Below are 57,671 nucleotides of genomic sequence, written 5' to 3'. Positions count from 1 at the left end.
GCCGTTAAGTCAGCGGCGGGGGCTTATACTCTGAAAGCGACTCTGGGTGATAACACGGTCCAACAGACTGTGGAAGCAAGTCAGGCGAAAAGCATACGAATTGAAATGGCGACTCCAACCGGTTTCTCTGATTCAATGCTAAACCTGACAAGTATTTCCCCAGCTGGACCAATTATCAACAATTCTTCTCATCCGGATAAGTTCCCGTCAGCTACATCTTCTACCAAAGTGCAAAGTAGCGTTGCTCAACTTGTGAGCTTTGCACCTACAGTAATCGATGCTTACTATGGTCGGGAGCTAGGAGCTAATAAACTCGATATATTTAAGAGTTGTGGTGGCGAAGAGATCGACGAAGTACCCTACAAAAATGCGTTATTCAACGCGCCACAGTTGCAGATGGAAGACTGGGAATGCCAGTGGTTCTAACAGGCTTTGCCTGTTGACTGGCAGAACGCCAAAGTACGCACCTAATCAATAGAAGTTGTTGGTGAGACTTCCAGTTTAGGTTTCCAGCCGATCAATGCTATTCTTCGGATATTGTTAGTGATCCACTTGCGTTCGGAGCGTGTCGCACACGAGTAAACTAGTGCCAACCAGGTGAGATAAAGTAGCAGTCGAGCGAGTTCAGGGTACTTCCAGGTCTCTAGTTCATGGCTTAGCCACCAGCAACCCGCGGACGATACCAATAGTAGTCCAACCCGGAGATGCTCGTATTTAACGTAGAACAGTTTCTGGCTAATAATCCAAGTAAGCCCAACGTGGGCAGCAAATCCGATGAGAGTTGCCCAGGCGGCCCCCGTTGCTCCGTGATTGGGAATCAATAGACTGTAGCCCAAGAAGATCACAATTCCAGTCCATGCAAAGATCAGCGGTTTGTATTTGGTTGTCCGAGTAATATAGAGCCCGGAATCCATCAGGTTAGATGCTGACATGAGCACGATCGCCATTACAAGCAGAGGTAGTACTTCAACTGCATCAACATAATCATTTCCGCCTAATGCGTTTATTAGGTTCTCGGCAAATAGCGTAACTGCGAGTCCAAGCGATATAAGGCTGGTGATAAAGTAGGTGAAAACCTTTCCGAAGTGTTCAGGTGCATCTGGTTTTGTCGCTGCGTCGTACATTTGTGCACTCCACACTTTGTAGAGTGGTATAAAGGCAAACGTACCTACGGCCATTGCCATTTTGTAAGAGAGGCTATAAACACCTACTTCGTATTCGCCAGCGTATCGAATGAGATAGAATCGGTCGCCGCTATTGATGAAGAATGCTAGCAGGCCGCCTGGGAGAAATGGCAATGCAAATGCGGTGATCTGTCGAGTGATATCCCAGCTGAACTGCAGCTTTGACAATCGAAGTTCGCGCCAGTTCAGGTATCCACCAAATAGAACAGCGACTAACGACCGCCCAATCAAAATTCCCCAAAGCCCAAGCCCCATTACACTCACCAGAACGATTGTTAGACCGACGCGAAACAAAAACATTGCAAGTGAGACCGACACAAATCGTACGGACTCGATTCTTGCTTGCATAAGGGCCATTGGTACGATGATGATTGCTTCGAGTAGTACTGTAATAACTCCTAAGACGAGAATGCTACTTTGTTGGAGTCCTAGCCATTGTGCTAGTGGTGGTGCACTCGCGAATGAGAGAAGGCAGCCAATTAGGATCAAACTGGTAACACAGACGATGGTCGTACTGGATACCGCTTGTTCTTCCCGAGCGTTGCGTGCTTGCTGATAAAAAGTTAAGGTGGCCATTCGCAGGCCGTTTGCCATTAGTCCGATAACCACAAACGTTCCTACTTGGTTGAGTATCTCCAGGACTCCGTACTCTTCTGGAGTGAGGTAATTGAGGTACAGTGGCAGCAGCACCAAGGATGCTGCTTGCAGTAGAATCGTACCAATACCGTACATCGCAGCATTAGAAAGAAACGAGCGTACTTTGGGGGCAGGCATAAAGAGCTAGGCTGCTGATGTTAATAGTCAAGTAATGTTTGGAGGCCGAAAAGCTATTTCCAAGTGGTAGGTGTATCGATGGTGTGAATGACGCCAGGTTCAAGATGCTGGTAAGTCCCATCGTGTGTATGTAAAGCACCGGCTCGTGAATCAACACGGATGGTCACAACTTCATTGTGTGAAAGTTGCATTTCAACCATACGTGGTCTGGGGCTATGGTCATGAAATTGCAAAACGAGGTTTCCAGCCATTAAGGTTGTCGCTGGACCTGAATCGAGTGAGAGTTTTAGCTGCGTATTGCTAAACTGCAGCAACTGCCAGGGACTTTGGCAATGAATCAAGCGGTTTGCTGGTTGGGCAATCTCGAAGTTAACGTAGTCAGCAGGATCTCCTTGCTTGCCAGCTTCAGCCGCTTTGGCGATGTTGTAGGCTTCTCTAGCATTAACAAAATGTAAGCGGCGATTGTCGGTATGCCACTCCTCTTTCATCCACTCAAACATCTGCCGCACTTGTGGCTTGCACCAGAGTTCCTTGCTTTGCATTCCATGGCAGTGCAGTTTGATAAATAGCCACTCAGGGCGGCCTTGAACATGTACGTGGGGGGATGCCCACGCGTTGAGTCGCTCTCGCGATATCGGAGAGTATGACTCTACCGCTGCATCTTCAAACCAAACAGTACGATGATTAAAGCCGCAGGGTCCTTGGAAAATCATGAGATCGCCGGAAGGATCTTTTCCAACTTCAACAGCCGTGCCCAGGTCATACGATTTCGGCGATGGTGTGTCTGTCGCATAATAGATAGAGTTGCTCATTCGTGGCTGGGCCTTACTTCCAATAGCTGGAAAAGTAAAATCGCAGTAACAACCAGCATCACGAAGAGCCGATATTTCAGTGTTGCAGCCACTCTTTGATGGATCCCCCGATCCATTATCTAATGACCAATTGCCCGCAATGTAGGCGAATCGTTGCTGCGGAGTGTCTTCCGCAGTCAACATTGCGCCATAGCTATTAAAGAACTCCAGGCCATCTGCTAGCTTCTTGCTGAACGAGTCATGGTTGTCGTGACCATGGTGCAGATGGAACTCGAGTTCACCATACCCATCGTAGCAATAGCGGCTGAGTTCCTTGATGCAACCCAAGTTCGGGTACTCAGCCCGATAAAACCAGGTGTGCTGTGGCAGCCTACCATGTGAGTCGTAAATGCCATTCACCTGTTGAGCGTAATCGGTACACCAGTCTCGTACGGATGCTGCTGCTGCTTCTTCCCCATTGCGACGTGTAGGCTCAAAATGATCGACGATACAGACTATTACATCGGTGACCAAATGCAGGTTGCGCCATTTACGAAACAGTGATCGTGGAAACCAATTGCCACGAAAGGGACGATATCTCATTGAGCGATATGGAAAGATCGCACAGGAGCGAGCTGCTGATAAGAGAGAGTGTGAGTTCATTCGGATGATTAGGAAAAGCCGCTCTTAGTAGCTATACCTGGGTGACGAAGTCCACCGTTGTCTCGGGGCTGAGACCGTAGCTAGCTAGTGTGTAAAATAAGAACAAATGATAGGGTTTCACCGGCTGCGTGTGTAAGTTGGGTGCATCACTCACGAACGGCATGCTTTACATGCTTACTTAAGCGATCAAAGCACAGCACGTTATAGAGGAACCAATTGGGCGCGTCCCTTGCCTCGTTATAGGTCCGTTTATCAATGAATGAATAATCTTCGACTTCTTCAAGTGCTGTATTTAATTGACCAGTCCGTCCCAACCACTCGAATATAGGCTGTCCGAAACTCAATTTCTTTCGATAGGCAAGTGCTTTGTGAGTGCGTACTGCTAAAGCCTGTTTTAGTAGTTGTTTCGGTTTGCGGTATTGGAACTTGATTTCATCCGCTATGGACATAGCAAGGCGAATCATTCGGGAATCCAAGAATGGACTGTAAAGGGAAATGCCTCTTGTTTCAGTGAGCGTATTCCAGTAGGTGGCAGAGTTGATACTGCTCGTCAAGAGATTTGCACCATGCAATCGTTCTACATGGCTATGGTTTAGGCCGTTTCTCTCAACAATTGAGAGTCGGTAGGACATGGCATTGATAACGCATTGTTCGCCGAAGCAACGTATGACCGAATCTAGATGGGCGAACATTGCTTGTAGGTTCGTTGGATGATGCAAGTAAGTGAAATCGTCGAGCCTGTCTGCCAGTTCTAATATTGATCTCCACTTTGTGCGAATGAGACCAACGTGTGCTAGTTTCTCTGCAAGCCAGCGGCCCTGAGTAGGTAAGAGTGAACGAATCATCGCTGCGCGATGAAGTTGATCCTGAGTAGCGACGCCAAACAAGCCATCCGCAGCCTCTCCAGTAATTCCCGTCATCAAACCGTCTTCACTCATTGCCTGTGCAACAGCGGGGAAATAGGCGGCCTGCACATGATTGGGAGTTTCTCCAGTGCTGCTGATTGCATAGTCAAGATATTCAAGGTAAGGCCGTTCTATCTGGACTGGCCGTAATGTTACCCCGAGTAAATCGGCTGCACTGTGAGCATAGGCCAACTCGCCGATGGTTCGAGGATGATCGAGTGTCGCGCAGTAGCTAATCGATGGCCGTTGCTCATCTAATTGCAAGTTGAAATGACTTTGTAGTAACGTGCTATCGACACCACCGGAGAGAAGTACTGCAGAACTAGGAGCTGCACGATAGCAGCTGCTAACGGCTGCCCCGATGGTGTCGTTGATTTGTTCCAATAGGTTGCCATGGAGGGGGACTTGTCCACGATAGTCATCGAAACTAGTCGCCTGTCGGGTGGTGATCCGCCCGTCAGTGAATTCGAGCAACTCACCCGGCATCAATCGAGTAACTTCTTTGAACAGAGTCTCTCTGCCAGGAATACATCGGTAGAGAAAGAAGACAGGAAGCAAGCTCTCATTTAAGTCGCCTACTCGTGGAAAGAGTTTCAGGAGTCGAGCCAGATTGGTTGAATATAAGAGTCCATTGTTTGTCGATGCAAAGAATAGATTGATGGCACCCGCCAAGTTTCGATAGATGAGAATTCTGTGTTGCCGTGCATCGTGTACAGCAACTACGAAGGATCCTTCCAGATCTCGAATCGGAATGGCGCTATCTTGTTCATATTTACAGAGGATATAATCTGCTACATTTGTTTCTCGAGCATCATTGGGGAAAGTAGCATACCCGTCAACCCACACGGATTGGTTATGGCCTGCTGCTGAGACTGTGTTTGGCCCATGGTGAGTAAAATGTATCTGGGGAGCAGACTCACTGTGCCAAGCGGCAGAATGTAACTCCAGTTTTACCTTCTGTGTGCTCGGGGGCAGCGCACCCCCTATGATGCAGCTTGGCGAGCGCTTCGTTGTGGTTAGATCGGACTGTGTAAGTATGCTCATTGGGTGTCGCGACCGCGTTGGATAAGTCCGTGGTGAAATAACCTCATTTCCATGCGACGCCAGAGCGACTTACCATTCCAGCGTTGGAAAGTTCTTTCATAGCCCCGGGCCGTTTCCTCTTGTGAGTGAGGGCCGTAGTTTTCTGACTCCATTAGATTGCACAAGGTATCCCACTCCTTCTTCCAACTTGAAGGCCAGCCAGGATAAATATTCAAAGAGTGGCCCAGTCGTGCTGGATGGAAGTGCCATGTTACGGAGTGGGAGTTCTCAAAGTCGATTTCTAACCATCCCGTACGACGCGAGAGCGGGTGTAATCGAAGCTTAGAACAAAACGGTTCTCCATCAGCATTCGTGCCACGCCAGTACATGGGAGAAAAAAGAAAGTTGCCAAGGCTGTAGGCTATAGGGCGCCCACCATAGTGTTCGATTGGTTGCAGAACATGAGGATGACTTCCAAGTATCGCATCCGCACCTGCTTCAATTACCTTGCGGCCAGTGATACGCTGTTCTTCGGTCGGTAAGCGGGACATTTCAACGCCCCAGTGCATGAATACTACAAGCCAATCGACATGGGTTTTTGCTAAGCGAATCGCATCGAGCGAATGCTCGCCAAGCCATGGAGCTACTCCAGTAGTAGTTTCACCAGCGTATAGTGGGCTTTTCTGATCTACGTCACAAAAGGCTAGAAACGCAACGCGTTGTCCTGCTTGTTCCATGATTAGTGGCTGGTTAGCCGCATATAGCGACTCCCCTCCCCCGACGTGCTTCACGTCGAAGGTGTCGAGATACTTTAGCGTGTCAGTTAGCCCGGCTGGACCGAAGTCCATCATGTGGTTGTTTGCAACCGAAAAGACCTGCATGTTATGTTTAGCAAACAGTTGATATGCTTCCGTGCTACCTCGAAGCGTGCACTTGCTCGGCGCGACTCTTGGTGTAGCTGTGATGGGGGACTCTAAATTGCCGACGATTAAATCAGTAGAATTCCATGATGTTATCTCCTTCAACGGATCAAATGAGTTTCTAGCCAGCCGGTTGTGGTAGTACCCATTAAGAGAGAGATCACCGATGGCAACTAGCCGCATGTGCCCCACCCTGCAGGACTCTGCAATGAACTGTCGACTAGATGTGATTCAGTGGGTAGTTCGCTACGAGCCCATTCGTATTCTGAAATAAGTACGGTTGATAGTCCAAATAGGAGAATCCATTCTTGATTGAAAAGCGTGTGAGAAATGAACCCGTATAGCCAATAAATGGTGAAGGATGTCAAAAGCAGTCCTGCTAATGTTCTTTCCAACGGTATGGAGCTTTTCACTACTCTAAGAAGAGACGCAATTAGATTCCAATTCAGCATAATGAAGAATAGAGTGCCGAGTAGTCCAACTTCGGCAATGATTTGTCCGTAGAGCGAATGCAACTGTAACTCTTCTTCTCTGAACGGTGCGTTCGGTAGAGAGTCACGGGCAGCTCCAGATGTTCCTGGACCCCAGCCGAGAAGTGGCCGCTGCAGGAATAAAGCGTAGCCATCCTTAAGGCCTTCGATTCTTCCCTCCGCAGAAGAGGAAGCAATCTCGTCGGCCTTCGTGTCAGTAGCACGGCTTTCGCTGTGCGGTAAGAATTGATCGGTGTATCGGATGCGTAAGTCTTCAGGCATAAATCCATAAGCAACACCCAGCACTGTTGCGGCCAGTGCCAATAATTGGATTCGTCGACGGGAGAATATCAGAACTCCGCTAGCGACCACAGTAATGCCAACGAGAATGGCACCGCGTGTACCACTGAAGACGATGGATGCAATGGAAAGGCCGACTCCTAGCATTTTGACGAACCGTCTTTTCCAACTGTTGTCGTAGTAAGTCCATAGGTGAAAGAAAGGCAATGCAAACAGAGTTGTAATCGCATAACCATTAGCGGCACCAATTCCACCGCCTGACCAGATTCCAACCATTCGCTTGATGCCTTGCTGAAATACATAGCTCCCACCGGCCATAAAGTCCCGCCAGGATAATAGTTGGTAGCCTAGTGAAATGGCTGATATGCCAAGTAACACAAGGTATACGTGTTCTTTAGTTTGGACACTGTAGACAATGAAGTAGAATAGTAACGCAACTTTCCAATACTCGGCCAACCAATGCTCTGCTCTTTCAATTCCTCCTAGGGGAGACGTGAAAGACGAGACTAGGCAGATTAGGAAGAAGGTTCCAAAGAGAATCAGGGGTTTGCTATTGCGATAGCACACGCCCATTTGCGAGCCGGAATAGCAGATCAAGATGCCGGCTAGAAGTCGCTCGAATCGAATCGTAGCCAGGAAGCTCAACTTCGGAGAAAGATAGGGCGTCGTGAGGATCCAGAAAGCATACAGCCAAATTAGCCATACTCCTAAAGAAGGAGTGGCTCGAGCTGAAGTTACCTCTGCCGACCGATTCATCTGGGTGAACCAGCCAGTAGAGGAGATGTAGCCGAGCGGGAGATTGTCGACTTGCAGAATAACAGCTTGCCAGATGGTTCGGGCTCTATCTCATCGACAAGCGTAACCTCAATATCAATTGGTCCGACATGTCGTGCCATGGACTGCTGCAGATAGGAGATGTCCGATGTTGCATCAAATGCATCGCTGGGACACACGAGTAACTCTACATGCCCCGCCCGAGACTGGACAATCTGCACTCGCCCAAGAGATGGCCTTTGGGCTACTACATACGTTGCCAAGAATACGCCGGACACAAGTTGGTTGTCGCTCCCAACAATAAAGTCGGTCACTCGGCCGTCGACTGATTTAAGGCGAGGGAGGCCTCGCCCACATTTACACGGTCCATGCATCCAAGATCCGAGGTCACCGATTCGATAGCGAATCAGCGGCATCGCATAGTTCAGCAGATCTGTCACCAGGATATCGCCTGACTCACCTTGCTTCACAGGTTGGTCATGCTGATCGACTATCTCTATGTGTAAACCTTCAGCGGAGATATGTAGCCCTTCGTGCTCCTCGCACTCGCTAGCAATCACCGAGACCTCTCGGCATCCGTAGCGATTGAAAATTGGGCAGCCAAACACTTTTTCTATGACTTGTCTGGACTCATCGGTCAGAATCTCCGCCGAAGTTATGATGGATTTAGGATGGCAAGTAGTGAGTCCCTTCTCAAGTAAGTAATTCGCAAAGAGAGAAAGGGAGTTGGCGTAGGCTACGATTACCGTAGGGCGGAAGCGTATTAGTTGCTCATTGAAGATGGTAAATTGCTGTGGATAGATGTTGCCTGTATCTAGCCACAGAGTCGATCCTTCCAACCACCGACGTACACGGGATTGTAGTTTCTGAGAGGGAGCATCTCTTGGAGCCCCCCAGAAATAGGCAACTCGACCTCCAATAAAGCGGCCTGCCCATCCGTCATGCCTCATAGTGATCGCCACGCGAGATTCATGACGAGACTTATTGTAATACAGGCGTAGAGGTTGTCCGGTCGAGCCTCCCGTGAAGTTCTGTATGGTGTCTGACTCGGGCCAATTAGAAGCAACCAATGATGTGGTGTTCTGCTGAATAATGGACTTCGTTAGTTGGGGGAGAGCGCGAAGATCGTCAACAGAGTCAATTGAAGTGACATCGAAGTCCGCCTTATTGATCGTGTCGCGATAGTACTCGCAATTCTGATAAGCATGTTGAAGCAGTGCTCTAAGACGCGTGAGTTGCAAAGCTGACAGTTGCTCAGGATTCCACCATTGCGAACGTTCGCACTGCTGCTGAAAGGTGATCCGCTCACCTTCTCCCGTCGCCCGAAGAAGTGTGTTGAGAAGAGTTGGTTTCAGGCTGTGCATAATTGCAGACGCTTTGTTAATAGAAATTGCAATGTGTGCAACTCAGGAGCAAAACCTATGATGTCTCATTGGAGAAGTGGCAGCAGGCTGAGCGTGGCCATCACAGGTCAAAAGGCAAGCTCAGCTTACTTGCTGCACTATGGTGTCTGTCGTCCTAATGTCAGATCGCAGTTATTGCTGGCGTGCTATCAATGGTGGGGGCAGATTGTGCATCTGCCGTTAATGTTCGTTTGCTCCTAGCTGGATTGCCTACAGCTAATGAGTTGCTTGAGACTGCATGGACGACAACACTACCAGCTCCTATGATCGAGTTGTCCCCAATGTCAGCCATGATCACTGTGCGATTGCCAATCCAGACATTTGAACCAATTAAAAGTTGTTGGAAAGTACTTTCTTGGCGATTGCGTTCACCTGCTTGGATGTCGACTCCGTGTTGATGACGTCCACTTAGTATATCGACATTACTGCCAATCAAGGTGTCTTGTCCGATGGAACAAGAGCCTATGAGGCAATGTGCTCCGATGGAAACACGCTCGCTGATGTGTGTGTCTCTCTTTGAGAACCAGGATCCGAATGCAATACCGACGTCGTTTGAGCATGACTTGAGAGTCATCAAATAATAAGCACGTCTTGCAAAGGTTCCGATGTGTCCCGGGATGAGTGATAGAAACTGACCACATGTTGTAAAGTATGGTGTGTTGCGGTCCTTCCCGCCGGCAATTCGTACGGGTCCCCAACACGGAGTCAGTAACACAACGAACAAGTAGGTGACGGAATCTCGAATGCGTGAGCGCATCACAGGCTAATGTCTCAACGAATACAGATCAGCCAAGGGCACGCAGGACTGGGACGCTAGAACCAAATCTGCTGATCCTTCAGCTATTTCGCGAGCAACGTCGGATCTGCATAGATAGTCTAAGATGCGTGTGGCTATTCCATTTACATTCTCGGACGTAATGCAAGTCTGGGGTGCCAAGTGGCCCAGTGCAATCGAATTCCCCCCCACATCCGTTGCCACAATCGGTCTTCCAGCAGCCATGTACTCTAATAAGGCGTTCGAACAACCCTCCGCTCGTGATGGCAGTACCGCTACGTCGAGTGTTGCCAGGAATGATGGTATGTCGTCAACTGAGCCGAGCAGTTTCACCTGATCGCTGATTCCAAGACTGTCTATTATGCGTTGGTAAGGGGCCTGGTCACCTCCACCAGCGATTTCAAACGTTGTGTCGGGAATCTCATGTAAGACGAGGGCGGCTGCATGGATGAAAAGATCGGGGCCTTTCACCGGGCGGAGGTTACCGACCATGCCAACCTTGCGTGGCACGCCAGCAGGTTTGGGAGTCCAAGGTGCAATGTCTTTGAAACGCTCCAGATCGATAGCATTGTGAACAACTACCACTTGGTCGGGCTTTGCATTTTCTTGCTCGATCACTGCCTGGCGGGCTGCTTCGCAGTTGGCGACAATCTTGTCGATAAACCACTGGTTATAGAACCGTGCGATGCGCTTGTCTCGGGCTGTCATCCAGTGGCCGATGTTTCGGCGGGACCCCACGACTTGCCTTACACCAGCGGCCTTTGCTAATGGAGCGGCAAAACGCGTGCTGTCGGGAAAGAATGTCTGTACAACACCAATTCTGTGCTGTCGCAGTAAGTTCCAAAACTTCCAGCCTTGTTGTATTGCTCGAGGAGACACTAGCCGGCGTATGCCCAAGCACCATGTTGGGCAGTTGTCTGGCAATAGGGCCTGTGATTCGTCGTCATTGCCATCGAGTAAACAAAGATAGGGCTCAAACTTACTTCGGTCTAATTGCTTAATGGTTAGCAATAGTTGACTTTCGGTTCCCGCTCGCGAAAGCCGATCGATCACGAAACAAACTCGTGTTGGACCACTCTTGTCCGTCTCCCCAGCATTTGGCGCAATCATTGGGGACATGCCTTGTGGTGATTACATGTCAGCTGACGAAACAAGTCTCGGTAGGCAGTAGCCTGGGATGCAAAAGTGAAATGTTCCCTTACATATTGTGGCGCCGCAAGTCGCATCGTGTTTCGTAGCTCGTCGTCTTCCAGTAGCTGCAAGAGTTCGTTTGCCAAAGCAGTCGCGTCACCGGCGTGCACTAGGACGCCGGTCCGGTGGTTGTCGACAACTTCCGAGGTCCCCCCGACATCTGTGGCAATCACTGGCACTCCGGCCGCCGCTGCTTCCAATAGCACGTTCGGCAGTCCTTCGGTATGAGAAGATTGCACAAATAGATCAAAATGTGGCATGTACATGTCGAGTTCAGAAGTAAAGCCTGCCAGAACGAACTGGTCAGCAAGCCCCAATTTGTCTAATTGCTTTTGCAACTCATCATGCAAGGCACCCTCCCCGAACAGTACAACTCCAAAATCAGTGCGGTGGAGTTTATCGCGGAGAATCGCGACAGCGTCTATCAGGCAGTCAAAGCCCTTCTCGGGGCTCAGTCGGCCTGCAGCCCCAATAATGTATCGTAGTGATGAGGGAAATAAAGTCTCGAGATGCTGGCGATGCTCTATCTGAAGTTCCTTGTTGAATCGTTCGGTTCGTATCGCATTGTGGATTATCTTTAGTCGATCTCCCGGGGCTCCCGTACTCTTTACCTTTTGTGCTTGGCCATTAGAAACACACACTACAGCATCTGCCTTACGAAGTGCCCAGCGATCTAGCTTCTCATAGACCCGAACCTTCCAGGTCTCTGCAGTCCAACCTCGCGAGACAGCGACCACAGGCAACCTCAACTGTCGAGATGACCACAAGCCAAGTAGACCTGCCTTGTATCCATGGGTTATCACAACGTCGGCTCTAAGGGCTTTCAGCTGGTTTGTTAGCTCTTTCGCAGCTTTGATCAAGTGAGGTGTATCACTGTGAAGTCTTATCGCCCGAAAGCCCGATCCTCTTACTTCTTGAAGAAAGGTGTCGCACAAGCCTCCTTCGGCAAATGAGATGAATGACGTTGTTGTATCGTCGGACAGCTCTCGTGCGAGTTCTAGCATCTGTCGTTCGGGACCACCGTAGAACCGCGAAGAAGTGATGTGGACGACGTGTCTGCCTTTTGAAGATTCCGCTGTTCCTGAGTGTAGGGCGTATTCGCTCGATGCCGGCAATGAGTCTGTCGACGGGAAGTCCGCTAGGCTCATACTGCTAGCATTCCTTCTGTGGCTAGCTGCATTTCCCAGATTTCGCCGAGTTGCTCTGCTAAACTACTCCATTCGTACCGAGCTCGAACTACGTTGCGGCCTGAGTGTGCTGTTTGGAGCAACGCCCGATAGTTTGCAAGTGCTTTGACTGTCGTGTCCGCAAATGATTCGACAGTGTTTGCGATTACAATATCGGTTGTTGGTTGAAGATGTAGTCCTTCAGCACCAACAGCGGTGGATATTACTGGGCAGGCAGCTCCAAGAGCTTCCAATATCTTGATTCTCGATCCTCCACCTATTCGGAGCGGCACGACCATCGCACCAGCTCGCTCGAGAAAGGGCTCTACCTGCGGAGCGTTCCCATACAACTCCACGTTTGGCAGCTGTGCTACGCGTGACACTAACCACGAAGGTGGTTCAAAACCGACGATGGTTAATCGCGTCTTGGGAAGCTGAACGCGAATTGCGGGAAAGATTGAGTCGAGTAGTAGCTTAACCGCGTCCAAATTCGGACGCCAAGCCAAGCTACCAAGAAACAAGAGTTCATTGTGGTCGCGGTTGATGCTATCAGTCGTAAATCTCGACGTATCGACACCGTTACTAACCACCTGTACGTTTTCTGCGTTCATAGTGGTTCGAGCAATAGTCGCGTCGTCGTCGGTGCAGGTAACTACACAACTTGCTTCTTGAAATGCTCGTTGTTCGTAGGCTTCGAACCTCTGGTACTGCATATTAAAGTACCACGCTTTCATGCGATTGCGCTGCACATCACGGTAGCGTTGCCAAATGAGTGATTCAACATTGTGGGCATTAATGATCCATGGCTTGCTTACGAACCCTCTGAGATTCTCGACATAAGGGGTCCACTCCGCGTGCCAAAGATCGACATCACCTTCTCGATCAAGTTGTTCGACCTGAACTTGCATTTGTCGATTTATATGGCGGTCAACTGAGTAGGGATACGGCGAGAAAAAGTTTTTGGCCAATCGAGGAGCAAACATTAATCCCGAGTTTGGCGGTACCTGTTGTTCAATCCATACCACTTTGAACCCAGCATCCGTCATTGCCTGCTGTGCCAGGTCATCCTGCTCACGATACCCGCTTCTCGGCGCCAAATACGTAATACGATGCGTGCGCGCTAAAGGAGCCAACAAGTGGAAGCTGCGGAGTTTTTTTCCGCAATCCACCGGATAGGGCAACCATTCGTCAACAACTGCAACGTGCATATGTTAGGTGCAGACCTATATTGCTATTCAGTCAGCTAGCATTGTAAGTGCTCATGATAGCTAGGCGGGGTAGCCGTCTTCATTCTTCGTGATCCCCCGAGCAACTCCACCAGCACACCCCAGCCAGCCCCAATATGAACAGTGGCCAATACAACTGGAACGCGATATAGCATTGCCAGACTGTGTTGCTGGAGTGCTATGATTAGGCCACTAGTTGCAACCGCTGCTAGGTAGATCGAAAGTCCAACGACGTACGGAATCCAGGCGTGATTGAGCAAAAGAGAAGCAACGGCGCCAATGATCAGGTAAAGCACCAAACACGCCGGTATCAATGAACCCAAGCCCCACATGCCGGCATGTTTGCGCGCCAAGCGTACGCGGCCACGACCATAGCGGACCATTTGCTTAAATAGTCCTGTAAGACTAGTGCGCGGGAGGTATTTAACCTTTAGTCTCGGATCCAGGTAGCAACTCAGGCCCGCCCGGTCACACCGCAGATTGAATTCGCCATCTTCATGGGCGTCGAAGTTCTCGTCAAATTGGCCTACTCTGTCGAACACCTCACGGCGATAAGCAACCGCGACGCTCTTAGCTGGGACGAATTGCGGCTCGTCCGAATAAATGAACGACTCAGGGTGATGTCCCAGGCGGGAAGATCTCGCTGCAGCAATTGCTTTCTGAAGAGGTGTTGCGTTCGATACATCCAAAGGCTGAGGACGCCCCAGGCAATCGGCGCCGCTCTCTTCGAATGCGGCCACAAGGTCGAGGAAGTACTCTCGCGTGGGAATCTCGCAATGGCCGTCAATCACCACTAACACATCCCCTCGCATATGTTCGATAGCGATGTTCCTGGCACCGCTGGACAATCGGTTCGGGTTATCCAGCAACTGAACCATTGGATGATGTGTAGCAAAGTCAAGCACAATGTCTCGGGTGTTGTCAGTCGATTCTCCGTCAACGACGAATACTTCCAAGTGAATTCCGTGAAGATCTTGGCGTACGATTTGTTCGAGCGTGTTGCGAATGTGCAGAGATTCGTTCCGGACTGGAATCACGACCGAGACAGACGTAATTCCAGTCGGGTGTACGACTACTTCATTTGGCGAGGCACTAACAGGTTGTGAAGGTGTATGGACCGTCATGAAATGGCCAGCGAAGCCTGAGGCTCGCATTGTTGAGTCGCTACAACGTCAAGGCGTCCGAAGTCGAATGCCGAGAGCAGGTCTGTGAATTTCTGTTCGGTTCTTGAGAGATTCACATAGTGGCGAAATCTCTGCTGAGCAGTTCCCAATCGGAGTCTGGGTTGGTCGGGGTCGAACTCCCATGGGTGGATGTAAAAGGTGAAGGGAACCCTGAATCGCTCCGTCCAACGAGTCAGCAAGTAGACCGATAGTTTCAATGGAAACAGGCGAAAGTAGCCACCGCCACAGATTGGCATCGATACGTTTCCCAACTGCTGTACTGCAATAGGGAACTCATCAAGCAATCCGGATATTAGCTCCATTGTGCACGGCCCATAAACATCCCCTTGCTGGGTCAATTTGTTAAGAGACGCAGCAGTCAAGCTGGAGTCGGAATCAATGCCCTCTTCCACAAGCACATCCAGGGCCCAGGGCATGTCATGTGTGATCGAGAAGGATGGTGCGCGAAAGGCAGTCACCTTCATTCCGATTGTATCTTCCAACACCTGTCGAGAGCGACGGAGGTCATCACGGAACTCTTGTCGCGTAAGGGATGAAACACGTCGGTGCCAGTAACTGTGCGAGGCGACCTGGTGTCCCTGATCGCTGATTCGCCTAACTAAAGCGGGGCATCGCTCTGCAATATATCCCACAATATAGAATGTCGCAGTGATTGACTTGCTGGCGAGAATTTCGAGCACTCGTTCAGTGCTCTTCTCCACACGCAGTGGATAATTGTCCCAATCGGTCTTCGGAATATACGGTTCGAAGTTGGAGACCTGAAAGTAGTCTTCGACGTCAATTGTTAATGCATGTTGCATGCGCACTTAAAGTCGTCGAATTGGGAGAATGGAAGGGGGTGCATCGCTGTCGAGGCAGTCGGTGCAACACTGCTACTGCTTTATCTGGAGTGTCTAACGAGGTTTGTGGGGCAACGTGTGATCTTCATCAATCGAATGGCATTCGCATTCCCCTACCAATTGTGTAGTCATTACTGCATCGGAGTGTACCAAGCAGGCTGTCTTCTTGCGTGCAGTGGAGTGTTTACTTTCCGCACAACAATCTTGGGGTTCTTTGCGTGCCATTGCCCTGGTTAGGTGAGCTGGCTGGTTATCCCACACTTCGTCAACGCTGTTCCAGTCGATGTGGCGGTCGAGTCGCAAGAGCTTCACGGCAATACCATGCCGCACCCCGAGCATGCGACAAGCAGTACAAAGTAGGATGCGTAGATCAAGCCCTAAGCTTGCCGTCCTAATGTATTCGAGGTCCAATGCCACTTTGGGGATGACACATTTTGCGGACTGGTCTGCTGGCAAATTGATTTGAGCAAGTCCAGTGACACCAGGCAGCACCGAAGTTCGGTTGTCGAAACCAGGTACAATCTCTCGAAGGTAATTCTTCTCGATGATTTCGGGACGCTCCGGTCTTGGGCCAATGAGGCACATCTCACCATGGAGAACATTGAATAATTGAGGTAGTTCATCAAGGTGGAGGAAACGAAGCCAACCTCCTACTGGAGTGACTCGTGCATCCCTTTTTGCACAAAGTTGAGGGCCAGATAGTTTTTCCGCATCAACGTACATCGTGCGAATCTTATGGACCTTGAATAGCTTGCCGTGTTTGCCTACACGGACCTGGCTGTACATCGCTGGTCCACGTGATGTCAGTAGCACCAGCCCCATACACAGGAGCATTAAGGGACCAAACAGAATCAACAACACTCCGCTCAATACTTGGCATGCGATGGCTTTGCTATCAAAGTATCCGGAGAATTCGCTAATCGAATCATTGACGACGGCTTGAATGATCGTACTCATAACGCTCTGGCACCTCCCAATGCGATAAACGCGACTACTCTCCCCCCATACCAACTAGGAGTAGCTGTCGTGTGAGTGTTATCTGTGAGATCAGTTATCAAGAAACTGATTAGTGTGCAGATGATTGCTGATAAAGGTCCCAGTTCGAGCGGACCAGTTGTCGCAAAAAGTCGGTTGCAGGACCTTCATCGACCTGGGTCGATGTAGGAGAAACTGATGAGGCAATCTGAAGCTTGTAAAGCATCGAGGAAGCTGCAAAGTCGAAACGAGGAGATTCAGAAGCTTTCCAGGCCTCCCCATCACTCCACGCATACATTACCCGAAGCCCGCTCGCCATCAAATTGCGGGTGGTGAAATCGACTTGCCAGAAGCGATCTTGAATTACGCCACCGCTGTCGATTGTTACAACCTTTCGAGGAGCCTGAATCTCGTAGGCGCGACTTGAAAAACAGATTTCGGGTGTGTGAACTGCGATAGGACCAGGAGGTCCCACTGTAATCGCTACTGCTATTTCGCTTCCGTCTGTTTTGTTGACATATTTGCGATTGATGTGCCCTGCGCATTGAAGCATATCCGTCGCGTAAGTTGGTAGAGGTGTCTCTTCTACCAATATCCAATCACCCACGGTTTCTGGCATCGTGGCCAACTGATTCGCAGCGGCTTCTAAGTCAGGTCCCGGGCCCCATCGATGCGAATAGCCTCCGTAGATGACTCCTCCACTCAATAGTAGTAACACTGCCAAGGCTAGGGCTCCCCAACGCAGCATCATGTTTTGCCCCGGTTGAGTATTAGGCATGATTTACTGCTCCCCCGTAACTTCAGACGTTTCTTCCAATGCAGTTAGCATCTTCTTGTCGTCTTCGGTAAGCACAAATTGTTCGATTCCATAGTCTCGAGCTTCTTGGAGCACTTGCTTGGCGTCGTCGATTCTCTTCCCCAACTGATAAGCTGCAGCAAGGTGTAGGTAGTATCGAGCATCTGTTGCCCCGCCCGAAGTGGCTTCTTCAAGACAAGCTATGGACGACTGGGCATCCCCCAGCTTGTAATGAATGGTGCCTTTGGTATCTAGCAGCACGGGGTCTCGGCCAGCGATTTGAATCGCTTGATCAATTCGTCGTAATGCTTCAGCCCGTTCGTTCGGGCGCTCGGCCAGCAGCGTTGCAAGGTTGTTGAGTGTGAGTGCATCGTTCGGATTGATTTCAAGGATTTGGCGGAAGTTCTGGAGTGCAGCCTCGTAGTCACCACGACTGGCCCGCATAACAGCATCTGCCTGCAGAAGTTCGACATCGTCTTGATGTTCGGCAAGTGCTGCATTCACGGCTTCTTCGGCTTTGGGGTCGCGAAAGCTGGTGGTGTCGGTGGACGTAAGCAAGCTGGCGAGGATCTTTGCTACGGTTGCATTAGGCTTTCCATCGGCGACTTGCAGGCCAAGTTGAGCGGCTTCGTCGCGTTTGCCTTGTTCGATGAGGGACTGAATAACTAAGACGTAAGCGTCTGGTGCGGAATCCATCAAGCGACGATACCACACTTCAGCTTCGTCTGGCATTTCCAAAGCACTATACAATCTCCCGAATAAGAGGAACTGTTGTGCTTGTTGTTCGGCAGGGAGTGTATCGATGGATTTGTTAGAGATATAGTTTCTAACGTGGTCTCTTGCTTTGTCGGTCTCGCCTTTCACAACAAGCAAGCGTGCTCGCAAGGCCGTAACAAGTGTCTCGGTTCGCTCATCAGAGCCCACCTGGAGTTGACTAAGTTCCTGGATGCGAGTGTCCGCCTCGTCGATGTAGTCTGGACGCCGCTGGACTAAAGTGTCGGGTTCGGCGTTATCTCCGGTATTGTCGGTGCTGCTATTTCGAAGCAGAAACTCGATATAGGTAATATACCGACTTACGGATGGGGGCTTCTCCTCGACTGTTTGACGAAGTTGTTCTCCAGCAGCAATCAGCGATTGTTCGTCGCCGCTCAGTGAAGCGTGTCGCTCAAGAATGCGGGCAAGAATCGAACGGTTTACAAGATTCTGACGTCGAGATCCACGTTGGATGAGTAGCTCAATCATCTCTTGAGCGAGTTGGCAGTTCGCTATCTTCTCGTCACGCGTGCGACCACGCTGGGAAAGCAATAATGCCCGCAAGCGATCATTGATCTCTGCTCCGCCAACCATGGCGGTGCCGGAAGTAGAGAGTAATGTGCTCGCTCGTTCCCAATCTTCGTCGACACCGGTGGAGGCGAGTAATATTGCGAGCTGTCGCTTGGCATCGGAATTCGATGAATCTGTCTCAAGTACCTTTTCGTACTGCTGTTTGGCCGCTGCGGGGTTGATTGGAGAAAGAAGAGCGGCATATTGGAGCCGTATGTCAGTGTTGGACGGAGCTAACGTTATCGCTTCGCGAAACTGAGCTTCTGCCTGAGCGAGATCTCCAATGATTCGGTAACCTTGTGCCGCTACGTAGTGACGCTGCTCTTTAGGCAATACCTGCCCCGATACCAAAGAGTCGAGCGCCTCGCGAGCCACATCCACCTTCCCTGAACGGAAGTAGGCATTAAATAAGGCAACCCAGACGCGATTGTCGCCAGGGAAGTCAATTGTGGCTTGTTGTAATACGGTAACCGCTTCGTCGGACTGACCAAATCGATTGAGTGTGCCTGCTAGAAACACTCTTTTCACCGGATCCTGTGGAGAGAGGGCCACGCTCTCTCTGGCCATTTCCACCGCAGCAGCTCCTCGTCCCAAGCGAAAGGCAAGTTCTGCCGACATTGAATCATTCATCCCAGTGAGAGTGCTTCCCGCTAGCAGGAGCGTAAGGTATTGTTCTGCGTCGTCTAGCCGCCCCGATTCATAGAGTAGCGAAATCACTTGCTGCAACGTTCCAATACGACGGTCGCCTAAATCAACCGCGCGTTGAAAATCAAGCAAAGCTCTGCGTCGATCGTCTTTGGCGAGGTGGAGTTGGCCACTGAGGCTGACTCCGGGGTACCAGCGGGGACGTTCGAATCCAATCGCATTTACGATACTATCTAGCTCTTTGTGTTGTTGATCTGATAGTTGCTCGTAGGCTTGAAGCAAGCGTTTGGCTTTTTGGTACCTGGCTGTGAGACTATTGTGTGTGAGCTGGAGAAGTGTGGTTTCCCACGATACTGCAGTGGCTAGATCGTTTTGGGCGAGAGCAAGATCGATTCCGATTGTTAGTAGTTCGGTATCTTGATTGTTTTGGGTTAGTTGATCTTTGACTAGTTGGAAAGCGGTGTCGATATGTCCGGCCTGTGATAAAAGATCGGCTCTCATTCGCAGCAGCTCTGTTTGTTCTTTGGATGAAGCGTTCGCCATGGCTGCTGCGAGTGTCTTGTTAGCTGCGTCAAAGTCACCGCTGCGTGCTTGCAGAATCGCCTGAAGCTTAGCTCGTTCCTTTGGTTCCGTTTCGAGGTTACAAAACTGCTTGCAGGCACGATCTGCATCGGTTTCCTCCTGCAGATCTAGGTACAGGAGTGTTGCAGCACGCCAGAATACAGAAGAGTCCGTGTGCTCCTGCTCAGCAAAACGAAGGGTAGCTACCGCCGCAGCCTTATCATCGGTGGTCGACAAATACTGGGTCTCGATGAGAGATAGTTCGGGCGTCGAATCTTTAAGTGCCTTAGACTCTTCCAGAACCTTTTCGAACTCGGCCCAGTTGCGCGTTTGTGGATCCCTGCCTGATTGAATCTGCAGGTGTGCTTTTAGCAAGAGCAGATACAGATTGATGTCTTTATCAGATGGGGAATTAAGCTGTCCGATGAGCGTGACAGCTTTTTCTGGGCTGCCGGTTTGAAGATAGACTGCTGCTGTCGACTTCACCAATTCCACGTTTTGCGGATACCTCTCGGCGAGTTGTTCCCAGTATTCGCTGGCTATATCAAGTTGACCTGTGCTGGAGTAAATGCGAGCCAGTAGCTCGGTGGCCTCTGCCCATAAAGCTCCTTCTGCACCGGCTTGCTTCAGCTTGGGGTTTAATGCAAGTTTCTGAAGCTCAGCTACCGCTGTTTCGGTTTCCCCCTTGCCAATAGCCAGTCGAGCGGACAGTAGACTCAAGTGCGATTCAATACGTTCTCGCATCTGCGAGTTCATTTGTGCGAGTTGCACTGGGCTCTCATCATTGATTCGAGCGAGTATCGCTTCAGCTGCTGCGAAGTTCTCCTGTTGAAGGTAGAAATGCAATAGCTGTGGTCCAATCTGCAGCGACGCACCGGTAATGTCCCAGGCTTGGGTCAGTAGTTCGATAGCTTCCGTGTGCCTATTCATAGAACCGAGTACATCAGCTAATGCGATGTACCCACGTGGATCTTGGGGAGAGAGTTCGAGCATTGTTTCAAGCAACTGTTTTCGCTGCTCTTGCGTTAAACTCGACTCCGGAGCAATTGCCCTGTAGTAGAGGACATTTGGATTGTCAGGTTCTATTTCAAAAGCTTTATCTAGATCCTCTCCATTCGACACAGCAAAAAATCGACGTTGGTAGTTGTACCGAGCCAGTCTCACCTCCGCTGAATCAGGAGTGAGCTCTACAAGATGGTCCACCAATGTATCAGCGAGAGTGGCATTGCTTGAAACGTCAGGTAGAGAAATGTTTGTGTGGTCGCGAATGGTGATTGCTGTGGTAAGAATGAGGTCTTGATCGGCTGGCAGTTGGTCGCACACTTCTAGAAGTGCTATCAAAGCATCGCGAGGTGAGATATTTGGATCCAGGTCTGACCTTGCTGCTCGCGACAGTGCTACTACTTTTGTTGCCTGTAAGTCGTCTGGCGAGCTCTCCAAGACTGTCTGCGATTCCCGCTCGGCTTCGGCATAAGATCCTAGTTTGTAGAGATTCTCGGCGAGTTGAATTCGAAGTGCCACTTGCTCAGGATCTCTGCCTAGGGCCCGATAAATCATCTGATTCAACTGTTGCAATCGAGCAGGACTTTGCGGGCCCTCGGAATAGGCTTTTATCAACCCGAGAAGTGCTTCGGTATTACCAGGATTAGCGAGTAGGTATCTTTGGTAATACGATGCAGCTTCGTTAGGTTTGCCTTCTTCTTGAAGTGTCTCTGCCCGCTCACGAAATGCTTCGGCGACTTGTTGAATGCGGATCTTGTACCAAACGAAGCAACCTGCACACAGGCAGACAAGCACGGCCAGGGTGATTAACAGCAAGCGAACGTTCAGTTGATAATGATGACGACGTTTGCTGGTACGGCCTGCCGTGTGAGTGTATATGCGAGTTGACTTTGAGATAGCACTCATTGCATCTATTTGTTGTTAATAGTCAAGCTGGAAAAGTCGGCACGTATTTCAGGTACGCTACGCTTGTCCTTGAAGAGACGCGTACCTGCCATAGGCATACACGTAGCTCTTCGTGGACACGCCACTGAGCACAGTTCCGGCAATACGGGCACCAGTCGCTTCGAGTTTCTCGGTCGCTAATCGTACTTGACGTGCACGACTGACGTCGCTCAAGGAGCAATAGACGACCAAGTCGGATGCCTTGGCGTAAACCAATGCCTCACTGGCCGACAGCACAGGTGGCGTGTCGATAATCACTGTGGAGAATCGTTTGCCGAGCTTTCTTAATAAATCGGGAATAGCTGAACCTTCCACAACTTGGTGCGGATTGATTCGCTCAGATCCCGCAGGCAGAACAAAGGTGAGCGAATCCCCTACGCGATAAATGGCTTCATTGAGCGGAACCGATCCAGATATTACTTCAGACAATCCTGGACCGGAGGGAACGTCCAGGTATTCGGATACATCTGGTGATCGCAAGTCGGCATCTATGATCAGTGTTGGCATTTTGCTTGCATGCGCAATGCTCATTGCCAGCGCTGTTGAAATGTTGGTCTTTCCTTCCCCGCTTACTCCACTGCAAACTGCTACCGTCTTGTGGCAATCGCGGACACCTACCCCCTCAGTAAGTGCTAAAGTAGTGCGGAGGCTATCGATCGATTCGGTATACACGAGTAAATCGTGTTGATTCGGTGCCATGAGTTGGTGTCGAGTGCCGACTTTGCGCACGGGTAGACAAGCAACTTCACCTAGCAAAGGAAGTTGCGTTTCGTTGGCCAACTCATCCGCATTGCATACTCGCTTGACAACGACTTCCCGAACCGTTGCAAGGCCCAGCGGAGCGATCAAAGCGGACAGGCACGCAATGGCTAGAAGTTTGAAGGGGATCGGCTCGATCGAAAGACGCGGAGGCGATGCAGTATGCATCAGCGATGCCCTGGTGGGGGCACCACGTTCGGTTTCCAGTGCCAACTTGCGGGCTGAAATCAATTCGAATACGTTCTGCTCCCGTTCCAATTCGGACTTCACAATGTCTAACTCGGCACTTCGAGCCCCACCCTTTTCCAGTTCTGCAACGTGTTCTTGTCGGCGGATTTCAAGCAATTCTAGTTTCTTTGCCAGCGTCGTGATTTCCTGCTGCTTGGAAAGAATGGCTTGCTCTGACTCTTGTTTATTTCTCTCCAGTTGTTGCTGGGCGAGTTCGGTGCGTGCATGCTCTCGCAATGCGGTCAGTGAGCGACGTGTTTCAATCAACAAGGCATTCACTCGCAAATAATCTGGATCTTTCTCCCATGTGTCGCTAATGCGTGGCCTTGGTTTCGATTTGATTTCGGTTATCTGCTGCTCAATATCTCGAATCTGGTCTTCAAGGCGGCGCACATCTGCACGGTTCGAAATCTCAAGCTCAAAGTGACCGGTTGCGATCGCATTGTCGGCCGAAATAATGTCCGACGTTTTTAGGGCTTGTAGTTCAGCCTTGGCTACTTCGAGTGAAACTTCCGTTTCAGTGAGCTCTTGGTAGACACTAGTGGATGGAGAAAAAGCGGTGACACCGACAATTGCGCCCTGTCCGAACGGATCTCGACCGGTGACATCTTTGGCAAGATCAACTACTCGAGTTCGTAGCTGTTCGATGTGACCTTCGCGATCTTTCAGCTCCTCTCGCAAAGTGTTGATTACCATATTAGTTCTTTTATCGGTCTCGTCGTTTTCAACCGTCATGTACTCAGCGACAACGTAATTGGCTACTGTAGCCGCGTCGTCTGCGGAACTGCTGGTATAAGCAACCTCGTAGAGTTCCGACTTCCCCACTTGTCGAACACTTAAATGCTCGCGAATGTAGGCCTGCGGATCGAACTCGGAATTGATTTCCTCGATCTCTGACACACTGGGTCGACTGAGTAGCGGGCCTAACACAATCGGGCTTTTCATCGTTTCGATCTGCGTCTGGACGTAACGATCAGAATCCCTGGAATTGCTGTTATTGCTGTCGAAAGCTATGTAGGGAATATTCGATTCGATCTTAATCAGTGCTCTTGCTTCATACTGCGGCACATGCAACCAAAGTACAAGTGCTGCGGCCGCAACAGCGAGAAGTAGACTGCAAGGAACAAGGAATTTCCACCAGTTGCGAAAGACTCGCCAGACAAACAGGGGGGTAATTCCACTTTGCGTGGGTTGTTTGCTTCCTGAACCCTGCCTGGCGTGAGTGATGTTGCGCCGTCGAGAAATGGCAAGTTCTTCGTGAGTTGTCGTCAATTGGTGACGCGAGTCTTTGGAGTTAGGATGTGATTCTGACATTGTGCACCGTCGCCTTGAAGCCGAGTTGAGCACTCATTGCATGCTTATGGCAAGTTCTTCTCTGCCACTCATAGTTGTCCCCCAAAAACCTTGATGGGCTCAAGATGTCGATTCCCCCTTTTGCGTTGCGTATAGTGACCCGGATTGCTTCATCTCCTCCACTTCAATGACGAGGTGGTCCAAGTAGACTAAAAAGGCCCAAAACACTAACGCCGCCAAAGGTATCATTGCAAAGCCGGCAAAGTCATGACTGAATGTCTTTCCGGCGTCGCTTGATACCCATTGATAAAGTAATCCTGTTGTTACAATCCGGGTGACATTTGCCAGAATCGCGACCGGCAATGCTGCAACGAGTACGAGTACTTTCTTCCACCACCCCCAGCGGGAAAAGAGAACAAAAGCAAAGGCCAGCGCGAAAATGCCGAAGAATATCCGTAAGCCAGAACAAGCTTCTTCGACGAAGAGTTGATGCTCTCCTACAAGAATCGTATTTCCTTCCGAAATGGCCGGAACCCCCAGCATGATAAGCGCAGCCGAACTTAACTGCGTGGCAATTGCTTGCAACTGAACACTAAACAGACGTTCGGCTGTGTAGGGGATTGGAATCATGAACCACAGGAACACCAGCGAAGGCCAGCACCACTGGATAAATCGAGTCCCAAGAACCAACCATAAGGCACCTCCCAATGCGAGAGGCAATGTCCAATTGTCGATCGGTTCCAGGTAATACAATCCGGCTACCCATCGACTCAGAAGTGTCAATGACAGTAGCAATGCTCCCCAAATGCTCGGCGACAAGTCAGTCCAAGGGATTGAGTCGCGTCTAGCGTATAGGAATATTAGCGACAGTGGTGCGACAAGCCATCCATGTGAATAGTCGGGACGAGTATTCCAGATATCCACCATACTGAGTATCGAAGGCCAATAAGCCCACAGCACTGCAGCTGAGACTACCAGTACGCTGATGGCAGCCCAAAACGAGTTGGATATGACTTCTCCATCGACTGTGCGTTGAACAGTCGAAGCTGTTACGTTCGAGTCAGACTTTGGCATTGCGATTAAGAGGCTTAAGTGCGGACAGCAGCGCAGACTGCGCGGACTCCGTCCTGGTCAATTGCACGGAGTGCAACATCCAGGCCCCATTCTTATTTTCCCCATGAAGACGCTCCACTGTGGTAGTAGAGCGGTCGGAAGGACCATGCGCTAATCGGCACTGCCTTTCCAAGTTAAGCTCAGACTCTTGGTGTGGGATTTAGACGGCTGTCAATTCACCCACTCCCATAACTTGCAGTGAAGCGTCACTGCCGCGTAAGTCAAGTCGTCTAACAGGTTTACAGATCGTTTGTGGACCCTAATAGGGCTCGAGCAAATGCTGTTCGATACTTAGCGATACCCCTCCTAGTAACTCGCTAACAAAGATGAACAGTCGATGTTTTCCTCCCCGTTTGACAACAACACCACGCTTGTCTCTTAGTGGTCCGCTTTTCACTCGTACTTGCTGCCCTTGTACTAACCGCTCTTCGACCCGAAGGGGAATATCGCGGGCAATCAAGTCAGCAAGATCATCCAGTTGGTTCACGAGCCCCGCTTGGTCTTTTACTGGATAACGGCCTTGTTGAACAATTAGTCACAAACCTCCGTAAAAACTAACGTGGAATGGAACCACGTACCTTTTTTACGGAGATCGAACATGGCTACGAAAGAAAAACGAACCTACAAAGTCACGAACTGGAAGGAGTATAACAAGTCGCTCATCGAGCGTGGAAACATCACTATTTGGTTTAGCGACGAGGCGTTGGAGAACTGGGAACATCCTAACGACCAGACAAAAGTCGGTCGCCCTTTTGTCTTCAGCGATACGGCGATCGAGTGCTTGCTGACGATTCGCGAACTGCTGAAACTTCCCTATCGGCAGACTGAGGGATTCGGCCGCTCGCTGGTGGCGATGTTGGGCGTCGAGGCAGCGATTCCCAATTATTCTTCGCTCGCCAAGCGAGCCAGCAAGCTGAATGTTTCGCTCGATATCGCTAACAAGAGGGGCGACATCGATATCGTGGTGGATAGCACCGGCATGAAAGTGTTTGGCGAGGGCGAATGGAAGATGCGGACGCATGGCAAGTCGAAGCGGCGGACATGGCGGAAGCTGCATTTGTCGGTGAATCCTGACACCCGCGAGATTGTGGCGGAGATTTTGACCGAGAACAGTTGCCACGATGCCGATGCGGTTCCCGAAATGCTGGAGCAGGTGGAGCAGCCCGTAAAAAAGTTTCACGGCGACGGTAGTTACGACAAGTGGAAGGTTTATGAAGGGCTGGAATCCGAAGGCATTGAGCCGGTGATTCCGCCGCAGCACAACGCCAAGATCAAACAACATGGCAACTCTGCGGAGGAGCCTTTGCCCCGGGACGAGGCAATTCGTCAGATTCGACGCAAGGGGCGTAGGAGTTGGAAAGAGGAAGTGGGCTATCATCGTAGAAGCTTGGCGGAAACGACCATGTACCGAGTGAAACAAAGCTTTGGGAGCCATCTCAAAAACCGAGTATTCGAAAACCAACAAACGGAAGCCCGCTTGCGCTGTAAAATCATCAATCAATTCACCCAACTCGGGCTTCCACAGTTCGAGTGGAGTTAGTCAACAAGGCCTTTCTGAATGATGATTTCTGAATTGCGGATGTCATCTTGAAGGAGCTTCCGGCGACTGAAAGATCTCAGCCCGCCAGTTCACACGCATTACCAACGATCGCCGCGTAGGATGCGGTCCAGGAGCGACAGCGACGCAGCCCCATCACCCAAATTACCAACACGCGCAGCAGCGAACGCCCACGCCAGCAACCATTCGCAGCGTGTCGATGCTGTAATTCATTGGAACTCAAAAATTGCTAAAGCATTCCACTCTCCAACAACGGACTACTGACCACAAACAACGGACCAAACGAACTGATCATTAGAACACCACAGGTGGCCATTTTCTAGTGAAAACCTTGGAAACTCTGAGATCCGCAAATCACTCGAAATCACCCTCCGCTGGCCCAATTTCAGGAACACGGGTCGGCCTATCAGGGCCGGGGAGGTGGGAAGCGGAGAACGCGCCTTACTGTTTCATATTCGGCAACAGGGTAGCACCGACAGCTGGGCGCACCACGCATGGCCACTCCGAAAAACGCACCACGCCCTGTTGTCGGTAGGCGAAGCCCAAGAGGTCCTGCGGTTAGCCCATCCGTAATAATCCGTGTCCATCCGTGGCTGGAAGGAAACCGTTTCTCTCGCCCCACACTTAGTATCCAACCACTGCTGGTGATTGGGTAACATGGCGGATCATCATCAAGCCGTTAATGCTGCCATGCGATCTCGGAGGGCTGTCCGCGACAAGCCAGCAGTGGCACCCTACGCCGTTAACCCTTTTCGTAGTACTGGTTTGATTTGCTTTGCTCGCAGGGCCTGTGTCTTGGTAGCAGTGAGCAGTTGTGGTACTCCTGGCGGTTTGGCTTGTTTTTTTCGTGGGTAGTTGCGGCTGGTTTTGTTTGCTCTCTTGTAGCTGTCGATGATGGCTTGGCGAAGCCTCTCGCACAGGCGTTCGTTTTTCTCCGTTGGATGCAGGTAATCACGCATCGTGCGGCGAAACGCCAACAGCAGCTTGGCGAAACTCAACTTTGCTGGTGTGATGCCTTGCTTCATCGCTTCGACCAACGCGAACAGCGACATCGCCCATAAGCCGAACAACGACCAGGTGATTTCGAGCTTGGCGTTCTCGGCTTCGCGAGAGAGGAGTTTTCGACGGTGAAAGGTCTGCTTGAGATGGCGATAGAATAGTTCGATGCCCCAGCGACGTGCATACAATGCAATCACCTGCTTGTCGCTCAATTCACGCCGAGAAAGGATATTGGTAACCAGGTAGACCGGCTGCTTGCCATCCGTAGCGACCACCAGTCGCAACACGAGCGGTTCGTTGCCACGCTTCGATTCCCGATCGGGCCATAGATAGACCGTGCCGGTCCATTCCCGTACATAACCAAGCTGTTTCAGCAACCGCACATTGGCTCCCACTCGCAGCAGGACGTGTCGGCCACTTTTGATAATCGCTTGCAGCCCTTCGTACCCCATGAATCCGCCATCGGCCGTTATCAAAGCCCCGGCTGGCAAGCTAGTGAGCATCTCCCGCAAGTGGACACGTTCGCTACTGTCACCAGGTCCGACCCGCCAGTCCCACGGCAATCCCGTACCGATGTGCCACATCGTTGTGAGCCAGAGTTGAGGCGAGTTGACTTTCTTCGCATCTTTGGCCTGCCGTCTCTTGTAGCGACTGTTCTTTACCCGTCGTGCGTGACGAATCGTCGAATAGGCTTGTTCGTGCGAGCGGGTGCGAGGCAATTCAAGGCGACTACCATCGACCGCGAATACGAGGTATCCCGCGGTGAGCCAGCAATCGGTCAGCGTCGCTTGCATCCGTTGTTGCAGCACTGACTGCAACAACGCGGCGAGCGGCTTCGTCCAGCGACGAAGGATTTTTATGAAGGCTTGGTAGGAAGTGGCCAGTTGCTGTTGCTCTTTATCGAGGCAGAGTAGTATCTTACGCACAACGAAAAAACGCTCGGTGAGAGTCTGCTCGTCCGACCAGGCCCATAACAGCGCGGCTGCCATTAGTGACCGAGGAGTCCAACTGCAGTCGTTGCGGAAGCGGATCGTTCGCCAACAGATTCCCGCCAACAACCAACGCAAACATTGCCGAAGGCACACGATATTCAGCCGCACTTGAGTGTCTCGATGTAACATGCCCGATTCCCTTCGGGTAAGTGATGGCCGCCCCTTCCTTGGTTCAACTGAAAGGATGGCCGAAATACGCTGTTACATCGAGACCTCTTTTTTAAGGCAAAGAAAGGGTTAACGGCGTAGAGTGGCACCCAGCCGACGCGGAGGACTAGCAGAATTATCATCGGGCGAGCCGGGTGTGGCTCCCAAGAACGGTGCCTCACCTTGCCCTCCAGCCGATTGCAAAACAATCCATGGCAAAAGTTGCTGGCCATTGTTCAAGAAAGTAATTGAATGGCAGCACCAGGCAATAGACAATGTTCACATTCGCGGACAAGTCTGTGGCACTTCCTATCTTCCAACGCTGTCGCTAAGAAATTTCCGGTAGAATGGTCGCCAACGACTGTACTATTTAATCATCCTTCGATAAACGATTCGCCTGTGTCTGACTTGAAGGCGGAATACCCCATGTTCCAGACGGCCAAGTGGAGTGCTGCCAGGTTAAGCCGATTCTCACTGAAGCATCTGCTTCTCGCTATTGCTGCGATAACCCAAGACTTTCGGACAGTGGCGGGAGCCGGAATAATGGTTCCCATAGGAGGTCCGAAATATGGACGAGCAAGCGAAGCGGCAGCGGCCGACGTATAGCGATGAGTTCAAGCGAGACGCGGTGCGACTGGTAGTTGAGGAAGGTTATTCGTTCAAGGCAGCCTGCGAGGCGGTGGGGGTATGCGATGCCACGCTGCGGGCCTGGCACGCCAAATTGGCTCCCCCGCCGGAGCCGTGCGGTGACGACGCCACGGTCGAGGAGATGCGAGCCGAGATCGCTCGGCTCCGCAAACAACTCAAGCGGACCGAACTGGAACGAGAAATCCTAAAAAAAGCCACGGCGTACTTTGCGAAGGAGTCGACATGAAGTACGCCTGGATTAGCGAGCACCGCGACTCCTTTCCGGTGGCCCTGATGTGCCAGCTCCTTCAGGTCAGTCGATCGGGCTACTACGACTCGGTCGACCGTCCGCGAAGTAAACGCTCCGAGCGGACGGCCAAGATTCACGAGTCCGTACGGCAGGTCTTCGAGGCAAGCGACACGATCTATGGTCCCCAGAAGATCGCTCACGAACTCCAGCAACACGAGGAGTTGGAGACGGCCTGTCGTAACACGGTGGCTTCTGCGATGAAAGAAATGGGCCTGAAAAGCCGAGTCCGTAAGCGGTTCACGCCGACGACGACCAAGGCGGATCCGTCCAAACAGCAAGCGCCGAACGTCTTGGATCGGGACTTCGATGCGGAGCGTCCGAACCAGAAATGGGTGACCGACATCACGTACTTGCCGACGCTGGCTGGTTGGGTGTACGTGGCGGTCGTCGTTGATCTGTTTAGCCGCAAGGTGGTAGGTTGGTCGATGAGTCATTCGCTGGCCACCCCGCTGGTGAGCGATGCGTTACGTCAAGCCATCGAGTCACGACAACCACGTACTGGCGAACTGCTGCATCACAGTGATCGCGGTTGTCAGTACACGAGTGAGAGCTATCAACGGACCTTGCAGACACTTGGCATCGAGTGTTCGATGAGCCGCCGGGGCAACTGCTACGACAACGCGGTTGCCGAGAGGTTCTTCTGGAGTCTGAAACATGAGTGGACGAAGCACTATGAGTACGCCGACCTTGAGTCAGCACGCCTGAGCGTATTCAAGTACATTGACATGTTCTACAATCGCCAGCGACTCCACCCGTCGCTGGGTTACACCCCCCCTGAAGCATTCGAAACCGATTACGCCCCGACCGTAGCGGCGTAACAGAATATGGCTCCCGCCGCTGTCCGAAAGTCTTGGGCTATCGCATGCATTGATTTCGGTAGCCCTTGGAATTGCCCGGTATTCACATCAATCAAACTGCAAACTACTGGACGCATTTGACGCGAATGATCTGGTCGCCAATTACCGACAGAATCTGCCGACATGGTTGTGTCGTGTTACAGGGGAACTAGCCTTCATCGAGATTACAAGTATCTATTCGGACGAGCAGTGTCTTTCGAAAGATGATGTTGACTTAATGAATCAATGCCCAACCCTGAAGTACTTAGACTTGTCCGGCATGATGGGATTGCAGGTTTGCAGCTCACATCCACTTTGCGTTCACGAACAAGTTAGAGCACTTATTCTCAGTGGATCAGACGTTGATGACTTGAGCCTAAAGCAACTCATTGATGCCTGCCCCAACTTGTTGCATCTTGACATAGAGAATTGTGCGCAAATCAGTTGCAACGGACTCAGTGATGTTAGGCAGCTTGAGAGTCTTGAAACTTTATCTATTGATGGCAAACAAGTCTCGAATGAACTCATTCCAGCCCTATCTACTCTACCAAACCTTAAGTGCATTACTTTAGTCGGCCCTGATGCTTCAGACGTTACACTCAAGATGCTGATCCCTTTACGAGGCGTAAAAGAGATAGTCATCCTGGGCACTCAAGTCACTCAGTCTGGTATCAAAGACTTTCGGTCGATCAGGCCAGAGACCACAGTTGCCTACAACCATGAACAGATGCACTGATAGCCTCCGCCTTGCCGCCCCCCCAAAGACCGCATATTACGGGAAGGAAAGAAACCTCTTGTTTTATTTGGAGGAGCGTAGCAATGGAGAGAAGCTACTCACTTCGCATGAGGATACGAACAGCAAGTTCTATCGTGTTTTTACTGAAGCCGAAAAGTCACGCCGTCAGCGATCCCGAACTACTACCTGCCATTGCAGTCACTTCCGCTTGACCTTTGAATTAGGTGGACTGGGATTTCGATAGCTCGCTAGATGATCCTGAAACCCAATCGCTAATCCAAAAACCTCACCCAGGGGTAGCTCTTGCGAACAGATTCTTTCCACTCCTCTGTTAGTCCCAGATTCGTGACCCCAATCAACACCTTATTCGCGTTAGGGGCTTGGAGACTTATGAATCTCTCAATGCCTGCCGCTGTGCATTGAGTGGACGTAATATCAACTTCTTTCAGTTTCAGATACTGTCCAAGATACTCCAAGCCGAGATCGGTGATGTCCGTATCACATAGGGTTAGTGTTTTAAGATTAGTGAGGACACGCAGCTTAACAATCCCCTCGTCACTAACACCAGTTGAGTTTAGCCCAAGGAATTGAAGTGATCCAAGTCGGCTTAGATCAGAAAGCGACTCATTGGTGATGTCTGTATTGCCCAATTCAAGGTAGTTGAGTCGATCTGCAAATCTGGATTCAACAATAGACTTTACAGATCGATCGGTGAGAGAATTCCTTGCCAAGATAAGACTCTCAATGAATCTCATGTTTCGCAAGTTATCGATTTGGCTATCCGTTATTCCTGCCACTTCTGCATCGATTCCTACTACTACTTGAAGGCCGGAGGGGTCTTCTAAAGACAAATGTAGAAGAAAACCTCCGATGCCCATCCCTCGCGATTCATAAGACACCTCATTGTAGCTGTTCAGTTGATTGATGGCGTTTTGCTCATCTGCCATTTCTTGATACACGGCTCTCGTTGTCCATGTAAGGAATGATACACAGACGGCAAATGCCGTAAACGCATAAAGAAGACGCGACAACCTGAAGTGTAGTTTCCAATTATTCATGGCTGTACTTTACAAGACACCAATCGCTACCTTCAACCATGGTGAGCGTTAGGCCACAACGTTGCATCATCTAGTGATGCAGAACAAGAGCGACGCGAACATCCTCACTCAGAGACTCGGAGACGCGGAGGTTTTGGGCAGCACTGGCAGGCGGACAAAGCCCCAGAGGTCTATCCCATCCATGGCAATCCGTGTTCGTCCGAGCCCAGTAACCACTGGACTCCATCCGAAGCGGCCATGCGTTTATTTATAGTCGAAGGTATAACACCATGCGAACGCTTGCGCGATGCTCTCGGGTAGACTGGGATACTTTCTCTGAAAGTCGTCGATCGCCATGCTCTTCATTTCCAAAAGCGACATTGCCACTACATGAGCTTTCGATTCATAAAACTCTTGTTCGTGTCGCTTGATCATTGGCATCAGTACAGCAACACGCTCCGCATCGACACCAGCACTCTTGGTAAGGTCACCGCGTGTGGGATAGGGAGCGGATCCATAGCCGGTCCATTGCCGGATTGCATCGGCTAACTCATCCACATCGACTTCATTCCTTTTGGCCATTGCAATTTACTCTATGCCATCTGCGACACCCCAAAGACCCTCAAACAGCCCCGGGTATCAGGGGATCGCTACGATAGGATTTCAACGGTAAGCAACTTATTGCCCCTTGCAGATGTCGCTAGTGTTTTGCTCGAAGGCGAAGCAACAGCTTTGTTTCTAGACCTCGCACGACAATCCTTACGGCTACGCCCCGGGGCCCCAGCGGGGTTCGATTAGCTCTGCTTCCCAGGCGTCGAGTTTCTCCGCCAGCGACTTGGCCGTTTCGGGGTGCGCGGCCGACACATCGCGTTGCTCTTTCGGATCGCTCGCCAGGTCGAACAGCTGCGCGGTGCTCCCTTCGGTGCGAAGGTCGAGTAGTTTCCAGTTGCCTTGCCGAATCGCCCGGGCACCTTGGCTGCCCCCCTTGCGCCAGAAGAGTGGGCGGTCGGGTAGCGAAGTGAGTTCGCCAGTGAGTCGGCCGGTGAGGTTGGTGCCGTCGAGTTGCCATGCGTCGGATGGGGTGGTGCCAGCCGCGGAGAGGAAGGTGGGTACCAGGTCGAGCGAAATCACGGGGTCGTCGATCACGGTGCCAGCATCGATCTTGCCTGGCCACCGCATGGCCATCGGCACGCGGATGCCCCCCTCGAGCAACTCGCCCTTGTGTCCTGAGAGCGGGTTGTTGTTGGCACCGGTTTGCGTTTGGCCCCCGTTGTCGTTCGTGAAGATCACCAGCGTATTGTCGGCCAGTCGCTGTTCGTCGAGGCACTCGAGAATCTTGCCGACGTTGTCGTCGAGCGCGACAGTCAGCCCACAATGCCGGCGGCGACGCCCTGGTGCGATGTGCGAGAGGCGGTCGAGATCTGCCTCTTTTGGTTGATTGGGACCATGCGGAGCGGTGAACGACACGAACAAAAAGAACGGGCGGTCGTGCTCGCGCCGCAGGAACTCGCAGGCGGCGTCGCCAAAGCGATCGGTCACGTAGCCCCGCTCGGCGGTCGCTTTTCCGTCCTCCTGAATCACTTGATGGGGACTCGGCTTCTGCAGCGGGTAGTAGCTTCGCGAACCTTGCAGCAAGCCATAGAACCAATCGAAGCCGCGAGCGTTGGGATGATACGCGTCGGCGTAGCCCAGGTGCCATTTGCCAATCAGCCCTGTGTGATAGCCGAGTTGCTGCAAGCGACTCGCACCGAAGGTCTCGTCGAGCGACAAGCCGAGCTTCGATCCAGGTGGCAAATTGTTATCGTGCCCGAACCGCTGCTGGTAGCGACCGACCATCAACCCCGCCCGCGAAGGAGAGCAGACGCAGCCCGACATGTAAGCGTTGGAGAAGCGTACCCCGTCGCTCGCAATCGAGTCGATGTGCGGGGTCATCTGCTTCATCTCCGGCACGCAGTCGGGCTGGAAGCCGAAGTCGCCGTACCCCGCGTCGTCGGAGTAGAGCACCAGAATGTTCGGGCGATCGTCGGCGACCGCCAGGGTAGTTATCAAGGTGACCAGGAGCACCGCGTGCAAGGCAATTCGAATCATGGCTGGCTCGGCAGGTAAAGAGTCGTGAGAAGCCGGTCGACTTCTCCAGCCACTTTTATACCGCCGCTAAGCGGGTGGTGCCAAACGAAAAACCAGGCTGCGACTAGCTTGCCATCGCAGGGGCTTCCTGCAGCGGGGTTTCTTCGGTTTCCGCGACCGGCACCGGAGGCCCGGCGAAACCGAACGCGGCCACCGCGATAACGGTGGAGAGCGACACGAACAGCCAGACCGACGCGTCGTAGCTGCCGAGTAGCTCGAGGGTAAAGCCCATGATAAAGGGTCCCACGCTGCAACTGATGACCATCGCGGTCCACACGCTGCTACGAATCGAGCCGAGGTTTCGGCGGCCAAAGTAACGAGGCCAGAGCGTGTTGCCGGTTACTTGCAGCAGCCCTTGATTGGCACCGAGCGCTGCCGCCCCGACGTAAGCCATGAAGATCGAGCCCGGCATGCCGAGACACAGGGCCGAGGTGCCGAGGAGCAATATGGAGCTACCGAGCAAAATGCGCAAGGGAATATGGTCGGCCAGCAGGCCCCCTTTGATCTGCATGATGCCCATGGCCGTGGCCGAGATGGGAAACACGAGCGCTGCCTGCTCGGCGGTAAAGCCGTTCTCGCTAAAGAGTCGCGACAGGTTGATGAACAGCGCGGTCGCAATCATGCCAGTGAGGGCGGTGGCCGCTACGGCTACCCAATAAGTTGGTGTGCGGACTGCTTCGGCCAGGGTGAAGTCAGGGCCATCGCTCACTGGTGGTTCGTTCTCTGAAGGGATGACTTCGACGACCTTCGTATTGTTGCGATACACCACCAGCATCAGCGGCATGAGGATCGCAATCACAATCCCGCCGACGATGGCATAAGCGTCGCGCCAGCCGTATTGCTGGATCAGCGCCAGGATGCCGAGCGGCACGATCGCCACGGTGGCCGACATGCCGATGCCGGCCAGTCCCGAGGCCACGCCGAGTCGCCGTGAGAACCAAGTGCCGAGTGTGTTCGAGGCGGCCATCGACAACGCCCCCTGCCCAAACGCCCGTAGCGCGAAGAACGCACACGTGAGCCCCACGACCCCTTGCACCTTGGAGATCGCAAAGCAAGCCGACCCTACAGCCAGCACCAGAGCCATCGATACGATGCGGAGCCCCCAGCGATCCATCAACCGCCCGATGCCCATCAGCGGCAACGCAGCCAGGGCGCTGGCGATCATGTAGGCCCCGGTGATCGAGGTTTCGCTGAGCCCCAGTTCCTCGCGGATCGGTCCCATGAAGAGCGACACACCGAACGACTGCCCCGGCGACGTGCCCGCTTGCATGAGAATGGCAACGGGAATCATCACCCAGGCGTAAGCCGGGTCGGCAGGCATCGACGTGCGCGGGGCGGGTGTCTTCGACATCGGGCGCGGGAGGGCTAGTGGGCGGGGGGAACGGGTGCCTGGCGGGAAACGCGATTATACCCGCTAAAAGCGAGGCGGCCAGGGCAAACACTTTTGGGACGACTTCGCCGCATCGATTACTTCACCGCACCGAAAGCCGCAAAGCAGGAGTTCTTGTGCAGCAACTCGACCTTCGCGAAGCCAACCTGTCGCAGCAGGTCGAGCTGATAGGTGACCGGACGTGGGGTGTCTTCTTTGTCGATGTACGCAAACACCTTATCGCGGTAGGCTTCGCCGCCGAGTTGGGTGAGGTAGTCGCCGTAGCGTTGCCACATCATCTGGTGCACCACGGTGGTTTCGTGCAGCACGAGATCGGTGATCCACACGCTCCCGCCTGGGGTGAGCAACTGATAGATCTTGGTGAACGCGGCCAGCCAGTCGTCATCGTCGCGCAAGTGATGCAACACAGCTGCCGCTAGCACAACGTCGAACGACTCGCTCGGCAGCTCGGCATGGCGAAAGTCGTCGTGCCAGATGCTAATGGCGCCCGCGCCGGCTTCGGCCACGCGTTGCTCGGCGCGATCGAGCATCGGGCGGCTGAGGTCGAGCAAGTCGACATCGAAGTTCGAACCGTACGCCTGCCGCAGCTTGAGCGTGTTGTTGCCTGCCCCACAACCAATGTCTAGCACCCGGCGAATCGTTGGAGTCGAAGCAATCGCCGCCTGGGTAATCAGCTCCATGGCGAGCGGGGCGTCGATCGTCGCGGATTGCCCCGTCTCGAGATGCGTAAAACGCTCGACGTCGTGGTCGAATCGCTCGCGGATCTCTGCGGTCGTCGATTTGTTGGCAAACTCCGTTGGCTGGGCTGGTTCCATGCGTTACCTTTAATTGGGCTGGCAGTCAGGCGGTTGAAACATCGGGCCGCGACATTCATATACGGTCGGGGCCCGCAGCAGAGACAGCACGAGCCTCTTGTGGGTTCGCTGGGAGCGACCCGTCGGTGTCCTAGTCCTCTAGAACTGCGCGGCCCAGGAGCGGATGCCTTGCATGATCATCTCGACCGCCACGGTGCCGACGTAGAGCGCGGTTACCCGCCCGGCGATCTCGATGTAGCGATCGATGATACCTTTGCGCGACTCGCGGAGTAGGTCGTGCAGGCTCTTGAGGACGAGCATGATCGCCACTGAAACGCTGACCGCGGCCATAATCGCGAGGCACGATTCCAAGGGAGGAAGCCGCTTGCCAATCACCACGCTGGCGCTGATGGTACCTGGCCCAATCAGTACCGGCATGGCGATCGCCCCGGCCAGGTTGTCGGAATCGCCTCGCAGGATTTCGATGGCCGTCGGTCCCTTGAAGACAAACTGCACGCCGATAAGGAGGAAGACGATACCGCCGAACACTTGGAACGAGGCAAACTCGGCGTGGATGAGACTGGTGAAAATCGCCTCGCCCAACAGGGCAAAGCAGCAGAACACCGCCGAGGCGATGGCCGCCGCCCCGATCAGCACCCGACGAAACGTAAGCCCATCGACCTTGCGAATCACGTCGAGCAGGTAGATGATCACCAGAAACGGGTTGAGCAACGCGAGCAGTAGTGCGGTCGCGTGAATAAAATCTGTCATCGGCTTCGGAGAATTGGCAATCGCAACGCCGAACACCGCCCGACGCGAACAGGGGAACCATCACTTCGCACGCAGTATAACGAGCCTCGAGCGTCTCGCAAACGTGGGGCCGCCGGCGGCAGGCATTTGGGGATCCCCCTCCCCCACCCCGGCCAACTTCCGTAGCCATGGAACCCCGCTCCCCGGCTGGTTAGAATGAGAGTCGCTGAAATTAGCTGTTTTACCGGAGTGCTATTTGTGGTGACACCTATTCCACTACATTCTATGTACTTCTATCGTTCATCTCATATCGGATACGGCTTGTTCTCATGAACCACACAGCTGCTATCTCACGCGATTGGTCCTCTTGCTGGATCCTGTTCTTACTCTGCTCGTGCTGTGCGTTGTCGGCTCCCCTCTCTGCCGAGTTGATCGCAACCGGCGACGTCACGCCTGCCGATCTATCAATCTGGCAGGAAAGTACGCAGAGTTTCGTTGGGAGAACCTCCAGCGGACAGTTGCACATCACCAACGGCGATAGCCTGCCTAGCGGCAACGGCGAAATTGGCTACCACGCCAATGCGTCGGGAGTCGTGCAGGTGGAGCAGAGCGGTTCGTCGTGGATGCTCGAAGAGAGCCTGACCGTGGGACGGGATGGCAACGGCAACTTGATCATCACTGAGGGAGGGCTGGTCGCATGCGAAGCCTCTGTGGTCGGGCTGCATGCTGGCAGCAAAGGCAAAGCATCGGTTTCGGGCGAGGGTTCCACCTGGAACGCAGGCACGCGATTCACCGTAGCTCTCGACGGAGAGGGCAGCCTATCGATCTACGATGGCGGCATCGTGAACTGCGACAACGCTGGCATGGGAATCTTTGCAGGGTCGGTAAGCGACGTCTACGTCGGGGATCCCGGCTCGCGATGGAATGTCGCCGACCAATTCACCTTAGGCCTTGTAGGCGATGCGCAGCTCACCATTACGAACCACGGTTTAGTGAGTGTCGGTGGCGTCCTTTCGATTGGCTTGCCTCAGACGGTCGGCAGTCAGCTCAACATGTCGGAATATGGAAGGCTCGCCGTTTTCGGAAAAGCCGACGCATCGATCGAGCACTTCTTATCCTCCATCGTAGGCAACGACGACATTCGCTACTGGGACCAAGCGACTACCACTTGGGCGCCGATCACCGAAGCTGTCCAGAACCGCGACTACACGCTCCGCTACATTCACCAAGGCGAGCTGGCTGGCTATACCATGTTGACGGTCGGCCCGGTGCCCGAACCCGCGTCGGTGCTGCTCGCGATTCTCGGCTTCGCAGGCGTGGGATGCCTGGCTAGCCGGCGGGCGACGCGGTAGCCGCATGGGCTGATCAGGCGGCCATCGCCGAAGTCTCTACGGTCAGCATGGCATCAACTTGGGGCAACAGGCGAACCTAGGCAACCACCAGGCGGTTCATCGCCTCACTTTTTTTACGGTGTCTCGCAGGCTTCTGATGTCCGCTGTCTTACCTAATCGGTACAACCGATAACATCCCATAAGGGTGTCGATGCGCACTGAGTCAATTTGCTTTCACGTTTTGCTATCAGTTGTCCTTGATTCATGTTCGATCGGCAGTTTCCCTCCATCGTTGCTAAATCGCTCCTTTTGTGGGCGATTCTCATGCACGGTACATCGATTCAAGCTGCGACACCACTGCTAGCTTATCCACAGGACTTGGCCAGTTCGGCGAATCAATCGTCCGAAGCCCCCTCGCTTTCGCTTGCGGCTATTGGTTCATCCACGCCAAGGGAACTGGCTTCGCTCAACGAGCGGGTGGAACAACTCGAGGCCCTACTCGAAGAACAACAAGCCGCGGCAGAGAAGAAAAAAGCCGAAGCGTCTGGCAAGCCAACCCTCAAGATCAATGGACGCATCCACTTGGATGCCTGGAGCTTTCCCGAGACCTCGCCTGGCATTGGTTACTTCGAACATCCTGCGGCCGCTCTGCCCGACTTCGGACAAGATCCAGACGATCGCATTTTCTTTCGCCGTATTCGCTTGCGGTTTCAAGGCGAAGCCTTCGAAACCATGGTGTATCGCATGCAGATCGACTGGAACTCGGCCGACTCGGGCGAGATGAAGGACATGTACATCGGGTTCAAAGAGCTTCCCGTGCTGGGAACCTTGCTCATCGGCAACCAGAAACGCCCGCTCGGCCTCGATCATCTGAATAGCAGTCGCTTCAATATCTTCATCGAACGCCCGCTGGTGATCGAAGCGTTCAACGAAGACGCGCGGCGGATCGGAATCGCTTCGTACAATCACACGAGCGACGAGTCGTACGCCTGGTGCATCGGCAGCTACCTGATGGAGAATGTGACACTCGATGGCGAATACATTGGCGACACGCTGCAGGCGAGCGGCAACGCCCGCCTGGTACACAGCCCTTGGTACGACGAGGCTTGCGACGGCCGGAACTACGTGCACTTTGCCATCGCTGGCATGCTGGGTCATCCCGATGGCGATGCCGACCCGACCGATGCCAATAGCAATGAAGGGCGGTTTCGGACTCGTTCCGAGGTCCGCAGCCAGTCGCGGTGGCTCAACACCGGGCGTATTCCGGGCGCCGATTGGTACGAAGTGGCCGGCGTCGAGAGCATCGTGAATCTTGGCCCCCTGCAGTTTGTCGGCGAGTACCAGTCGACTTGGTTGCAGAGGGACGACGAGACGGTCGGCACTGGACCCGACCTGCACTTCCACGGAGCGTACTGCTACGTCTCCTACATGCTGACCGGTGAGCACGTACCGTACAATCGCACGTCGGGGACCATTGGTCGCGTAGAACCTCGACAGAACTTCTTTCTCGTCGACAGCTGCAACGATGGGGTAGCCGCAGGCTGGGGTGCCTGGCAACTGGCGGTGCGTTATTCGTACCTCGACCTGACCGACCAGGACATCGCGGGAGGAGTGGAGAACAACGTAAGCTTCGGCCTGGTGTGGTACTTTAATCCCTACTCGTCGATGCAATTCAACGCGGTCTACGGCGACATCGAGAATCACGAGGCGGTCGAAGGGTTTACCGACGGCCACTTCACCGCCTTGGGCACTCGGTTGCGAATCGACTTCTAGGGCGACCTCGTTTAGGCCCCGTCACTCCCCGCTCACTCTTCCGACTGCTCCGCGGGCAGCGAAGAGCAGTCGTTGCGACGCCCCCCTCCGTTGGGGGTGGCCATTCTTTTCGATGGAATTGCGAGCGAAAGATGGTCTAATGGATACTGAACATCTGATCCATTCCGTCCTTACCATTTAACAAGCTGCAAACACCCCAAGTCCCCGCCCGACAAGTTGCCCAGAATAGATTCCCATGTGGGAAAATTGAAATTCGAGTTATGGCCCACCCCCACCACGTAAACGCATGCACACCAAGCACTTACGGTGCAGCGTGTCGACGTAAGAATTTACCCACTCGATCGTTTATGGGGAAATGGGAATCTATCGAGGGGGATTTTGGAATGGGGAAATGGGAATTCGGAAGTGGAACATCGCCTTCCGCCTTCCCCCTTTCCTGTTCCACCCGGTGTCGGGATACTGAATAGAAGCTGACCAACGACTCCAGAATCATCCAAGGCCTCGCCATGTCCCGCCCTCCGATGCCCTCCGCACCTGTCGACGTTCACCCGCTGCACCCTGCTGCAGGCGGCTGGCACTGCAGCCATCTGTACTATTCGTTCGACCGCGGCGTGCTGAGCGGTATGTCGGCCGAGCAGATCTCGACCGGCAGCCAGGAGTTCATCGCCGCGCTCGATGCCGCAGGGCCTGATGCCCCGATGCGGCTGCAATCGTCGATCATTAGCGGTCATAAGGCCGATTTTGGGCTGATGATGATGGATCCCGACCCGCTGAAAATCGATGCGGTGCATCAACGGCTGATGGCCTCGAAATTGGGCCCGGCGCTAAAGCTTGGCTACTCGTTTGTGTCGGTTACCGAAATTAGCGAGTACGTGCCGAGCGTCGAGCAGTACGGGCAGCGGCTTGTGGTCGAGGGGGAGACCGAGGGGAGTCCCAGCTGGACCGCCAAGGTGAAAGCCTACGAAGGGCGGCTGGGTGCGATGAATCGCCAGCGGCTGACTCCTGAATTCCCCCCCTACCGGGCTACCTGCTTCTACCCCATGAACAAGAAGCGAAAGGTCGGCGAAAACTGGTTTACGCTGCCGAAAAGCGAGCGAAACCGCATGATGAGCGAGCACGCCCGCAGCGGAATGGCCTACGCCGGCAAGGTGAGCCAGCTGATCACGGTCGCCCTGGGAATGGACGACTGGGAGTGGGGCGTCACGCTCTGGGGCGCGAATCCCGAGTTCCTGAAGGACATCGTGTACCAGATGCGATTCGACGAAGCGAGCGCCAGATTCGCTGAATTTGGGCCGTTTTTGATCAGCTATGTAAGTCCCGCGAATTCGATACTAGAACATTGCAGAATCAGATAATCCGGGTAAACTGGAAGGGTGGAGCGGAACACCGTGGACTTTGCGGGTTCCGCACCTTACGAGTGATGGATGCTCTGCAGTAGCTTCCAGCTTTTCATAACCCTTTCGAGTTGCCAATCGCCTGACGTCTCGCAAATCGCCCTTATTGCCAGCCCTGCGTGGGTTATGTCTTCTGCCGATTTGTCAGGTTTTCGCATTGGTTTTTCGTCGGTGCACGCTGGCTTCAGAAGGTTTGGCATTTAGGAGTAGGAATCGCAGCCGAGGGGGCTGCATGCGATCGGTCGAGTACGTCTGGCTACAACCACCTAGCCCGACACCATGATTACACGAATCGCCGCGTTTGCTGTTTGTGTGCTGGCTTTAAGCTCGCTGGCAACGGCTCAGCCGTATCGCACCTTCGATGGTTCGAGCAACAACACATTGAATCCCAGTTGGGGACAGGCCGGAACCGCGTTCCTCAGGCTCGCGCCCGACAGCTACCCCGATGGGCTTGGCGAGGTCTACACCCCCTCGCCCGCCCGCCCGAATCCGCGACTGATCAGCAACACGATGTTTGCCCAGTCGGGCTCGGTCGACTCCGCGACTGGACTCACCAGCGGAGTCTGGCAGTGGGGACAATTTTTGGATCACGACATTACCCTCGCCCACACCAATTCGGCCGAACCAATGATGATCATGGCACCTGCCGACGATCCTTATGGAATGACGATGATTCCGACCTCGCGTTCGGTTGTCGCTAGCGGCGAAGGAGAACTGCGGCAGCAGGAGAACTCGCTCACGAGCTACATCGATGGTTCCAACGTGTATGGTTCCGACGCGGCGACCGCTCAAGCACTTCGCGCAGGGGTGGGCGGGCGGATGCTCACCTCGGCGGGCGATCTACTGCCGACCACCGACATGGCTCAGGTAGCCGACGTAAAGATGGATAACAGCGGCAATCCGGCAACCATGTTCGTGGCTGGCGACATTCGCGCTAACGAGCAACCCGGCCTGACTGCGATGCACACGCTGTTTGTCCGCGAACACAACCGCATCGCCGACGCCCTGGCGGCGATGCCGGAGTACGACGCGGTGGCCGACGACGACCTTCTTTACTTAAAGGCACGCACCATCGTCGGTGCGGAGATGCAGTCGATCACCTACAACGAGTTCCTGCCGATGCTGATGGGAGCCTACGCTCCCGAGGTGGCCGACTACCAGTACGATCCCTCGGTGAACGCTGGGATTGCGAACGAGTTCTCGACCGCCATGTTCCGCTTGGGCCACACGATGCTCAACGAGAACCTGCTGTTGGCCGGCGAGGATGGGGAAGTCGTCGGCCAGATCGGTTTGCGCGACGCCTACTTCATGGGGGCAAGCTACTTACAAGATTCTCCTGAGCTAGTCGATAAACTGTTGATGGGCCTGGCGACCCAGACTTCGCAAGAGATCGACACCCAAGTGGTCGACGACGTTCGCAACTTCCTGTTCGCCAACGTGCAAGGGATGGGACTCGACCTAGCCGCGATCAACATCGAACGAGGTCGCGAGCATGGTCTGGCCGACTATAACACGATGCGAACCACCTACGGGGAGATCGTTGCCGATCTGCCTAGCTTCGAAGAGATCGACCTCACCGCTGCGGAGTCGTTTGCCGAGCTAGATGTCGATCCGACGGTGATCGCTCAGATTGAATCGCTGTACGACGACGTGAACAACCTGGATCCATGGGTCCTGGCCCTCGCCGAGAACCATGTGGAAGGAACCAACTTGGGGGCCCTGCTGCTGGCCGGACTGGCCGACCAGTTCACCCGCCTGCGCGACGGCGACGCCCACTTCTACATGGGCAACTCGTACCTGTGGACCGACGAGGTGACCTCGATCGTCGATTTCGACGACTTGCACCTGATGGACATCGTGAGTTGGAACACCGAGATGAAGCACTCGCCGATGGATTTCTTCCAGAGCACACGGGTACCCGAGCCGAGCACGATGGTGCTACTCGCTCTGGGCCTAGTCGGCGGCTGGCTGGTCCGCCGGCGGTAGCTTGAGATCGACCCACACCAACCGATGATCGGTCGCGCGAATCGCTTCGCTGCCGGGCTCGCCGGGCTTGGGCCAGAACACGCCGGAGTGAACAACCTGCAGCGTCTGTGATGGTAACACGTAGTCGACCCGCAGGTTACCATGCCCATCGCCGGAGAAGTCGGCCGTGTCGTGACTCGCGTCGCCGTGGTGCTTGGCGTTAAGCTCTGCCTGCAGCCGACTGGCCTCGACCGCTCCTTCACTAGTCGGCGTACTGCTGGCGTTGATCAGCGGGTGGTTGAGCAGTTGGTTGATGTTCTCGCCGGCCGAGTCGCCATCGACCGGGTCGGCGTTCAAGTCACCCAGGATCACGAAGTGAGCACCCGCTTCGAGCCCGCCACGGTGGCCCTGGTCGTCGACCAGGTAGTCGCTACGAGCGGGATCGATGTAGTCGGCCCACAAGCGGATCTCGTCATGGTTTCGCCGGCCGTTGCGATCTTCTGGGCCATCGAACACCGGCGGCGTCGGATGCGAGCAGAGTAGGTGCAGAGTCCAGGTTTGATCGCCGGTCTTCACCTTGATCGGCACATCCCAATGGCTCTTCGACGACAAGCGAAACACGTTCAAGATCTCGTCGCTATAATACGACTCGCCCGTCTTCGGATCGACCGGAAGCTTGGCACCAGGCATGTCCTTCCAGAGAAACTTCTGGAACGTGCGAACTTTGCGCATGTCGGGTCGCCAGCGAGCGTAAGCGGCCATGCCATACTGGCCTGGGTAGCGACCGTAGCCAAAACAGTCGTTGGGACCATCGGTCGAGCCATCGCCATCGATGTCCAGCCCGCTCGGCACACCAGTGTTGACTGGCAGATAGGTTGGTCGCGCAAGACGAACCTCTGAGAGTCCCTCTCTCTTCAAATAGAAGAATTCGCAAGAGAAATACATCGCTGTGTTGATGTGATTAGGAGCCTGATAATCAAATTCATTGAGCAACAGCATGTCAGGCTGCACTCGCCGGATGACTTCGGCGATCTTCTGTGCTTGTGCATCTTCGGCTTGCAAGTCTTCCAGCAGCTGCCCCGCGCGGTTGCGATAGAACGACACATTGTAAGTCGCCACGCGGATCACCGAGTCGTCCTTCGCCGGCATTTCGGCCCTGGCTCCCGCGGCAACCAGGCAAGTAATTAGCAAACAAGCGGGTAGCAGCAGCGTTGGCATCGAAGCATCCAGAGACAACGAGGAAAGGTGTACGGCGTAGGGATATTGTACCGCAGAAATCTCCATGAAACGTGGACGGTGGTGGGAGAAACGCGAGTTTCGCCGCGACGCGAGTTCTTAACATCCACCCGACAACCAGCTAGAATAATCTGCCGAAACGGTCGGGCGGCTTGGTCGACCTTGGTTATGGCATCTCCATCCAGCAGGCACTCCGAGAACCATGCTGTCCAAAAGTCCCGAGATTACCGCGGGTGTATTCGAAGTCGACCATCCGTTGATCGAATGCCACTTGTCGGCACTGCGTAGCGTAAACACCACCCCACTGTCGTTTCGCTCGCACGTTCGCCGATTGGCAACGCTGCTGGCCTACGAGGCAACCCGCGACCTGGCCGTGGAACCGACGCCGGTTACCACTCCGCTAGCCGAGACCGAAGGTGGCAAGCTCACCAACCGCATCGGCCTGATCCCAATCCTGCGGGCGGGGCTCGGCATGGTCGACCCGGTGCTCGACCTGATACCCACGGCCGAAGTTTGGCATCTGGGACTCTACCGCGACGAAGACACCGCCCAACCGGTCGAGTACTACAGCAAGCTCCCGCCGGGTCGCCCGGTGGATGTCGCCTTGGTAGTCGACCCGATGCTGGCAACCGGCGGCTCGATGCTCGCGGCTTTGGAAACGCTCGAGAAGTGGGGCGTGAAGCAACTGAAGTTGCTATCGATCATTGCTTCGGCCGAAGGGATCGAGATCGTCGAGAAGGCGTACCCACAAGCACAAATCTACGTGTGCAAAATCGACCCTGTACTGAACGACGTTAAATACATTGTGCCAGGCCTCGGCGACGCTGGCGACCGCATTTTCAATACCCTCGGCTAATCACGACTGCGGTCGTCTCGTCCGTTCATCTTCTAACGAATCGATGCCTGAGCTATGGAACGTCTTGTAAGTGTGCTGGGTCTGGTAGTGATGATCGCTCTCGCCTGGGCGATGAGTCCTCACCGCAATCGCATTCCCTGGCGTGTCGTTGCTGGTGGTCTGGGACTCCAGTTCGTGTTTGCCTTGTTGATCCTACGAACCACTACTGGCCTCGAGTTCTTTGAGTGGCTCGGCACCTTGTTTCAAGGAATGATGAACTTCGTCGACGAAGGTTCGGCGGTTCTCTTTGCCTTGAACGGATCGCCGGAAGATATCGGCTCGACTCCTCGTTTGGCGTTGCTCAGCGCGTTTGCCTTTGGGGTGTTACCGACCATCATCTTCTTCTCGTCCTTGATGTCGGTGCTCTATCACTTGGGCATCATGCAATTGGTGGTCCGAGGACTGGCCTTTGTCATGCAGAAGACACTCGGTACTTCCGGTGCCGAGACCCTGTCGGCCGCGGCCAATATTTTCGTAGGACAGACCGAAGCTCCCCTCGTGGTGCGTCCTTACGTGGGCAAAATGACGATGTCGGAACTGATGGTCGTCATGGTAGGTGGCTTCGCGACCATTGCCGGCGGTGTGATGGCCATCTACGTTCGCATGGGCATTAGCGCCGGCCATTTGATGACGGCTTCGGTCATTTCGGCTCCGGCAGCACTGCTGATTGCCAAGGTCATGCAACCCGAAGTGGAAACGCCAGAGACTATGGGAAAAACCGCTTCGCACATGGAGCGGAAGACTGGCAACGTGATCGAAGCCGCTGCCGAAGGGGCGTCGGCCGGGCTGCACCTGGCCCTGAACGTCGGTGCGATGCTCATCGCCTTTGTCGCTTTGGTAGCGATGCTCAATTTTCTAATAGGCTATGCAGGCCAACAGTTTGGCTTTACCGGCGATGCTGTGTGGACACTCGAAAAGGGTTTCGGGTACGTCTTCTATCCCTTCGCCTGGTTGATGGGCATCGCCAGCGACGACTGTTTCCAGGCGGGACAGGTATTGGGTACCAAAATGGTGCTCAATGAATTCGTCGCGTACGATCAATTAAAAACCTACGCGGAGAACGAAGCCTTCCACGATGCAGAACACACGAAAACCATCCTGACCTACGCCCTCTGCGGCTTCGCGAACTTCTCCTCCATCGGCATCCAACTCGGCGGCATCGGCGGCATTGCCCCGGAGCGTCGCGGCGATCTGGCCAAACTCGGCCTGCGTGCCATGCTCGGGGGAACCCTGGCCGCGTTCATGACCGCTTGCATTGCCAGTTTGCTGTACGTGGCCCCCGCGGCTGGCTAACGATTGCCGCCTGACACTTGCCTTGCAACTCACTATAATTTCCCCAGCGACCGACTGCGACGATTCCATTTTCCAGCGAGCAATTGCCCGATGAAAACCCTTTATTCCCGCGAAGAACTGCACCAAGGTGTCTCGGCCATGGCCGCTGAGATTGCCGAGTGCTACAAGGACCGCCATCTGACGATTGTCGGCGTCCTTACTGGTAGCCTGGTGCTGGTAGCAGACCTGATTCGCCTGCTCGATTTACCGATGCGAGTGGGAGTGATCGCCGCCAGTAGTTACCGCGGAGCCACCACCACCCGCGGCGAGCTGTCGATCAACGACGAACTGATGCTCGACATTCGCGGGCGGGATGTGCTGCTGGTCGACGACATCTTCGACACCGGACACACGCTGGTGAAGGTGATGGAGAAGATGCAGGAGTACGAGCCAAACTCGCTGCGTTCGGCCGTGTTGCTTCGGAAACATGGCCGCCAGGAAGTGCAGGCCGACCCCGACTTCGTCGCGTTCAACATCCCCGACGAGTTCGTCGTGGGATACGGCCTGGACTACGAAGACATGTACCGCAATCTTCCATTCCTTGGTGCGCTTGAAGAAGACGACCTGAAGGCGCACGCCGAAACGGTCAAGCAGCATCAGCTGTAGGACGACTTAAAGGTTGCTCCACCGGGCTACTCGCCACGTAGGGCGTTAGTCGACCACCACGGTTCCACTGCTCGCAGTGAGTTCGCGGTAGGCTTGGCCCAGGCGTGCGACCATCGGCCCCCCTGCCCCGACGCCGATCTTGTTGCCATCCAGCGCGGTGACAGGTGCCAGCTCGCCCATGGTTCCGGTGCAGAAGACTTCGTCGGCACGCAGGACCTCGGGCACCGAGATGTCGCGGACTTCGTGAGGAATCTCCAGCTGCTTGCAAAGCTGCAGTACCGTGGCCCGCGTAATGCCTTCGGGGCAGGCAGCGGTGGTCGACGTGGCGACGACTCCCCCGGTCACCATAAACACGTGGGTGGCATTGGTCTCGGCGACGAATCCCCGCCCATCGAGCATCAACGCATCATCGGCGCCTGCTGCGGTAGCTTGCAGCTTGGCCAGGATGCTGTTCAGCAGGTTGTTATGGTGGATCTTGGGATCGAGCACATCGGGCGAGGAGCGGCGGAACGAACTGGTGTGGAGCGTGATGCCGGTTTTGTCGTACACCGGGCGTTTGAACTCGGCCAGCACGATGAGCGTCGGCCCTGCCTGATTCAGCCGAGGGTCCATACCGCTGGTGATCTTCACGCCGCGCGTGAGGGTGAGCCGAATATGTACCTCGTCGCGCATGTTGTTTGCTTCGAGCGTGCGACGAATCTCCCCGACAATGTGGTCGCGAGTGGGGATCTCGGCAAACGACAGGGCCTTGGCCGAGTGGAACAACCGCTCAAGGTGCTCCTCGAGCTTGAAGATGCGACCATTATAGAGCCGCAGCCCTTCCCACACGGCATCGCCCCCCTGCACCACCGAGTCGAAGGGGCTCACGCCCGCTTCGTCGCGGTGCGACAGCTTGCCATTGATATTGATGATCAGATCTTTGTTTCGCGGATCGAATTGCTGCAGCATAAGAAGATCGTTGGTCTTTAAGTGATGTGTCGTGGTTTAGGGCATGAGTTTATGCGCGGCAAGCTCGTCGTAAAGTGCCTGGCACTCGGCATATAGCTCCTGCAAATGGGGAGGCACGTCGGCCATCTTGGGTCGATAGTTTCCAAAACTGGTCGACTCGATCACATTCGAGTACCAGTGCTTCTCCCAGATGCCATCGGTATCGCGCGGCCCCGCTTCCCAGGTAAGCATGCAGGGATCAAAGTCCACTCCCACTGCTTCGCACAGTTGCTCCAGAAGCCCATGGGGATTGAGCAACACGTCGCGAGAGTCGATCACGGCAGGAGTCTTGCCGGTACGTTGCTGCTCGCGGCGGAAAAGGTTCACCTGTTGCGGCAGCGCAGTTTCCTCGATCGCAGGCTGAGGGAAAAACTCAGAGAGTGAGAGCAACATATCCCGCGGGTCGCGAATCAAAAACACGTTGACTAGCTGCTCGGTCCAATCGAGCGACATGTGATCGAACAGGTGATGAGCCATGTGTTTCTGGTAAAACACGGTCTTATTCTGCGGCAATGGAGCCAGCAACGTTTCCACGACCTTCTGCCAATCCGATTCGTGATGGCGGATGATCAAATCCCATTCGGGATGATGGGTGAATCCAGTGTGCACCAGATAGTGGGAATACAATGGCTCGTCGACCACCACTGTGTCGGGCCGGCTTCCCCAGGATCGCATTAGGGCCGTCGAAATATTTCGCGGCCCGGACCACATGGCTATTCTCTTGACGTCGGGCATCGATGGGACCGTAAAACAGGGAAGGAACTCGGTTGAATACCGGTCCAGTCTAGCGACCCCACAGGCGAGTTGCTAGAGAAGTACGGGCGTCCGCCACAGCGGAATTGCCCGAGGTCGTTGGGGACCAAACTTTGGCGGTCGAGGTGTCACAATCGTTACCGCTGACACTCCCGCTACAACGTCCAGAGGATTGCCCGCCGGGGGAATACGAAGATTTCAGTAAACCGCGGCTGGCGACTTATCTTTCACCAGACGAACCACCCAACGACCCATCCTGGGGCCAGGCACCTCACTCGGCTTCAATGTCCATGCATCTTCCGTTTGAACCTCACGAATTGTCGACCGAACTGGTCGACACCGGCGCTGCTCGGGCGGCTGAATCGCTCGCAGAGCTAGTAGGCTGCTATGTGCACTTGGACGTATGTGAAATCTACCGTTTGCCGGTGGATGAGCTGCCGAAACTCATCGTGGATCAGGCCACGATCCTGCAGTCGTTCAAGGGCAAGGTCTGTGGCAAGGCGATGCTTCTTTTTCCCACCGCGAACAGTCGAGCAATGGCTGCCCTGCTGGCGGGTTACCCAGCCGCCCGCGACATCGCCCTCTTCGAACAGGCCAGTGTGCTCTCCGAGGTGGGGAACATCGTACTCAATGGAGTGCTGAGCTCCGTCGCTCGCTTGATCGACGACCAACTGTACTACGAAGGCCCTTGCTTCTATCTCGACGGTCAACTGCAGGAACGTCTCGCAGCGAAATTACCAACACAGGCTGAGGCGATTCAGCTTTTGGCAGCAGACTTGTCGCTGCAGATACGCTCACGCGAAATCCGCGGGACTCTACTGCTGGCCTTTTATCAAGAGACAATCGCCCCGGTTGCCAAAGAGTACTCCACCGCATAACAGGAAAACCCCTTCCTGCAAATCGAACGCCCTGATTGCCCCCGACTACCATGAACCGGCCCTCGATTGAAATCGAAGACAACACCGCGATGCTCGACCTATTACCCATTGGGTCCATGATCGTGGATGTCGACCTACGCATTTGCAAATGGAATGCAACACTCGCTGCCTGGACCGGCATCAAAGCATCAGAAGCCACTGGAGAGAAACTCACGACGCTCTTTCCCAACCTCTACCAGACACTCTACGAAAAACGTTTGCGCGAGGTTTTCGACACGGGTTTACCAGCGGTATTCTCCGCTTCGCTCCACCGACATTTCCTGCCGATTCGTCCGCGGTTTGGAGTGCCACTGGCAATGATGGTGCAACAAGCGGAAGCACGCTTAATGGGTAAAGACTCGGCTTACGCCCTGGTAACCATCCAGGATGTCTCGCTGCAACATCTGCACATTAATCAATTGAAGCAGGAACGGGCTGAATTGGTTGCAACTCAGGAACGGATGGAAACCGCATTTGAGTGGCTGGAAGTCTCGAATACCGAACTTCGCCGAACCCAGCGAGAGATTCGCGAAAGCCAGGAATATACCGATAACATCATTGGCTCGATGATCGATATGCTGCTGGTGGTGAACCGCGACGGATTGATTCGCCGCGTGAATCGTTCGGTATGCTCGCATCTTGGATACACGGAGTTCGAGCTAATTCACCAGAATCTCGCCTTGATGTTTGTCCCTTCGGAGGGGCAAGAACAATCAGGCGGATTTGCCAGCACTGTGGATGTTCAGCAAGTGCTGATCACCGATCTATTTGCCAAGGGCAAGCTCTCGGTCTCGGATCTTCGCTGTCGCACCCGTGAAGGCAAATGGCTCTCGGTAAACTACTCGGGATCGGTCATGAAACACGTTGCCGACAACGAACCCTCGGCAGTCATCTTGCTGCAAGACATCACCGACACGAAACGCATTCAAAACGAACTCGCCCGCGCGCAGCGGATGGAATCACTCGGCCAACTCGCGGGAGGGGTTGCCCACGAGATCAATACTCCGATGCAGTGCCTGGCTAGCAATATCGAATACCTGGACGACGCAGTCGGGTCGATGGTGCAGGTGGCGACTCAATGTCGCGAAATGCTTGCCTTGCCAGCTGAGCAGCGTGAAACCGAAGCCAAGAAACTGGCCATGCACTTGGAATCGGAGTCGTTCACCGAACTCTGCAAGGACTCCCCCGAGGCAGTTCGCGATGCGATGGACGCGGTTCGCCGAGTGATTGATATCGTACGGGCGATGAGGGCTATGACTCACCCTGGCACGAAGAACTTCGTTGCGACCGACCTGAACGAAATGGTACGTGATGCGGTGACCATTTCGGCCAACCGTTGGCGACATTGTGGTGACCTGAAGGCCGATCTCTGCCCCGACTTGCCGAGCGTGCGAACCATCCCAGGCGACATGATTCAAGTGGTGATGCACTTGCTGGTGAATGCAGGCGACGCGCTAGCTGAACAGCACGAACAAACCGGCATCCATGGCATGATTCATGTCCGCACTAAAGTGGAGGACCGCCAAGTAGTGATCGAAGTCGAAGACAATGGCCGCGGCATCTCGGCTCCTATTCGAGAGCGCATTTTCGAGCCCTTCTTCACCACGAAAGAGGTCGGCCGAGGTACCGGCCAAGGCCTTTCGGTCTGCTATCAAGCAGTGATGCGTCATCACGGGACGATCGACTTTACTTCAAAAGTGGGTGAGGGAACGCTGTTCATTATTAAGCTGCCGATCGATCCCGACGCGGTGAAACCACGACGCATTATCGCGTCGGCCCGAAGAAACTAAGAATTGGCTTCACCCACCCTGTCGATCGGGTCGAGTTAAGAGGGTTAGTAGCAGCCCTTTACCAGGCAATTGACCGCTTTCAACTGCTAGGTGAACCAATAAGCCTGCTATCCTTTAACATAGAGAGCGATTGGTTTGACCTCGCTCTGAACAGCACACGTTCCAACCAGAGAATCATCGATGGCTCACGATCAATTTCTCGCTGCCGCACTTGCCGAAGCCCACCTGGGGGCCGAAGAGGGTGGAATTCCCATCGGCTCGGTGTTGGTTATCGATGGCGAGATCATCGGTCGCGGGCATAATCGTCGTGAGCAGCGGTTCAGTTCGATCCTGCATGCCGAAATGGACTGTTTGGAGAACGCCGGGCGGTTGAGTCCGGACGAGTACCGCCGCAGCATTTTGTACTCCACGCTATCGCCTTGCGATATGTGTAGCGGTGCCGCCCTGCTCTACAAGATTCCCAAGATCGTGGTTGGCGAGAACGTCAACTTCCACGGCCCCGAGGAGTATCTTCGCAGTCGCGGAGTGGAACTGGAGATCGTGAACGACGCGGAATGCATTGCCTTGATGAAGGACTTTGTCGATCACTACCCAGAACTCTGGAACGAGGACATCGGCGAGCTTGCTAAGAAGTAGCCGCCGCTAGCGGATCACACACCCACCGGTGCAAAACCGTTTGTAACGGGTGAGCCCGCTACCGCGACTCACACGGATTTCGATCAACGCACCGCAGCGAGGGCAGAACTCCGGATCGTCGTCGGGCAACGTTCCCGCCTCGGTTTTATGCTGGCATTCCGTGCATCGCTTGGTATCCGGCAAGAACTCCAGACGCTCTGGATCAATCGGTTTCCGGCAAACTTCGCACAACACAGCCGCTTGCCAGTCGTCCTCGTCTTGCCAGTCGTCGTCGGCATCCGATGCTTGCAAGCCGATCGCTTTGCACGTGGGGCAAGTCATCAGCGCCGCATACTCGGCGAGCAACGCCGCGACGATGCCTTCGTCCGGATCTTTATCGCGCCGCAGTTGGCCAACGAGTCGTAACCTAGCGACCAAGTCGTCAAGACCTGCAACGGTGCGATAGCTGCATGACTTGCAGGAGAGGATCTTGCGGAGCATGGTGCGGGCTCGATTTAGGTGGCAAAACACCTAGGATACCATGACCTATGGCAATTCATCCAGGAACCGGCTAACCGTGAGCAGGTAGGAGAACTCCGGAAACCAGTTGTGATCTGCCTCGTTGATCTTGATGAATTGCTTCGGCTGGTTGGCCGCGGCGAACAGTTTTCGCCCGTGCTCGATCGGAATCGTGTTGTCGTCGGTACCGTGGGCCATGAGCAGCGGCCCGCGGTAATTGCCGATCAGCTCAGCCGAAGGATACTGATTGCTGAGAGATTGGCCCACGCCGAGCATCGGAAACTTGCTATCCGCCAGCTCCGACAACGAATCGAAGGTGCTCTCGAGAATCAGTCCGCGAGCGCCATCTTCGGCGGCGACCTGCACCATGACCGCCCCACCCAACGAGCGGCCATAGAGCACCACTTGTTGCTCGTCGATTCCCTCACGCTTGGCGAGCCAGGCGCGAGCTGCTCGGGCGTCGGCGACCAGACCTGCTTCGCTTGGGGTGCCTTCGCTATTGCCGTAGCCGCGATAGTCGAACGCCAAGACACTCACCTGTAACCGCTTGGTCCAAGTAAGTAGCAAGTCGCTACGATGGGCCAGGTTGCCGGCATTGCCATGGGCAAACAGCACCACCGCTCGAGGATTCTCCACCGGGCAGTACCAACCTTCGATCTGAACCCCGTCGGCAGTTTGAATCTCCACTTCCTCATACTCAAGTTCTGAAGGAACTCGAGCATAGTCCAGCTCGTTGGAAGGCTGGTAGAGAATCGTCTCCTCTACCAGCCCCACCGTGCTTTGCGAAAGGCTCACGCAGCCAGTACAAGTCATCGTGACGAGTACGAACGCTACGTAGGGCCACGAATGGTGAAATGGGATTCGTTGCATGTAACTTTTGGTTACTCGGTGACGATCAGGCTGCCGTTGTTGGCCACATCGAACATTGGGCGGAACGGACGATTGCTCGCCTGCTTGGCGCGATAACCGTAGTGCCAGACCAGGCTCATGCCGAGATTCCAGGCTTCGTCGCGTGCTCCGGCCCCTTCGGTGCCACCTTCGGCAATCATGTAGGTCCAGTTACCGCTGAGCGACCACCGATTGTTCAGTGGCACGTGGAAGTCGGTGCCGAGCACGCCGTTCGAGTCACCGGTAAATCCGGCAAACGCCCGGCAGTCGCCACCATGCTGACCATTCACCTGGTAGTAGAACAAGTACTGATCGGCGGCCTTAAACAGTGTGTTGCCGACTGCACTTTCGTTAGAGTGCGTTGCAAACTGAAAGCCAAACTCGCGGCAGTTGGGATACCGCCAACCGAGTTGGCCGCGGATCTGTCCAAAGTCGTTCGACATTTGACGCTCGTCGCGAAGCATGTCCCAGACCACGCCGTACCGCCATCCAAAACGATTGCGATGGAACAGACCGGTGGTGATGAAATGCTGCGAGTGCGAATCGTCAGAGGCACTCACTGCATCGCCGTGGAGTTGGTTCTGAGTCGCCTGGTAACCAAATTGGTAACCGAGACCGGGCCAAGGGAGCCAGGCCATCTTGCCACCGATGTTGAATCCTTCGTGAAAGCCAAAGTTGCCGCCGTCGCGATTGAAGTCGAGCGGACCTTTGAAACCTTGCACACCGCCGAAGATGGTGAACTCCTTGACGGGCGGAATCCACAGGATCGGGGTGCAACCGCGCGACTCGAATCCGAACAACGCTTCGGGCCAAGGAACCGTGTCGCAGCAGTCGTCGCAGTCCCAGTAGTTGTCGCAGATGCTACCGCAGCCGTCGTAACAAACGTCGCCGCAGCCGCCACCACCGCAACCACAGGCTCCGCCACAACTGCAAGCACCGCCTGCAGCACAAGATGCTTCGCCAAACATGATGTCGCCGGCACAACAACCTGGCTCAGCCGCATAGCAAGCGTCGCCACAGCCAAAGGGAGTCGCCCCGCACGTCGGCTCGGGAACACCACACCCGACTTCACCCATGAGCATCGGGCCCGACATCATCTCGTCGCCGTAGTATTCACCCACGACGTAGTCTTCTTCGGTGGGCTGCATGGCCGGCAGTTCTTCGGGCTCGGTGAACTGCGTCGGAAGCACGCCGACGGTGGTCCGCATAGCGGTTTTCCGAGCGCGAGACTCCGCCGTCTGATACTGATGAGGCTCTGGCCGCTTCAAAGGTCGGGCGGTTGCTGGCTGCTTAAACTGCGTTGGCTGCCGAAAAGTCGCCTGAACAGCCGTGTTCGCGGACGTAGCCGGGCGGGCCACGGTACGCGTGGTAGGCTCCTGCCGAGTGGATTGCACCCACTGCAGTTCTTGGCCAATGGCAAAGGGAGAAAGTACCGATAGTGCTACCACCATCGTGGTGGCAAAGATGCTAGTGCTGTGAAGTCGCATCGATCTAATCCTTGGGGAGGGCTAATCAAGATCGTTGGACATACCGGATGGCGCAAACTTCCACCGAAATGTCCTGGCCCCCCAGGATTTCGTACCTGCAAGATGGTATCGGCATCGTCAAAGTCGATACTTTCGGAAAAGTTTGACATTTTCTCATTCGAAATGCTGGCACTGCTGGAGCGCGACGCCAATTCCCGGTAGGTTGGCGGTCGATTAGCCAGCGGCAATCTTGGTGAGGTGCCTGTGCCTCGTTGCTTGCTAGCTTGATGGATAGCCCTTGCCTTTAGAACGATTCTTCGACCGATGCCAAGTTTGATTGCTAACGTAGTAGACATTGCCAACCGCTCCGTCGCTCCCGCTGAAGTGGTGTGGGAAGATTCCCGCATCGTGAGCATTACCCCCTATGCCGACGAGAAGCCAACCACCTATCTGTTGCCCGGCTTTATCGATGCCCACGTGCACGTCGAAAGCTCGATGCTGGTGCCGACCGAGTTCGCCCGCGCGGCGGTACTGCATGGCACGGTTGGATCGGTGAGCGATCCACACGAAATCGGCAACGTGCTTGGGGTCGCGGGGGTGGAGTACATGCTAGCGAGCGCGTCGAAAACGCCGTTCAAATTCTGCTTCGGTGCTCCTTCTTGCGTGCCGGCTACCAAGTTTGAAACCGCTGGGGCAACCATCACCACCGCCGAGGTCGAGCAGTTGCTCGCCGAAGCCAAGATCGGCTACCTGAGCGAGATGATGAACTTCCCCGGCATCCTGTACGGCGATCCCGATTGCCTGGCCAAGGTGGCCGCTGCCAAGAAGGCGGGCAAGCCGGTGGATGGGCACGCCCCCGGACTGCGAGGCGAGCAAGCCGCCAAGTACATAGCGGCTGGTATCACGACCGATCATGAGTGCTTTACCAAAGAAGAAGCCCTCGACAAACTGGCGGCCGGCTGCAAGATTTCGATCCGCGAAGGATCGGCCGCGCGTAACTTCGACGCGCTCGTTTCGCTCATCAGCGAACACCCCGGCATGACCATGCTGTGTAGCGACGACAAGCATCCCGACGAACTGTTGCTTGGTCACATTAACACGCTGGTCCGCCGCGCGGTGGCCGCAGGTACCGATCTATACGATGCATTGACCGCCGCCTGCGTGACTCCAGTTGAGCATTACTCGCTTGATGTTGGGTTATTGCGTGAAGGAGATCCCGCCGACTTTATCGAGGTCGATTCGCTGGAAGAATTCAACGTTCTGCGTACCTGGATCAACGGAGAGTGCGTTGCCGAGAAGGGGTCGACCACGCTAGCTCGCGTCGAGCCCGAAATCGTCAATCGCTTCCAGGCACGCAAGGTTTCGGCCATCGAACTATCGGTTCGGGCGAGCTACGCGGAGACCATCAAAGTCATCGAGGCCATCGATGGCCAGCTAGTGACCAATTGCCTGGAGATGCCTGCCAAGAAAGAGCGGGGCGAGATCGTTTGCGATGTCGAGAACGACATTCTCAAACTGGTGATCGTCAATCGTTACCGCCCTGCCCTGCCGGCAATGACGTTCATCAAGAACTTCGGCCTCAAAGCGGGTGCCCTCGCTTCGAGCGTCGCCCACGACTCGCACAACGTGATTGCAGTGGGAACTTGCGATGCGGACCTCGAAGCGGCGATCAA

Annotated in this window: 46 protein-coding genes (2 of these 46 only partly in view); 16 read left to right on the top strand and 30 right to left on the bottom strand. The window is 54.1% G+C overall.

What is annotated here, in order from left to right; translation table 11 throughout:
- Nucleotides 1-426 carry the end of a hypothetical protein gene (locus Pan181_RS09040; RefSeq protein WP_145246513.1) on the top strand. 2,436 nt of this gene lie to the left of the window's left edge, so only the last 426 of its 2,862 coding nucleotides appear in the window; the start codon falls outside the window, past its left edge; its stop codon occupies nt 424-426.
- Between the two features lie 41 nt (nt 427-467).
- Here Pan181_RS09040 and Pan181_RS09035 read toward each other — a convergent pair whose 3' ends face one another.
- From Pan181_RS09035 to Pan181_RS08955, 17 genes are all read right to left on the bottom strand, one after another.
- Nucleotides 468-1,958, bottom strand: coding sequence for a lipopolysaccharide biosynthesis protein (locus Pan181_RS09035; protein WP_145246512.1), 1,491 nt, complete (start codon nt 1,956-1,958; stop codon nt 468-470).
- 53 nt (nt 1,959-2,011) lie between these two features.
- The gene (locus Pan181_RS09030; RefSeq protein ID WP_145246511.1) at nt 2,012-3,352 is read right to left on the bottom strand and encodes a hypothetical protein; all 1,341 of its coding nucleotides are present in this window, start codon (nt 3,350-3,352) and stop codon (nt 2,012-2,014) included.
- A gap of 206 nt (nt 3,353-3,558) precedes the next feature.
- On the bottom strand, nt 3,559-5,163 hold the full coding sequence (locus Pan181_RS09025) for an asparagine synthase-related protein (RefSeq protein WP_197529072.1): 1,605 nt from the start codon (nt 5,161-5,163) through the stop codon (nt 3,559-3,561).
- Nucleotides 5,164-5,357: 194 nt separating this feature from the next.
- Nucleotides 5,358-6,443 (bottom strand): CapA family protein, encoded by a 1,086-nt coding sequence (locus tag Pan181_RS09020; RefSeq protein ID WP_145246509.1) that lies wholly within the window; start codon nt 6,441-6,443, stop codon nt 5,358-5,360.
- Nucleotides 6,434-7,786 carry an O-antigen ligase family protein gene (locus tag Pan181_RS09015; RefSeq protein WP_145246508.1) on the bottom strand — a complete coding sequence of 451 codons (1,353 nt, stop codon included), beginning with the start codon at nt 7,784-7,786 and terminating at the stop codon, nt 6,434-6,436. The genes Pan181_RS09020 and Pan181_RS09015 overlap by 10 nt, the downstream gene beginning before the upstream one ends.
- A complete protein-coding gene (locus tag Pan181_RS09010; protein ID WP_145246507.1) occupies nt 7,783-9,168 on the bottom strand; it encodes a phenylacetate--CoA ligase family protein in 1,386 nt (461 codons plus the stop codon). Before Pan181_RS09010 ends, Pan181_RS09015 begins: the two co-directional genes overlap by 4 nt.
- Nucleotides 9,169-9,328: 160 nt before the next feature.
- Entirely contained in the window at nt 9,329-9,781 is a 453-nt protein-coding gene (locus Pan181_RS26975) for a DapH/DapD/GlmU-related protein (protein WP_391483992.1), read from the bottom strand.
- A gap of 189 nt (nt 9,782-9,970) precedes the next feature.
- On the bottom strand, nt 9,971-11,035 hold the full coding sequence (locus Pan181_RS09000) for a glycosyltransferase (protein ID WP_197529071.1): 1,065 nt from the start codon (nt 11,033-11,035) through the stop codon (nt 9,971-9,973).
- A 53-nt stretch (nt 11,036-11,088) separates the two neighbouring features.
- A complete protein-coding gene (locus Pan181_RS08995; protein ID WP_145246504.1) occupies nt 11,089-12,321 on the bottom strand; it encodes a glycosyltransferase in 1,233 nt (410 codons plus the stop codon).
- A complete protein-coding gene (locus Pan181_RS08990; RefSeq protein ID WP_145246503.1) occupies nt 12,318-13,547 on the bottom strand; it encodes a glycosyltransferase in 1,230 nt (409 codons plus the stop codon). The genes Pan181_RS08995 and Pan181_RS08990 overlap by 4 nt, the downstream gene beginning before the upstream one ends.
- Nucleotides 13,548-13,582: 35 nt before the next feature.
- Entirely contained in the window at nt 13,583-14,689 is a 1,107-nt protein-coding gene (locus Pan181_RS08985) for a glycosyltransferase family 2 protein (protein ID WP_197529069.1), read from the bottom strand.
- Nucleotides 14,686-15,549, bottom strand: a complete 864-nt coding sequence (locus Pan181_RS08980; protein ID WP_145246501.1) for an XrtA system polysaccharide deacetylase — start codon at nt 15,547-15,549, stop codon at nt 14,686-14,688. Before Pan181_RS08980 ends, Pan181_RS08985 begins: the two co-directional genes overlap by 4 nt.
- Nucleotides 15,550-15,642: 93 nt before the next feature.
- The gene (locus Pan181_RS08975) at nt 15,643-16,545 is read right to left on the bottom strand and encodes a sugar transferase (protein WP_145246500.1); all 903 of its coding nucleotides are present in this window, start codon (nt 16,543-16,545) and stop codon (nt 15,643-15,645) included.
- A gap of 109 nt (nt 16,546-16,654) precedes the next feature.
- Nucleotides 16,655-17,341, bottom strand: coding sequence for an exosortase-associated EpsI family protein (locus Pan181_RS08970; protein WP_145246499.1), 687 nt, complete (start codon nt 17,339-17,341; stop codon nt 16,655-16,657).
- Between the two features lie 3 nt (nt 17,342-17,344).
- Entirely contained in the window at nt 17,345-21,796 is a 4,452-nt protein-coding gene (locus Pan181_RS08965; protein WP_145246498.1) for a tetratricopeptide repeat protein, read from the bottom strand.
- 57 nt (nt 21,797-21,853) lie between these two features.
- On the bottom strand, nt 21,854-24,136 hold the full coding sequence (locus tag Pan181_RS08960) for a polysaccharide biosynthesis tyrosine autokinase (protein ID WP_145246497.1): 2,283 nt from the start codon (nt 24,134-24,136) through the stop codon (nt 21,854-21,856).
- Nucleotides 24,137-24,235: 99 nt separating this feature from the next.
- Nucleotides 24,236-25,189 (bottom strand): exosortase/archaeosortase family protein, encoded by a 954-nt coding sequence (locus Pan181_RS08955; RefSeq protein WP_145246496.1) that lies wholly within the window; start codon nt 25,187-25,189, stop codon nt 24,236-24,238.
- A 637-nt stretch (nt 25,190-25,826) separates the two neighbouring features.
- Between Pan181_RS08955 and Pan181_RS08950 the strand changes: the two genes are divergently transcribed.
- Entirely contained in the window at nt 25,827-26,768 is a 942-nt protein-coding gene (locus tag Pan181_RS08950) for an IS5 family transposase (RefSeq protein ID WP_145244898.1), read from the top strand.
- Between the two features lie 752 nt (nt 26,769-27,520).
- Here Pan181_RS08950 and Pan181_RS08945 read toward each other — a convergent pair.
- On the bottom strand, nt 27,521-28,774 hold the full coding sequence (locus Pan181_RS08945) for an IS4 family transposase (protein WP_197528324.1): 1,254 nt from the start codon (nt 28,772-28,774) through the stop codon (nt 27,521-27,523).
- Between the two features lie 718 nt (nt 28,775-29,492).
- Between Pan181_RS08945 and Pan181_RS08940 the strand changes: the two genes are divergently transcribed.
- The 3 genes from Pan181_RS08940 to Pan181_RS25975 are packed head-to-tail and all read left to right on the top strand — an operon-like array spanning nt 29,493 to nt 31,433.
- Nucleotides 29,493-29,798: a transposase gene (locus Pan181_RS08940; RefSeq protein WP_145245198.1), complete on the top strand. Its 306-nt coding sequence runs from the start codon at nt 29,493-29,495 to the stop codon at nt 29,796-29,798.
- A complete protein-coding gene (locus Pan181_RS08935) occupies nt 29,795-30,679 on the top strand; it encodes an IS3 family transposase (RefSeq protein ID WP_145245596.1) in 885 nt (294 codons plus the stop codon). The genes Pan181_RS08940 and Pan181_RS08935 overlap by 4 nt, the downstream gene beginning before the upstream one ends.
- Before the next feature lie 49 nt (nt 30,680-30,728).
- Nucleotides 30,729-31,433 carry a leucine-rich repeat domain-containing protein gene (locus Pan181_RS25975; protein ID WP_197529068.1) on the top strand — a complete coding sequence of 235 codons (705 nt, stop codon included), beginning with the start codon at nt 30,729-30,731 and terminating at the stop codon, nt 31,431-31,433.
- Nucleotides 31,434-31,705: 272 nt separating this feature from the next.
- Here Pan181_RS25975 and Pan181_RS08930 read toward each other — a convergent pair whose 3' ends face one another.
- The 6 genes from Pan181_RS08930 to Pan181_RS08905 form a co-directional block, all read right to left on the bottom strand.
- Nucleotides 31,706-32,392, bottom strand: a complete 687-nt coding sequence (locus Pan181_RS08930; protein WP_145246495.1) for a leucine-rich repeat domain-containing protein — start codon at nt 32,390-32,392, stop codon at nt 31,706-31,708.
- Nucleotides 32,393-32,734: 342 nt separating this feature from the next.
- Nucleotides 32,735-33,052 carry a hypothetical protein gene (locus Pan181_RS08925; protein WP_145246494.1) on the bottom strand — a complete coding sequence of 106 codons (318 nt, stop codon included), beginning with the start codon at nt 33,050-33,052 and terminating at the stop codon, nt 32,735-32,737.
- Nucleotides 33,053-33,235: 183 nt separating this feature from the next.
- The gene (locus Pan181_RS08920) at nt 33,236-34,558 is read right to left on the bottom strand and encodes a sulfatase-like hydrolase/transferase (RefSeq protein ID WP_145246493.1); all 1,323 of its coding nucleotides are present in this window, start codon (nt 34,556-34,558) and stop codon (nt 33,236-33,238) included.
- 103 nt (nt 34,559-34,661) lie between these two features.
- Nucleotides 34,662-35,948 (bottom strand): MFS transporter, encoded by a 1,287-nt coding sequence (locus tag Pan181_RS08915; RefSeq protein ID WP_145246492.1) that lies wholly within the window; start codon nt 35,946-35,948, stop codon nt 34,662-34,664.
- Between the two features lie 116 nt (nt 35,949-36,064).
- Entirely contained in the window at nt 36,065-36,802 is a 738-nt protein-coding gene (locus Pan181_RS08910) for a class I SAM-dependent methyltransferase (protein WP_145246491.1), read from the bottom strand.
- A 138-nt stretch (nt 36,803-36,940) separates the two neighbouring features.
- The gene (locus Pan181_RS08905) at nt 36,941-37,552 is read right to left on the bottom strand and encodes a MarC family protein (RefSeq protein ID WP_145246490.1); all 612 of its coding nucleotides are present in this window, start codon (nt 37,550-37,552) and stop codon (nt 36,941-36,943) included.
- 308 nt (nt 37,553-37,860) lie between these two features.
- Here Pan181_RS08905 and Pan181_RS08900 point away from each other — a divergent pair, with 308 nt between their 5' ends.
- The 4 genes from Pan181_RS08900 to Pan181_RS08885 all read left to right on the top strand — a co-directional run bounded on the left by Pan181_RS08900 (nt 37,861) and on the right by Pan181_RS08885 (nt 44,015).
- Nucleotides 37,861-38,883 (top strand): hypothetical protein, encoded by a 1,023-nt coding sequence (locus tag Pan181_RS08900; protein WP_145246489.1) that lies wholly within the window; start codon nt 37,861-37,863, stop codon nt 38,881-38,883.
- A 303-nt stretch (nt 38,884-39,186) separates the two neighbouring features.
- Complete coding sequence (locus Pan181_RS08895) at nt 39,187-40,635, top strand: OprO/OprP family phosphate-selective porin (protein WP_197529067.1); 1,449 nt, start codon at nt 39,187-39,189, stop codon at nt 40,633-40,635.
- Nucleotides 40,636-41,141: 506 nt separating this feature from the next.
- A complete protein-coding gene (gene hemQ, locus Pan181_RS08890; protein ID WP_145246487.1) occupies nt 41,142-41,990 on the top strand; it encodes a hydrogen peroxide-dependent heme synthase in 849 nt (282 codons plus the stop codon).
- A 318-nt stretch (nt 41,991-42,308) separates the two neighbouring features.
- Nucleotides 42,309-44,015 carry a peroxidase family protein gene (locus Pan181_RS08885; RefSeq protein ID WP_145252104.1) on the top strand — a complete coding sequence of 569 codons (1,707 nt, stop codon included), beginning with the start codon at nt 42,309-42,311 and terminating at the stop codon, nt 44,013-44,015.
- Here the strand turns inward: Pan181_RS08885 and Pan181_RS08880 are convergent.
- Complete coding sequence (locus tag Pan181_RS08880; RefSeq protein WP_197529066.1) at nt 43,983-45,212, bottom strand: endonuclease/exonuclease/phosphatase family protein; 1,230 nt, start codon at nt 45,210-45,212, stop codon at nt 43,983-43,985. The two genes, Pan181_RS08885 and Pan181_RS08880, sit on opposite strands and share 33 nt — an antisense overlap.
- 220 nt (nt 45,213-45,432) lie before the next feature.
- Here Pan181_RS08880 and upp point away from each other — a divergent pair, with 220 nt between their 5' ends.
- The 3 genes from upp (at nt 45,433) to hpt (ending at nt 48,063) form a co-directional block, all read left to right on the top strand.
- Nucleotides 45,433-46,086, top strand: coding sequence for a uracil phosphoribosyltransferase (gene upp, locus Pan181_RS08875; protein ID WP_145246485.1), 654 nt, complete (start codon nt 45,433-45,435; stop codon nt 46,084-46,086).
- Nucleotides 46,087-46,140: 54 nt separating this feature from the next.
- Nucleotides 46,141-47,418, top strand: a complete 1,278-nt coding sequence (locus Pan181_RS08870) for a NupC/NupG family nucleoside CNT transporter (RefSeq protein ID WP_145246484.1) — start codon at nt 46,141-46,143, stop codon at nt 47,416-47,418.
- A gap of 90 nt (nt 47,419-47,508) precedes the next feature.
- Nucleotides 47,509-48,063 (top strand): hypoxanthine phosphoribosyltransferase, encoded by a 555-nt coding sequence (gene hpt, locus Pan181_RS08865; RefSeq protein WP_145246483.1) that lies wholly within the window; start codon nt 47,509-47,511, stop codon nt 48,061-48,063.
- A 45-nt stretch (nt 48,064-48,108) separates the two neighbouring features.
- Here hpt and Pan181_RS08860 read toward each other — a convergent pair whose 3' ends face one another.
- Together Pan181_RS08860 and Pan181_RS08855 are read right to left on the bottom strand one after the other, a co-directional pair.
- Nucleotides 48,109-49,011 (bottom strand): aminotransferase class IV, encoded by a 903-nt coding sequence (locus Pan181_RS08860; RefSeq protein WP_145246482.1) that lies wholly within the window; start codon nt 49,009-49,011, stop codon nt 48,109-48,111.
- Nucleotides 49,012-49,047: 36 nt separating this feature from the next.
- Nucleotides 49,048-49,761 carry a sulfotransferase-like domain-containing protein gene (locus Pan181_RS08855; RefSeq protein ID WP_145252103.1) on the bottom strand — a complete coding sequence of 238 codons (714 nt, stop codon included), beginning with the start codon at nt 49,759-49,761 and terminating at the stop codon, nt 49,048-49,050.
- Between the two features lie 332 nt (nt 49,762-50,093).
- Here Pan181_RS08855 and Pan181_RS08850 point away from each other — a divergent pair, with 332 nt between their 5' ends.
- From Pan181_RS08850 to Pan181_RS08840, 3 genes are all read left to right on the top strand, one after another.
- Nucleotides 50,094-50,681: a hypothetical protein gene (locus Pan181_RS08850; RefSeq protein WP_145246481.1), complete on the top strand. Its 588-nt coding sequence runs from the start codon at nt 50,094-50,096 to the stop codon at nt 50,679-50,681.
- A 50-nt stretch (nt 50,682-50,731) separates the two neighbouring features.
- Entirely contained in the window at nt 50,732-52,510 is a 1,779-nt protein-coding gene (locus tag Pan181_RS08845; RefSeq protein ID WP_145246480.1) for a PAS domain-containing sensor histidine kinase, read from the top strand.
- A gap of 180 nt (nt 52,511-52,690) precedes the next feature.
- Nucleotides 52,691-53,146 carry a nucleoside deaminase gene (locus Pan181_RS08840; RefSeq protein WP_145246479.1) on the top strand — a complete coding sequence of 152 codons (456 nt, stop codon included), beginning with the start codon at nt 52,691-52,693 and terminating at the stop codon, nt 53,144-53,146.
- Nucleotides 53,147-53,152: 6 nt separating this feature from the next.
- On the opposite strand, the gene Pan181_RS08835 is transcribed toward Pan181_RS08840, so the two are convergent.
- The 3 genes from Pan181_RS08835 to Pan181_RS08825 all read right to left on the bottom strand — a co-directional run bounded on the left by Pan181_RS08835 (nt 53,153) and on the right by Pan181_RS08825 (nt 56,019).
- Nucleotides 53,153-53,626, bottom strand: a complete 474-nt coding sequence (locus Pan181_RS08835; RefSeq protein WP_145246478.1) for a TraR/DksA C4-type zinc finger protein — start codon at nt 53,624-53,626, stop codon at nt 53,153-53,155.
- Between the two features lie 45 nt (nt 53,627-53,671).
- Nucleotides 53,672-54,457 (bottom strand): alpha/beta hydrolase, encoded by a 786-nt coding sequence (locus Pan181_RS08830; RefSeq protein ID WP_197529063.1) that lies wholly within the window; start codon nt 54,455-54,457, stop codon nt 53,672-53,674.
- Between the two features lie 68 nt (nt 54,458-54,525).
- Entirely contained in the window at nt 54,526-56,019 is a 1,494-nt protein-coding gene (locus Pan181_RS08825; RefSeq protein WP_145246476.1) for a DUF6666 family protein, read from the bottom strand.
- Nucleotides 56,020-56,322: 303 nt separating this feature from the next.
- Between Pan181_RS08825 and ade the strand changes: the two genes are divergently transcribed.
- Nucleotides 56,323-57,671 carry the 5' portion of an adenine deaminase gene (gene ade / locus Pan181_RS08820; RefSeq protein ID WP_145246475.1) on the top strand. 286 nt of this gene lie beyond the right edge of the window, so the window shows 1,349 of its 1,635 coding nt (coding positions 1-1,349); the start codon lies at nt 56,323-56,325; its stop codon lies beyond the right edge, outside the window.

Origin of the sequence: Aeoliella mucimassa, assembly GCF_007748035.1 — a bacterium.
Taxonomy (GTDB): domain Bacteria; phylum Planctomycetota; class Planctomycetia; order Pirellulales; family Lacipirellulaceae; genus Aeoliella; species Aeoliella mucimassa.
Note: the sequence above shows the minus strand (reverse complement) of the source record. Positions and strands in the feature narration are given on the sequence as shown.

Excerpts from the sequence above, each read along its gene's own strand:
- Pan181_RS09035 (WP_145246512.1), bottom strand. The coding sequence starts at position 1,958 with ATGCCTGCCCCCAAAGTACGCTCGTTTCTTTCTAATGCTGCGATGTAC.
- Pan181_RS09030 (WP_145246511.1), bottom strand. The coding sequence starts at position 3,352 with ATGAGATATCGTCCCTTTCGTGGCAATTGGTTTCCACGATCACTGTTT.
- Pan181_RS09020 (WP_145246509.1), bottom strand. The coding sequence starts at position 6,443 with ATGCGGCTAGTTGCCATCGGTGATCTCTCTCTTAATGGGTACTACCAC.
- Pan181_RS09015 (WP_145246508.1), bottom strand. The coding sequence starts at position 7,786 with ATGAATCGGTCGGCAGAGGTAACTTCAGCTCGAGCCACTCCTTCTTTA.
- Pan181_RS09010 (WP_145246507.1), bottom strand. The coding sequence starts at position 9,168 with ATGCACAGCCTGAAACCAACTCTTCTCAACACACTTCTTCGGGCGACG.
- Pan181_RS26975 (WP_391483992.1), bottom strand. The coding sequence starts at position 9,781 with ATGACTCTCAAGTCATGCTCAAACGACGTCGGTATTGCATTCGGATCC.
- Pan181_RS08995 (WP_145246504.1), bottom strand. The coding sequence starts at position 12,321 with ATGAGCCTAGCGGACTTCCCGTCGACAGACTCATTGCCGGCATCGAGC.
- Pan181_RS08990 (WP_145246503.1), bottom strand. The coding sequence starts at position 13,547 with ATGCACGTTGCAGTTGTTGACGAATGGTTGCCCTATCCGGTGGATTGC.
- Pan181_RS08985 (WP_197529069.1), bottom strand. The coding sequence starts at position 14,689 with ATGACGGTCCATACACCTTCACAACCTGTTAGTGCCTCGCCAAATGAA.
- Pan181_RS08980 (WP_145246501.1), bottom strand. The coding sequence starts at position 15,549 with ATGCAACATGCATTAACAATTGACGTCGAAGACTACTTTCAGGTCTCC.
- Pan181_RS08975 (WP_145246500.1), bottom strand. The coding sequence starts at position 16,545 with ATGAGTACGATCATTCAAGCCGTCGTCAATGATTCGATTAGCGAATTC.
- Pan181_RS08970 (WP_145246499.1), bottom strand. The coding sequence starts at position 17,341 with ATGCCTAATACTCAACCGGGGCAAAACATGATGCTGCGTTGGGGAGCC.
- Pan181_RS08965 (WP_145246498.1), bottom strand. The coding sequence starts at position 21,796 with ATGAGTGCTATCTCAAAGTCAACTCGCATATACACTCACACGGCAGGC.
- Pan181_RS08960 (WP_145246497.1), bottom strand. The coding sequence starts at position 24,136 with ATGTCAGAATCACATCCTAACTCCAAAGACTCGCGTCACCAATTGACG.
- Pan181_RS08955 (WP_145246496.1), bottom strand. The coding sequence starts at position 25,189 with ATGCCAAAGTCTGACTCGAACGTAACAGCTTCGACTGTTCAACGCACA.
- Pan181_RS08950 (WP_145244898.1), top strand. The coding sequence starts at position 25,827 with ATGGCTACGAAAGAAAAACGAACCTACAAAGTCACGAACTGGAAGGAG.
- Pan181_RS08945 (WP_197528324.1), bottom strand. The coding sequence starts at position 28,774 with ATGGCAGCCGCGCTGTTATGGGCCTGGTCGGACGAGCAGACTCTCACC.
- Pan181_RS08940 (WP_145245198.1), top strand. The coding sequence starts at position 29,493 with ATGGACGAGCAAGCGAAGCGGCAGCGGCCGACGTATAGCGATGAGTTC.
- Pan181_RS08935 (WP_145245596.1), top strand. The coding sequence starts at position 29,795 with ATGAAGTACGCCTGGATTAGCGAGCACCGCGACTCCTTTCCGGTGGCC.
- Pan181_RS08925 (WP_145246494.1), bottom strand. The coding sequence starts at position 33,052 with ATGGCCAAAAGGAATGAAGTCGATGTGGATGAGTTAGCCGATGCAATC.
- Pan181_RS08920 (WP_145246493.1), bottom strand. The coding sequence starts at position 34,558 with ATGATTCGAATTGCCTTGCACGCGGTGCTCCTGGTCACCTTGATAACT.
- Pan181_RS08915 (WP_145246492.1), bottom strand. The coding sequence starts at position 35,948 with ATGTCGAAGACACCCGCCCCGCGCACGTCGATGCCTGCCGACCCGGCT.
- Pan181_RS08910 (WP_145246491.1), bottom strand. The coding sequence starts at position 36,802 with ATGGAACCAGCCCAGCCAACGGAGTTTGCCAACAAATCGACGACCGCA.
- Pan181_RS08905 (WP_145246490.1), bottom strand. The coding sequence starts at position 37,552 with ATGACAGATTTTATTCACGCGACCGCACTACTGCTCGCGTTGCTCAAC.
- Pan181_RS08900 (WP_145246489.1), top strand. The coding sequence starts at position 37,861 with ATGAACCACACAGCTGCTATCTCACGCGATTGGTCCTCTTGCTGGATC.
- Pan181_RS08895 (WP_197529067.1), top strand. The coding sequence starts at position 39,187 with ATGCACGGTACATCGATTCAAGCTGCGACACCACTGCTAGCTTATCCA.
- hemQ (WP_145246487.1), top strand. The coding sequence starts at position 41,142 with ATGTCCCGCCCTCCGATGCCCTCCGCACCTGTCGACGTTCACCCGCTG.
- Pan181_RS08885 (WP_145252104.1), top strand. The coding sequence starts at position 42,309 with ATGATTACACGAATCGCCGCGTTTGCTGTTTGTGTGCTGGCTTTAAGC.
- Pan181_RS08880 (WP_197529066.1), bottom strand. The coding sequence starts at position 45,212 with ATGCCAACGCTGCTGCTACCCGCTTGTTTGCTAATTACTTGCCTGGTT.
- upp (WP_145246485.1), top strand. The coding sequence starts at position 45,433 with ATGCTGTCCAAAAGTCCCGAGATTACCGCGGGTGTATTCGAAGTCGAC.
- Pan181_RS08870 (WP_145246484.1), top strand. The coding sequence starts at position 46,141 with ATGGAACGTCTTGTAAGTGTGCTGGGTCTGGTAGTGATGATCGCTCTC.
- hpt (WP_145246483.1), top strand. The coding sequence starts at position 47,509 with ATGAAAACCCTTTATTCCCGCGAAGAACTGCACCAAGGTGTCTCGGCC.
- Pan181_RS08860 (WP_145246482.1), bottom strand. The coding sequence starts at position 49,011 with ATGCTGCAGCAATTCGATCCGCGAAACAAAGATCTGATCATCAATATC.
- Pan181_RS08855 (WP_145252103.1), bottom strand. The coding sequence starts at position 49,761 with ATGTGGTCCGGGCCGCGAAATATTTCGACGGCCCTAATGCGATCCTGG.
- Pan181_RS08850 (WP_145246481.1), top strand. The coding sequence starts at position 50,094 with ATGCATCTTCCGTTTGAACCTCACGAATTGTCGACCGAACTGGTCGAC.
- Pan181_RS08845 (WP_145246480.1), top strand. The coding sequence starts at position 50,732 with ATGAACCGGCCCTCGATTGAAATCGAAGACAACACCGCGATGCTCGAC.
- Pan181_RS08840 (WP_145246479.1), top strand. The coding sequence starts at position 52,691 with ATGGCTCACGATCAATTTCTCGCTGCCGCACTTGCCGAAGCCCACCTG.
- Pan181_RS08835 (WP_145246478.1), bottom strand. The coding sequence starts at position 53,626 with ATGCTCCGCAAGATCCTCTCCTGCAAGTCATGCAGCTATCGCACCGTT.
- Pan181_RS08830 (WP_197529063.1), bottom strand. The coding sequence starts at position 54,457 with ATGACTTGTACTGGCTGCGTGAGCCTTTCGCAAAGCACGGTGGGGCTG.
- Pan181_RS08825 (WP_145246476.1), bottom strand. The coding sequence starts at position 56,019 with ATGCGACTTCACAGCACTAGCATCTTTGCCACCACGATGGTGGTAGCA.